The 56404-nt window shown below is 69.3% G+C and carries 53 protein-coding genes and 1 pseudogene (2 of these 54 running past the window's edge); 37 read left to right on the plus strand and 17 right to left on the minus strand.

The window, feature by feature from the left end:
• Together SYV04_RS19005 and SYV04_RS19010 are read left to right on the plus strand one after the other, a co-directional pair.
• Nucleotides 1-644, plus strand: partial view of a hypothetical protein gene (locus tag SYV04_RS19005; RefSeq protein WP_321547245.1) — the 3' portion only. Its footprint begins 1 nt before the window's first position; 644 of the gene's 645 nt are visible here — the last part of the coding sequence; only part of the start codon is in view: it crosses the left edge, with 2 bases visible at nucleotides 1-2; its stop codon occupies nucleotides 642-644.
• 215 nt (nucleotides 645-859) lie between these two features.
• A complete protein-coding gene (locus tag SYV04_RS19010; protein ID WP_321547246.1) occupies nucleotides 860-1027 on the plus strand; it encodes a hypothetical protein in 168 nt (55 codons plus the stop codon).
• 94 nt (nucleotides 1028-1121) lie between these two features.
• On the opposite strand, the gene SYV04_RS19015 is transcribed toward SYV04_RS19010, so the two are convergent.
• Nucleotides 1122-1412 carry a TIGR02300 family protein gene (locus tag SYV04_RS19015; protein ID WP_321547247.1) on the minus strand — a complete coding sequence of 97 codons (291 nt, stop codon included), beginning with the start codon at nucleotides 1410-1412 and terminating at the stop codon, nucleotides 1122-1124.
• 151 nt (nucleotides 1413-1563) lie between these two features.
• Here SYV04_RS19015 and SYV04_RS19020 point away from each other — a divergent pair, with 151 nt between their 5' ends.
• Genes SYV04_RS19020 through SYV04_RS19035 form a run of 4 tightly spaced genes read left to right on the plus strand, consistent with a single transcriptional unit; the run spans nucleotide 1564 to nucleotide 4570 of the window.
• Nucleotides 1564-3363: an AgmX/PglI C-terminal domain-containing protein gene (locus tag SYV04_RS19020; RefSeq protein ID WP_321547248.1), complete on the plus strand. Its 1800-nt coding sequence runs from the start codon at nucleotides 1564-1566 to the stop codon at nucleotides 3361-3363.
• A 12-nt stretch (nucleotides 3364-3375) separates the two neighbouring features.
• Nucleotides 3376-3639, plus strand: a complete 264-nt coding sequence (locus SYV04_RS19025; protein WP_321547249.1) for a EutN/CcmL family microcompartment protein — start codon at nucleotides 3376-3378, stop codon at nucleotides 3637-3639.
• Nucleotides 3636-3905, plus strand: coding sequence for a EutN/CcmL family microcompartment protein (locus tag SYV04_RS19030; protein WP_321547250.1), 270 nt, complete (start codon nucleotides 3636-3638; stop codon nucleotides 3903-3905). The genes SYV04_RS19025 and SYV04_RS19030 overlap by 4 nt, the downstream gene beginning before the upstream one ends.
• Nucleotides 3902-4570, plus strand: a complete 669-nt coding sequence (locus SYV04_RS19035; protein WP_321547251.1) for a class II aldolase/adducin family protein — start codon at nucleotides 3902-3904, stop codon at nucleotides 4568-4570. The genes SYV04_RS19030 and SYV04_RS19035 overlap by 4 nt, the downstream gene beginning before the upstream one ends.
• Before the next feature lie 6 nt (nucleotides 4571-4576).
• Here SYV04_RS19035 and SYV04_RS19040 read toward each other — a convergent pair whose 3' ends face one another.
• The gene (locus SYV04_RS19040) at nucleotides 4577-5083 is read right to left on the minus strand and encodes a hypothetical protein (RefSeq protein ID WP_321547252.1); all 507 of its coding nucleotides are present in this window, start codon (nucleotides 5081-5083) and stop codon (nucleotides 4577-4579) included.
• Nucleotides 5084-5149: 66 nt separating this feature from the next.
• On the opposite strand from SYV04_RS19040, the gene SYV04_RS19045 reads away from it, so the two are divergent.
• The gene (locus tag SYV04_RS19045) at nucleotides 5150-6349 is read left to right on the plus strand and encodes an MFS transporter (protein ID WP_321547253.1); all 1200 of its coding nucleotides are present in this window, start codon (nucleotides 5150-5152) and stop codon (nucleotides 6347-6349) included.
• Nucleotides 6350-6372: 23 nt separating this feature from the next.
• Here SYV04_RS19045 and SYV04_RS19050 read toward each other — a convergent pair whose 3' ends face one another.
• From SYV04_RS19050 to SYV04_RS19060, 3 genes are read right to left on the minus strand one after another with little or no spacing between them, the layout of a single operon-like run.
• Nucleotides 6373-6615 carry a DUF3006 domain-containing protein gene (locus SYV04_RS19050; RefSeq protein ID WP_321547254.1) on the minus strand — a complete coding sequence of 81 codons (243 nt, stop codon included), beginning with the start codon at nucleotides 6613-6615 and terminating at the stop codon, nucleotides 6373-6375.
• 10 nt (nucleotides 6616-6625) lie between these two features.
• On the minus strand, nucleotides 6626-7987 hold the full coding sequence (locus tag SYV04_RS19055; protein WP_321547255.1) for a ComEC/Rec2 family competence protein: 1362 nt from the start codon (nucleotides 7985-7987) through the stop codon (nucleotides 6626-6628).
• On the minus strand, nucleotides 7984-9183 hold the full coding sequence (locus tag SYV04_RS19060; protein WP_321547256.1) for a ComEC/Rec2 family competence protein: 1200 nt from the start codon (nucleotides 9181-9183) through the stop codon (nucleotides 7984-7986). Before SYV04_RS19060 ends, SYV04_RS19055 begins: the two co-directional genes overlap by 4 nt.
• Before the next feature lie 107 nt (nucleotides 9184-9290).
• Between SYV04_RS19060 and deoC the strand changes: the two genes are divergently transcribed.
• From deoC to SYV04_RS19080, 4 genes are all read left to right on the plus strand, one after another.
• Nucleotides 9291-10217 (plus strand): deoxyribose-phosphate aldolase, encoded by a 927-nt coding sequence (deoC, locus tag SYV04_RS19065; RefSeq protein WP_321547257.1) that lies wholly within the window; start codon nucleotides 9291-9293, stop codon nucleotides 10215-10217.
• Between the two features lie 19 nt (nucleotides 10218-10236).
• Nucleotides 10237-10629 (plus strand): TraR/DksA family transcriptional regulator, encoded by a 393-nt coding sequence (locus tag SYV04_RS19070; protein WP_321547258.1) that lies wholly within the window; start codon nucleotides 10237-10239, stop codon nucleotides 10627-10629.
• Between the two features lie 51 nt (nucleotides 10630-10680).
• On the plus strand, nucleotides 10681-12435 hold the full coding sequence (locus SYV04_RS19075) for a phospho-sugar mutase (RefSeq protein ID WP_321547259.1): 1755 nt from the start codon (nucleotides 10681-10683) through the stop codon (nucleotides 12433-12435).
• Nucleotides 12436-12502: 67 nt separating this feature from the next.
• Nucleotides 12503-13177 (plus strand): hypothetical protein, encoded by a 675-nt coding sequence (locus SYV04_RS19080; RefSeq protein WP_321547260.1) that lies wholly within the window; start codon nucleotides 12503-12505, stop codon nucleotides 13175-13177.
• A 12-nt stretch (nucleotides 13178-13189) separates the two neighbouring features.
• Here the strand turns inward: SYV04_RS19080 and SYV04_RS19085 are convergent, their stop codons facing one another.
• From SYV04_RS19085 to SYV04_RS19105, 5 genes are all read right to left on the minus strand, one after another.
• On the minus strand, nucleotides 13190-13753 hold the full coding sequence (locus SYV04_RS19085; RefSeq protein WP_321547261.1) for a sensor histidine kinase: 564 nt from the start codon (nucleotides 13751-13753) through the stop codon (nucleotides 13190-13192).
• A gap of 281 nt (nucleotides 13754-14034) precedes the next feature.
• The gene (locus SYV04_RS19090) at nucleotides 14035-14964 is read right to left on the minus strand and encodes an ABC transporter permease (protein ID WP_321547262.1); all 930 of its coding nucleotides are present in this window, start codon (nucleotides 14962-14964) and stop codon (nucleotides 14035-14037) included.
• Entirely contained in the window at nucleotides 14957-16069 is a 1113-nt protein-coding gene (locus tag SYV04_RS19095) for an ABC transporter permease (protein WP_321547263.1), read from the minus strand. Before SYV04_RS19095 ends, SYV04_RS19090 begins: the two co-directional genes overlap by 8 nt.
• Nucleotides 16062-17540, minus strand: coding sequence for an ABC transporter ATP-binding protein (locus SYV04_RS19100; RefSeq protein ID WP_321547264.1), 1479 nt, complete (start codon nucleotides 17538-17540; stop codon nucleotides 16062-16064). Before SYV04_RS19100 ends, SYV04_RS19095 begins: the two co-directional genes overlap by 8 nt.
• A 35-nt stretch (nucleotides 17541-17575) precedes the next feature.
• Nucleotides 17576-18799 carry a BMP family lipoprotein gene (locus tag SYV04_RS19105; RefSeq protein ID WP_321547265.1) on the minus strand — a complete coding sequence of 408 codons (1224 nt, stop codon included), beginning with the start codon at nucleotides 18797-18799 and terminating at the stop codon, nucleotides 17576-17578.
• Between the two features lie 54 nt (nucleotides 18800-18853).
• Here SYV04_RS19105 and SYV04_RS19110 point away from each other — a divergent pair, with 54 nt between their 5' ends.
• The 8 genes from SYV04_RS19110 (at nucleotide 18854) to SYV04_RS19145 (ending at nucleotide 28292) form a co-directional block, all read left to right on the plus strand.
• Entirely contained in the window at nucleotides 18854-20158 is a 1305-nt protein-coding gene (locus SYV04_RS19110) for a thymidine phosphorylase (protein WP_321547266.1), read from the plus strand.
• Between the two features lie 84 nt (nucleotides 20159-20242).
• A complete protein-coding gene (locus SYV04_RS19115) occupies nucleotides 20243-21121 on the plus strand; it encodes a hypothetical protein (RefSeq protein WP_321547267.1) in 879 nt (292 codons plus the stop codon).
• 54 nt (nucleotides 21122-21175) lie between these two features.
• Nucleotides 21176-23020 carry a S1C family serine protease gene (locus SYV04_RS19120; RefSeq protein WP_321547268.1) on the plus strand — a complete coding sequence of 615 codons (1845 nt, stop codon included), beginning with the start codon at nucleotides 21176-21178 and terminating at the stop codon, nucleotides 23018-23020.
• A gap of 91 nt (nucleotides 23021-23111) precedes the next feature.
• Nucleotides 23112-25253, plus strand: coding sequence for an ATP-binding protein (locus tag SYV04_RS19125; protein WP_321547269.1), 2142 nt, complete (start codon nucleotides 23112-23114; stop codon nucleotides 25251-25253).
• Nucleotides 25254-25292: 39 nt separating this feature from the next.
• Nucleotides 25293-26123 carry a purine-nucleoside phosphorylase gene (locus tag SYV04_RS19130; protein WP_321547270.1) on the plus strand — a complete coding sequence of 277 codons (831 nt, stop codon included), beginning with the start codon at nucleotides 25293-25295 and terminating at the stop codon, nucleotides 26121-26123.
• Nucleotides 26124-26140: 17 nt separating this feature from the next.
• On the plus strand, nucleotides 26141-26506 hold the full coding sequence (locus SYV04_RS19135; protein ID WP_321547271.1) for a PilZ domain-containing protein: 366 nt from the start codon (nucleotides 26141-26143) through the stop codon (nucleotides 26504-26506).
• Nucleotides 26507-26521: 15 nt separating this feature from the next.
• The gene (locus SYV04_RS19140; RefSeq protein ID WP_321547272.1) at nucleotides 26522-26926 is read left to right on the plus strand and encodes a cytidine deaminase; all 405 of its coding nucleotides are present in this window, start codon (nucleotides 26522-26524) and stop codon (nucleotides 26924-26926) included.
• 34 nt (nucleotides 26927-26960) lie between these two features.
• Complete coding sequence (locus tag SYV04_RS19145; protein WP_321547273.1) at nucleotides 26961-28292, plus strand: 5'-deoxyadenosine deaminase; 1332 nt, start codon at nucleotides 26961-26963, stop codon at nucleotides 28290-28292.
• Between the two features lie 8 nt (nucleotides 28293-28300).
• Here the strand turns inward: SYV04_RS19145 and SYV04_RS19150 are convergent, their stop codons facing one another.
• Entirely contained in the window at nucleotides 28301-29698 is a 1398-nt protein-coding gene (locus tag SYV04_RS19150) for a sensor histidine kinase (protein ID WP_321547274.1), read from the minus strand.
• A 162-nt stretch (nucleotides 29699-29860) separates the two neighbouring features.
• Between SYV04_RS19150 and SYV04_RS19155 the strand changes: the two genes are divergently transcribed.
• The 4 genes and pseudogenes from SYV04_RS19155 to SYV04_RS19170 all read left to right on the plus strand — a co-directional run.
• Entirely contained in the window at nucleotides 29861-30595 is a 735-nt protein-coding gene (locus SYV04_RS19155) for a PspA/IM30 family protein (RefSeq protein ID WP_321547275.1), read from the plus strand.
• A 30-nt stretch (nucleotides 30596-30625) separates the two neighbouring features.
• Nucleotides 30626-31813, plus strand: a complete 1188-nt coding sequence (locus tag SYV04_RS19160) for an ABC transporter substrate-binding protein (protein ID WP_321547276.1) — start codon at nucleotides 30626-30628, stop codon at nucleotides 31811-31813.
• A gap of 32 nt (nucleotides 31814-31845) precedes the next feature.
• A complete protein-coding gene (locus tag SYV04_RS19165; protein ID WP_321547277.1) occupies nucleotides 31846-32655 on the plus strand; it encodes a hypothetical protein in 810 nt (269 codons plus the stop codon).
• 130 nt (nucleotides 32656-32785) lie between these two features.
• Nucleotides 32786-33613, plus strand: a pseudogene (locus tag SYV04_RS19170) (serine/threonine-protein kinase); the annotation flags it as partial.
• 647 nt (nucleotides 33614-34260) lie between these two features.
• Here the strand turns inward: SYV04_RS19170 and SYV04_RS19175 are convergent.
• Nucleotides 34261-34977, minus strand: coding sequence for a hypothetical protein (locus SYV04_RS19175; protein ID WP_321547278.1), 717 nt, complete (start codon nucleotides 34975-34977; stop codon nucleotides 34261-34263).
• Nucleotides 34978-35373: 396 nt separating this feature from the next.
• On the opposite strand from SYV04_RS19175, the gene SYV04_RS19180 reads away from it, so the two are divergent.
• Nucleotides 35374-35913: a hypothetical protein gene (locus SYV04_RS19180; protein WP_321547279.1), complete on the plus strand. Its 540-nt coding sequence runs from the start codon at nucleotides 35374-35376 to the stop codon at nucleotides 35911-35913.
• 9 nt (nucleotides 35914-35922) lie between these two features.
• On the opposite strand, the gene SYV04_RS19185 is transcribed toward SYV04_RS19180, so the two are convergent.
• Entirely contained in the window at nucleotides 35923-36846 is a 924-nt protein-coding gene (locus tag SYV04_RS19185; protein ID WP_321547280.1) for a LysR family transcriptional regulator, read from the minus strand.
• Nucleotides 36847-36943: 97 nt separating this feature from the next.
• Here SYV04_RS19185 and SYV04_RS19190 point away from each other — a divergent pair, with 97 nt between their 5' ends.
• The 7 genes from SYV04_RS19190 (at nucleotide 36944) to SYV04_RS19220 (ending at nucleotide 42377) form a co-directional block, all read left to right on the plus strand.
• Complete coding sequence (locus tag SYV04_RS19190; protein ID WP_321547281.1) at nucleotides 36944-37819, plus strand: NAD-dependent epimerase/dehydratase family protein; 876 nt, start codon at nucleotides 36944-36946, stop codon at nucleotides 37817-37819.
• 149 nt (nucleotides 37820-37968) lie between these two features.
• The gene (locus SYV04_RS19195; RefSeq protein WP_321547282.1) at nucleotides 37969-39162 is read left to right on the plus strand and encodes a hypothetical protein; all 1194 of its coding nucleotides are present in this window, start codon (nucleotides 37969-37971) and stop codon (nucleotides 39160-39162) included.
• Nucleotides 39163-39209: 47 nt separating this feature from the next.
• Complete coding sequence (locus tag SYV04_RS19200; protein WP_321547283.1) at nucleotides 39210-40019, plus strand: formylglycine-generating enzyme family protein; 810 nt, start codon at nucleotides 39210-39212, stop codon at nucleotides 40017-40019.
• Nucleotides 40016-40417 (plus strand): hypothetical protein, encoded by a 402-nt coding sequence (locus tag SYV04_RS19205; RefSeq protein WP_321547284.1) that lies wholly within the window; start codon nucleotides 40016-40018, stop codon nucleotides 40415-40417. The genes SYV04_RS19200 and SYV04_RS19205 overlap by 4 nt, the downstream gene beginning before the upstream one ends.
• Before the next feature lie 10 nt (nucleotides 40418-40427).
• Nucleotides 40428-40796: an MmcQ/YjbR family DNA-binding protein gene (locus SYV04_RS19210; protein ID WP_321547285.1), complete on the plus strand. Its 369-nt coding sequence runs from the start codon at nucleotides 40428-40430 to the stop codon at nucleotides 40794-40796.
• A 47-nt stretch (nucleotides 40797-40843) separates the two neighbouring features.
• Nucleotides 40844-41497, plus strand: coding sequence for a hypothetical protein (locus SYV04_RS19215; RefSeq protein ID WP_321547286.1), 654 nt, complete (start codon nucleotides 40844-40846; stop codon nucleotides 41495-41497).
• A 112-nt stretch (nucleotides 41498-41609) separates the two neighbouring features.
• On the plus strand, nucleotides 41610-42377 hold the full coding sequence (locus SYV04_RS19220; RefSeq protein ID WP_321547287.1) for an MBL fold metallo-hydrolase: 768 nt from the start codon (nucleotides 41610-41612) through the stop codon (nucleotides 42375-42377).
• 2 nt (nucleotides 42378-42379) lie between these two features.
• On the opposite strand, the gene SYV04_RS19225 is transcribed toward SYV04_RS19220, so the two are convergent.
• The 4 genes from SYV04_RS19225 to SYV04_RS19240 all read right to left on the minus strand — a co-directional run bounded on the left by SYV04_RS19225 (nucleotide 42380) and on the right by SYV04_RS19240 (nucleotide 47960).
• On the minus strand, nucleotides 42380-45556 hold the full coding sequence (locus tag SYV04_RS19225; RefSeq protein ID WP_321547288.1) for an amino acid adenylation domain-containing protein: 3177 nt from the start codon (nucleotides 45554-45556) through the stop codon (nucleotides 42380-42382).
• Nucleotides 45557-45715: 159 nt separating this feature from the next.
• Nucleotides 45716-46276, minus strand: coding sequence for a GNAT family N-acetyltransferase (locus tag SYV04_RS19230; protein WP_321547289.1), 561 nt, complete (start codon nucleotides 46274-46276; stop codon nucleotides 45716-45718).
• Complete coding sequence (locus SYV04_RS19235; RefSeq protein ID WP_321547290.1) at nucleotides 46269-46709, minus strand: SMI1/KNR4 family protein; 441 nt, start codon at nucleotides 46707-46709, stop codon at nucleotides 46269-46271. The genes SYV04_RS19230 and SYV04_RS19235 overlap by 8 nt, the downstream gene beginning before the upstream one ends.
• 150 nt (nucleotides 46710-46859) lie before the next feature.
• Nucleotides 46860-47960, minus strand: a complete 1101-nt coding sequence (locus tag SYV04_RS19240) for an alpha/beta hydrolase (protein WP_321547291.1) — start codon at nucleotides 47958-47960, stop codon at nucleotides 46860-46862.
• A gap of 180 nt (nucleotides 47961-48140) precedes the next feature.
• Here SYV04_RS19240 and SYV04_RS19245 point away from each other — a divergent pair, with 180 nt between their 5' ends.
• The 6 genes from SYV04_RS19245 to SYV04_RS19270 all read left to right on the plus strand — a co-directional run.
• Nucleotides 48141-49790, plus strand: coding sequence for a hypothetical protein (locus SYV04_RS19245; protein ID WP_321547292.1), 1650 nt, complete (start codon nucleotides 48141-48143; stop codon nucleotides 49788-49790).
• Nucleotides 49787-50491, plus strand: coding sequence for an ABC transporter ATP-binding protein (locus SYV04_RS19250; protein ID WP_321547293.1), 705 nt, complete (start codon nucleotides 49787-49789; stop codon nucleotides 50489-50491). The genes SYV04_RS19245 and SYV04_RS19250 overlap by 4 nt, the downstream gene beginning before the upstream one ends.
• Nucleotides 50488-51768, plus strand: coding sequence for an ABC transporter permease (locus SYV04_RS19255; RefSeq protein WP_321547294.1), 1281 nt, complete (start codon nucleotides 50488-50490; stop codon nucleotides 51766-51768). The genes SYV04_RS19250 and SYV04_RS19255 overlap by 4 nt, the downstream gene beginning before the upstream one ends.
• Nucleotides 51765-52517: a hypothetical protein gene (locus SYV04_RS19260; protein WP_321547295.1), complete on the plus strand. Its 753-nt coding sequence runs from the start codon at nucleotides 51765-51767 to the stop codon at nucleotides 52515-52517. Before SYV04_RS19255 ends, SYV04_RS19260 begins: the two co-directional genes overlap by 4 nt.
• Before the next feature lie 108 nt (nucleotides 52518-52625).
• Nucleotides 52626-55091: a serine/threonine protein kinase gene (locus SYV04_RS19265; RefSeq protein ID WP_321547296.1), complete on the plus strand. Its 2466-nt coding sequence runs from the start codon at nucleotides 52626-52628 to the stop codon at nucleotides 55089-55091.
• Between the two features lie 64 nt (nucleotides 55092-55155).
• A protein-coding gene (locus SYV04_RS19270; RefSeq protein ID WP_321547297.1) for an ATP-binding protein crosses the window boundary here: on the plus strand, nucleotides 55156-56404 show its 5' portion. The gene runs 509 nt beyond the window's last position; 1249 of the gene's 1758 nt are visible here — the first part of the coding sequence; the start codon lies at nucleotides 55156-55158; its stop codon lies beyond the right edge, outside the window.

Consider the following 56404-nt stretch of genomic DNA (forward strand, 5'->3'; position numbering starts at 1 on the left):
TGGGGCGGGGTTTCATTGAAGGCCAGGTGCGGCTCACGGGCACCCCGCCTCCGCCCGCCCTGCTGGAGACCACCCCCTCGGTGGCCGCGACGTGTGGCGACACGGTGCCCGATCGCTCGCTCACCATGGGAGGGGAGGGGGCCCTGGCCCAGGTGGTGGTGGCGCTCGCCGATGGCGCCGCCCTGCCCGCGGAGGGTGTGAATTCACCCCCCGCCCTGCTGGATCAGAAGAAGTGCTCCTATGAGCCGGCGTCCCTGGCCGCTCGCGCGGGCACTTCCTTGGAGGTGCGCAACTCGGATCCCGTCATGCACAACGTGCGCGCCGTGGCCGGCACCCAGTCCATCTTCAACGTGGCCATGCCGCTGGAGGGCATGAGCCTCAAGAAGCCGCTGCCTGCGAGCCCGGGCATCCTCCAGGTGAAGTGCGACGTCCACCCGTGGATGCGCGCCACCGTCCGCACCTTTGATCATCCGTACTTCACCAGCACCGATGCCCAGGGCCGCTTCCGCCTGGAGGTGCCCGAGGGGACCCACACCGTGACGCTCTGGCACCCGCGGCTGCCCGAGGCCTCCCAGCCCGTCACCGTGAAGGCCGGAGAGACCATTCGCCTGGAGCAGGCCTGGGCCGTGGGCGAGCTGCGCTGATCCGCGACGCCCCACGGGTCAAAAAAGACACGGGGGTGTCCTGGAGCAGCACAGTATTCCCTGACTATGTCTGAATGCAGGTGGGCTGTAGGGGAGGGTCAATCCCCCCTGGCTGCTAACCGACTGAAAAGTCAGGCCTGCGAATGGGAATTCTAACTTGGCGGCAAAATTGCTATTGAGTGGATCACCAACTCCTAGGGGGGAGATCGCCCACGATGCACGCCAAGAAGAAAGCCACTGACAGGGCCGACATCCGCACCGAGGACGCGAAGCAGCTTCCGTCTCCGCGTCCGCTCGGGCTGCAGACCCTGGGGCCCACGCGCTACGAGCAGATCCGCCGCGCCCTGCTCGAGCTGGACCTGAAGCTCGCGTCCGAGAACTGAGCGGACACCCGCAAAGACAAAGGGGCCCCACGCTCTCGTGGAGCCCCTGAAGTCGGGCGGCAAGACACGGTGGGGTCGCGAGGACCCCCCAGCCTCAGATGTCCTCTTCCTCGTCGGCGCCCTCGATGGGCTCCTCGTCCTCGAAGGTCTCGATGTCGTCCTCCTCCTCGGAGGCCTCGGCGGGCTCCTCGGGCTCGGCGGGCTCGATGACCTTGGGCGCGGCGGCCAGGCGGCCCCGGCGTCCTTCGCTGGCGGGCTTGAGCGCTGGGCTCTCGCGCTGATCCGCACCACACTTCGGGCAGACCGGGTCCGGCTTCTTCAGGTCATAAAACTTCGTACTGCACTTGAAGCAGACGTACTTCGATCCGAGGTCCTTGGCCGGCATCTCGCCACCTTCTGGATACGAGGAAAGCAGAATCCCTGAGGCGCGGCTCAATAGTTGGCCCTTCGAAAGGAGTCAACGGGACGTTTTGCGCTTATAGAGACTGGGGTAGATTGCCCCCCTTGTTTTCCCCCAGCGCGCACCGGTCGCCCCTTTGAACTTTTCCTGTGACAATTGTCAGAGGCGGTACTCCATCGCGGACGAGAAGGTCCGCGGGAAGACCGTCAAGGTCCGTTGTAAGAACTGCCAGAACGTCATCTCCGTCCAGGGACCTCCCCTCGAGATGGAGGAGAGCACCCGAGTGGTGTCGCTGGCGGACGTGGAGCGCATTCGAGAGCAAGAGCGCGCCGTCGCGGCCGCCGCCAGCGCTCCAGCCGCCCGTGCCGCCCCCAGCCCCTGGGAGGAGGAGCCCACCCGCGCCGCCCCCGCCCGCCCGGCCAGCGCGCCGTGGTTCGTGATGGTGAAGAGCAAGCAGGAGGGCCCGTTGGACGAGGCCGGCCTGCGAGGGCTGATGGACAGTGGCGCCATCAACGCGCGCAGCTTCTTCTGGCAGCAGGGCATGGCCGACTGGAAGCGCGGCTCGGACATCGCCGAGCTGGCGGCCCTGTTCGCCCCGCCGCCCGAGCCGCAGGCGCCTCCGGAGCTTCCGCCCGAGCCCGCCACCGTGGCCGTGCGTGGGCAGCAGCAGCGCTCCGCCCGCGCCCAGCCCGAGCCGGAGCAGGACTCGTCGTGGGATGATCAGCCCACCTCGGTGGGGCACATGGCCGCCGCCCCGGCGGGCCGTGAGCCGTGGGACCTGGATCCGCCCGAGTCCGCGCAGCAGCCCCGGCAGCAGCAGGCGCAGCAGCCCTGGGACATGCAGCCCGAGGAGCCGCAGCAGGACGCGGCCTGGAACGAGCCCCAGCCCGAGGAGCCGCAGCAGGACGCGGCGTGGAACGAGCCCCAGCCCGAGGAGCCGCAGCAGGACGCGGCCTGGAACGAGCCCGAGCAGCCGGCGGCCTCTGGTAACGGCAAGGCGGGCGTTGGGGACGATCTGTTCTCGGATCTGGATCTGCCCGACCGCAGCGAGCCGGAGGAGCAGCCCGAGCCCCCGACGGCGGTCAACGCGGACGCGGATCCGCTGGCCGCCGTGGGTGGAAAGCCCGCCAAGGGCGACAAGAAGAAGCCGGTCGAGGACACGCGCCACTTCATGGTGCAGTCGGGCGTTACCCGCCGCAATCCGGTGTGGAAGATCGCCCTCTTCGTCCTGCTGCCCATCCTCCTCCTCGTGGGCGGGGCGTTCGCGCTGGACCGGGTGAACGTCATTCCGAAGATGAAGACGGTGACGCCCGAGGGCAAGACGGTGGAGAAGTCCTACTTCTCCGGCGAGGGTGTCAGCGAGCTGAGGGACCGGCTGATGGGACGCAACAAGCCCGCGCCCACGCCCGCGCCCGTGCCGCCGGGCACGGACAAGAAGCCGCAGCCGAGCGGCGGTGGCGCGCAGAAGCCCGCGCCGGGCGCTCCGGGGGAGACGGCTCCGGTGCCGGAGACGGGCAAGTCCGCCGAGGAGCTCAAGGCGCTCTACGGGGACACCGCGAAGACGGCGGTGGGCCCCGAGGTGCGTGAGGACGCCGAGGTGGCGGCCAAGGACGCTGCGGGCCAGGGCGGCCCTCCGCAGGAGGACATCGCGCGCGTGGTGGCGCAGTCGCAGGGCGCCATCCAGTCCTGCGTGGAGCAGGAGCTGCGCAAGAACCCCTCCTTCAAGGGCGGCAAGGTGACGCTGGTGGCCACCGTGGGCACCTCGGGCACCGTGAAGAGCGCGAAGCTGGACCGCAAGGACCTGGACAGCGCGCCGGTGGGCGAGTGCATCAAGAAGGGCGCCCGGAAGATGGTCTTCCCGTCCTTCAAGGCGGAGGACGGAACGGAGGAGGTCGAGCTGCAGATCCCCCTGGTCCTCTCCTCCGGGGCGATGTAACAGGCCGCGCGCATGTACCTGGGACGCGTCCTCGGCACCGTGGTGTGCGAGCAGAAGTACGAGGGGCTCGAAGGCAAGCGCTTCCTGGTGGTCCAGCCGTTGGACCACCAGCTCGAGCCCATGGGCAGCCCCGAGGTGGCCGTGGACACGGTGTCCGCGGGCCCTGGCGAGCTGGTGTACCTGGTGGGCAGCCGCGAGGCGGCGCTCGCCCTGCAGCCGTCGTTCGTCCCGGTGGATGCCGCCATCGTCGGCATCGTGGACTCGGTGGACGTATGAACCTGTGCAAGGTGCTCGGCACCGTCACCGCCACCGTCAAGCACCCGGCCTTCACGGGCCGGAAGCTCATGGTGGTGCAGCCGCTGGATGAGCGTCAGCAGCCGCTGGGCAAGAGCTTCATCGCGGTGGACCACACCTCCTCTGCCGGGCCAGGGGACGTGGTGCTGGTGATGCGCGAGGGCGGCGGGGTGCGGCAGATCCTCGGGGACAAGACGCTGCCCATCCGCTCGTTGATCGTCGGCGTGGTGGACGAGGTGGTGACGTGAGCGAGGGCTTCGTGCCGCTGCCGAAGCTGCGCGCCGACGTGGTGGCCACCTCCCACCGGCTGCACGAGTACGGCTGGGTGGCCAACCACGATGGCAACGTCTCGGTGCGCCTCAAGGGCGAGCGCTTCCTGATTACCTGCACGGCGGTGTCCAAGCGCGACATCGACGACGCCTCGCTGCTGGTGGTGGACGCGCAGGGCAAGGTGCTGGAAGGGCGGCGCAAGCCCTTCAGCGAGCTGGAATTGCACCTGGCCATCTACCGGGCGCGGCCCGAGGCCATGGTGGTGCTGCACGCGCACCCGCCCGTCGCCACCGCCTTCGGCCTGGTGGGGCAGGAGCTTTCGCCCATCGCGCTGCCGGAGATGGTGGTGTCCCTGGGAGACCGGGTGCCCACGCTGCCGCGCGCGATGCCCAAGGACCCCGAGGGCGTCAAACGCGTGGAGGCCGCCGCCGCCGAGTACGACGCCATGCTGCTGTCCGGCAATGGGGCCTTCACGCTGGGCGAGGACCTGACGCAGGCGCTGCTGCGCATGGAGCTCGTGGAGCACTACGCGAAGATCCTCATGGCCGCGCGCTCGCTGGGCACGGTGTCGCCGCTGGCGCCCGCGGACGTGCAGAAGCTGCTCGAGGCTCGCAAGAAGGCGGGCCTCGGACCCAAGCGGTAATCCTCGCTACGTCTCGGGCTGATAGTCCCGCTGGAGGCACTCCGCGATCCGGTCCTGGAAGGTCCCGGTGATGACCTGGCCCCAGGTGCGTGCCTCGCGGAATGTGCCCCGGTCGAGGTCCACCACGAAGAGGCTCTGGACGATGCAGCGCTGGTTGTCGATGACGTCCACGCTCGAGCTCAGGCTCGCCGCGCGATGCGTGAGCCCGCGACCGCTCCACACCACCTGGAGTCCCATTCCGTAGAAGAAGGGGAAGTAGCCCAGCTCCTTGCCGAGGGGCAGCTTGAGCTGCTGCGTGAGCAGCCCCAGGTCCTTGGTGCTCGGCGGGGCGTGCAGGTGGACCACGGCGCGGTTGGTGTTCCAGGTCTTGCGCACCCAGGCGCCCAGGAGGACTCCCTCCTCGAGCGGCGTGCCGAGTTCCTTGGTGGCGAAGCCCATGGGCGCGAGCGCCTCGGCAAGCTTCTGGGCCAGCGCCTTCTCCGCGGGAGCGATGGTCGAGGGGGAGGCCGTCACACCGGCGAACATAGAGCATGCCGCTGACGCGCGAGATCGGTGGGAAGCCCCTATTGTTGACTGACTGTGAGCAAGGACCGTCTCCCCCAACCTGGGTCTTCCGGGAAGCTGCCGCGCACGGTGGTGGTGCTCGGGGTGGTGTCGCTGCTCACGGATGTGAGCAGTGAGATGATCTTCCCGCTGCTGCCGGCGTTCCTCGCCGCGCGACTGCCGGCTGCACCGCTGCTCCTGGGGGCCATGGAGGGGTTGGCGGATCTCGTCGCCGCGCTCCTCAAGTACCAATCCGGCGTGTGGGCCGACCGGGCGCGGCGCCTCAAGCCGTTGGTGCTGCTGGGCTACAGCGTGTCCAGCCTCGCGCGTCCGATGATGGCCTTTGTCACCGCCGCCTGGCAGCCGCTCCTCATTCGCTCTCTGGATCGGGTGGGCAAGGGCGTTCGGACCAGCCCGCGGGATGCGCTCATCGCCCATGCGGTGCCCGCGAACGCCCTCGGTCGGGCCTTTGGCTTCCACCGGGGCATGGACCATGCGGGCGCGGCCCTCGGGGCGCTGGTCGCGATGCTGCTCGTGGCCGCCGGGCTGCGCGTGGAGCAGGTCTTCCTCGTGGCCGCCGTGCCGGGGCTGCTGGGCGTGCTGGCCCTCTTCCTGGCTCCCGAGCCTTCGCGCGAGCAGGTTCCGGCACCGGCGGCGGGCCCTCGGCAGCAGGAGCCCGTGCCCCGGCGACTGGCGTACTACCTCGTCCCGGTGGGCCTCTTTGGAGTCGCCAACTCCACCGATGCCTTCATCTTGCTCAAGCTGAGCGAGGAGGGCGCCCGTCCGGAATTGCTGCCGCTCGCGTGGCTGATGCTGCATGGGGTGAAGGCGGCGGTTTCCTACCCGGCGGGCTGGCTCGCGGATCGACTCGGCGCCGCGCGGCTGGTGATGGCGGGGTGGGGGCTCTATGCGATGAGCTACGTGGCCCTCTCGCGCGTGCATGGGGTGACGGGCACGCTCATCGTCATGGGGGTGTATGGGCTGTACCACGCGCTCTCCGAGGGGGCGGAGAAGTCGCTGCTCACCTCTCTGGTTCCGGCCTCCGCGCGGGGGCGGGCCTTCGGCCTGTACAACGGCCTCATCGGAGGCGCCTCGCTCGTGGCGGGGCTGCTCTTCGGCGCGGTGTGGACGCGGTGGGGAAGCTCCGTGGCCTTTCTCATGGCCGCAGCCCTCGCCGGGCTGAGCGTCGTCCTGCTCGGGTTCCTGTTGCCGCGGGCCCGTTCAAAACCTGTCTGACTGTCTGACAGGTTTGTCCGCGGTCAGAGGTCGAAGTCGCCGGGAGGCGCGGCCTTCTTCTGGGTGGCCCGCCGCCGGGCCTCGCGCACCTGCTCGCGCAGCGCCTCGGTCGCCTGGGCGTCAACCTTTCCCGTTTCCAGGTCGATGACGTCTCCCTCCCGCGCCTCGGCGGGCAGCTCCGCGCGCGGCCGCGTCACCTGGCGGCCGTCCACGATGAGCACGGCCAGCTCTTCCTCGAAGCGGTCCACCGTTGCCTTGCTGCTCATGGGCGGCTCCTCAGGGGTTGCAGTCCTTGGCGGGCCTGCGATCTTTTTCCGCCGATTCCCGGGTGCTGAAGGTGAGGAGGTTCTCCGGCGAGATTTTGCGGGCATTGCGGCACTCCGGGATGTGGAAGACATCGCTGCGGCGGCTCGCCACATACCGGCCCGGAGTCGCCTTGGACGGCGTCTTGGTCGTGCGGACACCCTTGGCCGGCTTCTCCGTGGCCGTGCCCATCTCGTCGATGTCCACCACCTTGTAGCCCGACAGGTCCACATCCGCCTTCGCCTTCGCGCTCGTGGCCTTCACCGGCACCGCCTTCACCGGCTCCGGCTTCGCGGCGACGGGGGGCACCACCGGCGGCGGGGCCGGCGGCTCCTCCGCCACGGGCTCGAAGGCGTGCTGAGCGTTGGCGGGCTCTCCCGGCGCGGCGCGCTGAGTCGTGAGCACGAAGCGCTTGCCGTCGCTCACCGCGTGCATCTCTCCATTCTGGTCCGTGCGGAAGATGCGCGCGTTGGCGGCCGCCAGTCGGTCGAGCGCGGGCTTCGCCGGCGGGCTTCCAGCCCCCACGCTCAGGATGGCCGCCCGTGGGCGCATCCACTGGAGGAACTCCGGGCTCGTGCCGGTATCCGCCCCGTGCGCGCTCACCTTGAGCAGCGTGGCGCTCAGCTTCCCCCCTCGCGCGAGCAGCGCGGCCTCCGTCTCGGCTCGCGCATCCCCCGCGAAGAGCACCGACGTCTCCCCGTGCGTCAGTCGCAGGACGATGGAGTTCGCCTGGTGCTCCGCGCTCTTCGTGTCCGCGGCGCCCTGCACCGTGAGCAGCGGCGTGGTGGGCACTCGCGGCCAGAGCACCGTCAGCTCCGCGCCTCCTCCCAGCGGCAGGCGCAGCGACTCCTCCGGCTGGGAGGGGTTGAGCGCCGGCGAGAAGATCTCCACGCCCCCCGAGCCCAGCGACGTGAGCAGCGCGTCGTAGTCCGAGGACGTGCCCGGAAGCTGCGGCTCGAGCAGCCGCTTCGGATCCGTCACCTTCTGGATCGCCTCCAGCGCGCCATAGTGGTCCGCGGCGGGGTGGGTGAGGACGACCAGGTCCAGCCGGCTCGCGAGCAACTCCGGTAGCCGGTTGGTCAGGTGCGAGGCCGCCGAGGCGGGACCCGTGTCGATGAGGACGGTGCGGCCCTCGGGCGAGACGATGAGCGCCGAGTCCCCCTGGCCCACGTCGAAGAAATAGACGTGCAGCTTGCCGTCTGGAGGGCCCGCCAGGAAGCGCGTCGCCGCAGCCGGGCTGGGGCGGGGGGGCGCGGAAGGAGACTTCGGAGGCGGCTCCTTGCACGCGGTGGCCAGCAGCAGCAGGCCGAGGAGGGGCAGCAGTCGCGCGTTCATGGGTGGCAGTCCTCGGCGGCACGGCGCTCACGGGCGGCGTCGGAGCGGCTCGTGTACACCTTGCGCTCCTTCGTCTTCGCGCGCTTCAGGGTGGAGCAGTCCTCCCGGTGGAAGACCTCGCTGCCCTTGAGGCTCACGAAGCGCAGGGCGCTCGGGGATGGGGAAGGTGTGGCGGGAGTCGGGGCCGGAGCCTTCCACGCCACTGGAACCGCCTCACGCCCAGTGGCAGCTGGGGCCGGGGGGGCGCTCGGCACGTTGACCACCGGCTTCACCTCGCCGGTAATCACCAGGGGCGGGGTGCCGCCCCGCGCGGCCTGCAGGGTGACGGTGCTCCCGTTGCTCACGGCCTGGATCTCGCCGTTCTGGTCCGTGCGGAAGACGCGCGCCTGCACCGCTCCGAGTCGCTCCAGCGCCTCCTGCGTGGGGTGGCCATAGTCGTTGCCAGCTCCGCAGGAGATGACCGCCGCCTTGGGCCGCACCGCCGCCAGGAAGGGCTCCGTCGAGGAGTGCTTGCCGCCGTGGTGCGCCACCTTCAGCACCGTGGCGCTGTAGTCGGCCTTCTGGCGCAGCAGCGCCGCCTCGGTGTCCGGCTCCGCGTCTCCCGTGAAGAGGAACGAGGTCTTCCCGTACGACAGCTTCGCCACGATGGAGTTCGAGTTCGGATCCGAGCGCGTGTTCTTCAGGAACGGCTCTTTCGGGTGGCGCGGCCAGTAGATGGTCAGCACCACGCCCTCGCCCAGGCCGATGGTGAGGAAGCTCTCCGGCGCCTGCGGGTTGGGCTGCGGCGTCATCACCTGGCCCACCTCGTCGCCCACGAAGTCCAGCAGGTCGCGGTAGGCGGCGCTCGGGTGGTCGAAGCCCGGGTCCATGAACCGCTTCGCCCCCACCGCCCGGATGGCGTCCTTCATGCTCCCCAGGTGGTCCAGGTGAGGGTGGGTGAGGATGACCAGGTCCAGCGGCGCGTGGACCAGCTGGCTCAGCCGGCTCGCCAGCCGCTCTCCGGCCTCTGGAGGGCCTCCGTCGATGAGGACCGTCTTGCCCGTGGGCGAGACGACGAGCGCCGCATCTCCCTGGCCCACATCGAAGAAATACACCGTGAGCGGCTTGGGAGCCGGGGCGGGGGAGGGCTGCGCCAGGCCCACCGAGGCCGTCAGGAGGACGAGGAGGAGGCTGAGCCACCGCGAAAAGGACGTCACGGCACGACTCTACCGCCTGCTCCCCCCGTGCGGCACCCGGCATGCGGGGGGGCCTTCCTCGTCCGAGTGCTTCCCGAGGGGCCCCTTCCTGGGTTACACCCGCCGCCATGGCCGAGGCTGATGACGTCAACCGGGTCGTCGATGAGATCGCCGACCGAGTCCGCCGCAGGATGCACGCCTTCCGAGCAGGCAAGGAAGAGCCCTGTACCACCTCTCCCGGGCCCTCCGCCCGGGAGGCGGCTCCGAGTGCTCCCAGTGCCCGTGAATGTGCGCCCTCGTGCGATGGGTGCGCCAATTTCGACAGCTGCGGCACCGTGGCCGCCGTGAAGTCCGGCGCCGCCCGTCTCGCCCCGGACGCCATCCGCACCAGCGCGGACATCGCCCCCTACATCGACCACACCCTGCTCAAGCCCGAGGCCAGCCGCGAGGAGGTCATCAAGCTCTCCGAGGAGGCCCGCAAGCACGGTTTCGCCACCGTGTGCGTGAACTCGTCCAACGTGGCCCTGGCCGCGCGCGTGCTGGCCGGCTCCAAGACGGTGGCCATCGCCGTGGTGGGCTTCCCCCTGGGCGCCGCGCTGCCCAGCGCCAAGGCCTTCGAGGCTCGCGAGGCCATCCGCTGCGGCGCGCGGGAGATCGACATGGTCATCAACATCGGCGCGCTCAAGGCCAAGGACTACGCGCTGGTGCTCAAGGACATCACCATGGTGGTGGAGGCCAGCCGCCCCCACCCCGTCAAGGTCATCCTCGAGACGAGCCAGCTCAACCACGAGGAGAAGATCGCCGGCTGCGTGCTCTCCAAGGCCGCTGGCGCCGCCTTCGTGAAGACCTCCACCGGGTTCAGCTCCGGTGGGGCCACCGCCGAGGACGTGGCGCTCATGCGCAAGGTGGTGGGCGATGACGTGGGCGTGAAGGCCTCGGGTGGCGTGCGCTCCTCCGAGGACGCGATGAAGATGATCCAGGCCGGCGCCAACCGCATCGGCGCCTCCGCCTCCGTGGCCATCATCACCGGGCAGAAGTCGACCGCGAAGTACTGAGGACTCGGGGGGAGCAGTCGTGACGGACGCCCAGCGAGAGGAACTGAGCAAGTTGCTGCTCGCCCTGCATGCCGAGCTCACCGGCAAGGCTCCGTTGAAGATCGAGCCGAACCGGACGGACGAGGCCCGCATCGGCGGCGACGAGGACGAGCAGCCGCTCAACGAGATGATGCAGGCCATCGCCTCCAGCCGGAACCGGAACATGGACGGGGTGCTCAAGCGCGTGGTGAAGGCGCTGGGCAAGCTGCGCAACGACCCCGATAGCTTCGGCGAGTGCGAGGACTGCGGCGACCCGCTGCCCTTCGGCCGGCTCAAGGCCATGCCGTACGTGGAGTTCTGCGTGGAGTGCCAGGGCAAGCAGGACAAGCCCAAGGGCGGGCCCACGCGCAAGAAGCTCACCGACTACACCTGAACCCAGCGTGCGCGGGCGCTCCGCGCATGGCTGGCGCAGAGGAGGCGGGATATGGACAGCACCGCACTGAGGGAGCAGGCGGAGGCGTGGCGCAAGGCGGATCCGGACCCCACCACCGGGGAGGAGTTGGCCCGGGTGCTGGCCTCCGGTGACACGGTGGACCTGGCCGACCGCTTCGCCGGCAACCTGGAGTTCGGCACCGCGGGCCTTCGTGGCGTGCTGGGCGCCGGCCCCAACCGGATGAACCGCGCGGTGGTTCGCCGCACCACGGCGGGGCTCGCGCGCTACCTCAAGGCCCAGATTCCGGACGTCGTCTCGCGCGGCGTGGTGGTGGGCCGCGACGGCCGGCGCATGAGCCCCGAGTTCGCCGAGGACACCGCCTGTGTCCTCGCCGCCGAGGGCATCCCCGCGCTCGTCTTCCCCTCGCTGGTTCCCACGCCGGTGACGGCGTTCGCCCTGCTGCACCTGAACGCCGCCGCGGCGGTGATGATCACCGCCAGCCACAACCCGCCCGAGTACAACGGCTACAAGCTCTACTGGAGCAACGGCGCGCAGATCATCCCGCCCCACGACAAGCGCATCGCCGCCGCCATCGACGCGGTGGAGCCTGCCAACCAGGTGCGGCTGCTCACGCCCGCCGAGGCTCGCGAGAAGAACCTGTGGCGCGAGATCCCCGCCTCCGTGGGCGACGACTACCTCAAGGCCATCCTCGGGCTCCGGGTACACGGGAGGGGCACGGACGCGCTCTCCATCGTCTACACGGCCATGCACGGCGTGGGCGGCACGTGGATGGAGCGGGCCATGAAGTCCGCGGGCTTCACCCGCTTCCACACCGTGGCCGAGCAGCAGCAGCCCGACGGCACCTTCCCCACCGTGCGCTTCCCCAACCCGGAGGAGCCCGGCGCCATGGACCTGTCGCTGGCCACGGCCGAGCGCGTGAAGGCGGACCTGGTGCTCGCCAATGATCCGGACGCGGACCGGCTCGCGGTGATGGCGCGCGACGCCGCTGGGGCGCTGCGCATGCTCACCGGCAACGAGGTGGGTGTGCTGCTGGGCCACTACCTGCTCACCCAGGGCACCAAGCGCGGCCGGCCCCACGTGGCCACCACCATCGTCTCCTCGGTGCAGCTCGGGCAGATCGCCAAGGACCTGGGCGCCGCCTTCGACGAGGTGCTCACCGGCTTCAAGTGGATCGCCAACCGCGCCTTGGAGCGCGAGCGCAGCGAGGGCACCCAGTTCGTCTTCGGCTACGAGGAGGCCCTGGGCTACACGCCCGGCACCGTGGTGCGCGACAAGGACGGCGTGAGCGCGGCGCTCGTGTTCGCGGACCTCGCGGCGTGGTGCCAGTCGCGCGGCGTCACGGTGCTCGGCTATCTGGAGGAGATCCAGCGCCGGCACGGCCTCTTCGTTGGCGCTCAGCGCAACTTCACCTTCTCCGGTCCCGGTGGCGCGCAGACCATCTCCGGCATCATGGAGGGCTTCCGCCGCGCGCCTCCCGCCAAGGTGGGCGCGCTCACCGTCGTGAGCCTCAAGGACTACAAGACCGGCGAGGCGCGCACCGGAGACCAGGTGGAGCGGCTCACCCTGCCGCCCTCCAACGTCATCGCCTACGAGCTGGAGGGCGGTGGCCGCGTCACCCTGCGCCCGTCTGGCACCGAGCCGAAGATCAAATACTACTTCGAGCTCAAGGAGACCCCCGGCGCCGGGGAGTCGCTCGCCCAGGCCCGGGCGAGGGCAGAAGGGCGCCTTCAGGCGTTCATCGACGCCTTTGTGACGCTTGCGCGTGACCGCGGCCAACCCGCCTGAGTCTTCTGGTAGGTGCATCCGCTCCTACCGGCCACGCCCCTCGCGTGGCCCCTTCCGAGAGGGCTTCGTGAAGCGTCTCCTCCCTGGGCTCATCCTCTGCTGTGTCCTCGCCGCTCCCTCCGCGTTCGCGCAGGAGGAGGGCGTCTCCTATGGGCGCGGGCAGGGCTGGTCCGTGCTCGCCGGCGACACCGTGGGCGCCAACAACACCGTCTTCAGCGGGCAGCTCGGCTGGCCGGGCATCTCCCTGGGCCTGCTCCACGGTGCCAATTCCAAGCTCGATATCGGCGGCAAGTTCACCTTCAACTATGGCCAGGAGGGCCTCGTCGAGGTGGTGGAGCCCGGCCTCAAGCTCCAGGCCTGGGTGCGGCTGATGCTCGCGCAGACCTCGAAGGTGTCCCTGGCCGTCACCTTCCAGCCCGGTCCGCTCTTCTACTTCCATGATGGGGACACGGATGTGGGCCTGGCCCTGCCCGTGGCGCTCGTGGCCGGCATCCCCGTGGGCAGCGCGCTCATGCTCAACGTGGGCCTGGACATCCCCTTCCACGTCTACTTCGGCACCGGCGGCGGCCCCGTGTTCCCCCTCCTGGTGGGAGGCGGCATGGAGTACTTCCTCGACCGGAGCCTGGCGGTGAACTTCAACGTGCGGATGGGCCCGTCCATCTTCCCGGACTCGGGACGCCGGGGGCGCAGCGAGGCCTACTTCACCCTCGAGGCCCTCTTCGGCGTCGCCTACCGCTTCTAACGACTCCCGCGACTACCAGGAGGCGTTGACCACCTTCGCCGTCGGCACGTCCACCGTGAACATGTTGCCGCCGGTGGGGCGGGGCTTCACCGTGAGCGCAGCGCCCATCTGCTCCGCCGCGTCGATGGCCGCCTGCATCGCGTCCTCGATGACCACGGCGGCGCCCGTGTCCTGCACCTTCAGCCGCGGGCCGTAGTCGCCGAACTCATCCGCCGGCTCCACAATCACGCGCAGCAGGTGCTTGCGGTCGGCCACCGCCTTCATCGCCTCCACGGCGCTGGCCACCAGCTGCTCCACCACCGCCGACAGCTGGCTGCGGGGCAGGTTCACCTGCACCGGCTCCTCCGGCAGGTGGTACATCACCTCCACCTGCTCCAGCCGACCCTCGGTCAGCATCTGGGCCACCACGTCCTGCGCCAGGTCCACCAGGTCCACCGGCGACTCGCGAAGCAGGGACTCCAGCGAGACCACATTGCTCACCGTGTCGGCGTCCACCGGACGCGACCGCGGGGCCGGAGACTTGTTCTCCAGCGACAGGGTCTTGCGAGCAGCTGCCGTCATCGCCATCGTGGCCATCGTCTGGCTACTCCCCCGGGGTGAAGGTGTGTCTCCCGGGCAGCAGAAGTTCCGTGACGCATTATCCCTCCTGCTAGATGTATGCCTAGATTTCGGCCTGAACGGTTTTTTGAAGGCGCGAGGCGAGTGTTCGCTTTCCCAAGCAATGACGCGCACTTACATCGTGGCATTGCTACTGATTCTCAAGAACCGGAAGCGCCGACAGAACAGAGGGTGGGTCAAATCGGAATCCTGGTCATTCCTGACCCGGGTGTCTTCCACCCCTCACTGGGGAATGAGGTTTAGCGGGATTCCTGCTCGTAGGGGGTGCCCAGGGCGGCCGGCGCGCTGCTGCGCTGGCCCTGGATGGCCAGCAGCACCAGCGTGAGCAGGTAGGGCAGGGCCAGCAGGAAACCCTGGGGGACGACTTCCAGGATTTCCGGGGCGCTGGAGGCCAGGCCAATCCGCAGGGCGTTGCCGAAGGCGAAGAAGCAGGCGGCGCCGAAGGCTCCCAGGGGGGTCCACCGGCCGAAGACCATGGCGGCCAGGGCCATGAAGCCCAGGCCCGCCGGGGTGTGCTGCTCGAAGCGGTCCAGCACGGCGGTGGAGAGCACCGCGCCGCCGAGCCCCGTCAGCATGCCTCCGCCCAGCACCGCGCCCCAGCGCAGCCCCGCCACGCTCAGGCCCAGGGTGGCCACCGCGTGCGGCTTTTCGCCCACCGCGCGCAGCCGCAGGCCCAGCGCCGTCTGGTGCAGCACCGCGTGGAAGGCGAAGGGCAGCACCAGCGACAGGTACGCCAGCCCCGGGTGGTCCGAGAGCGCCCGCAGCAGGGGCACGTGGTGGATCAGCGGCAGCTCCCAGCGCGGCAGCTGGTCGATGGGCGGCGTTCCGTTGGGGCTGAAGAGGGCTTCCAGCAGGAAGGTGCCGCCGGCCAGGGCCACCAGGTTGATGGCCATGCCGGACACCACCTGGTCCGAGCGCCAGCGGATGCTGAGGTAGCCATGCACCGAGGCCAGCGCCGCGCCCGCGAGCATGCCCATCACCACCGCCAGGGGCGTGGGCATGGCCAGCGCCGCCACCGCCGCGCAGAAGGCGCCCGCGCGCATCTGCCCCTCCACGCCCACGTTCACCACGCCGGCGCGCTCGGAGAGCACCCCGCCCAGCGCCGCGAAGATGAGCGCCGGCGCCGCGTCCAGGGTGGAGAACAGCAGCGCCTCGAGAAGCTCAAGCACGCGGCACCTCGGGGGAAGCCACCGCCGCCTTGCGTCGCTTCAGCAGCGCCAGCCAGATGAGCCGGCCAGCCACGAAGAGCAGGGCCAGGCCTTGGATGAGCTCGGGGAAGGTCTTGTGGACGCCGAGCAGCTGCATGCGCGTGCCGCCCGCGCGAAGGATTCCGAAGAAGAGCGCCGAGAGCGTCACCCCCACCGGGTGGTTGTTGCCGATGAGCGCGATGGCGATGCCGTCGAAGCCGTAGGGCGCTCCGAGCGCCCCGGGGTAGCGGAACTCGGTGCCCAGCACCAGCACCGCGCCCGCCAGCCCCGCCAGCGCGCCGGACAGGCCCATGGCCTCGGCCGCCCGCTGCTTCACGGGGATGCCCGCCGCCCGCGCCGCCTCCGCGCCCATGCCCGCCGCGCGCGTCTCGAAGCCCCGCCGCGTGCGGATGAGCCACACCCAGACGGCCAGCGCCACGACCAGCGCCAGCGGGAAGCCCAGGTGCAGTCGGGAGATGTCCCCCAGCAAGCGGGGCAGGTGCGAGGTGGGCAGCAGCTCCGCCGTGCCCGACACCGAGTGGCCTCCGGTGGACACCGCTCGCAGCGGGCCCACCACCAGCCAGTTGTCCACCAGGCTCACCGCCACCCAGTTGAGCATGATGGTGGAGATGACCTCGTGGACGCCGCGCAGCAGCTTGAGCGCCGCGGCAATCAATGCCCACAGCGCCCCGGCCACCGCCGCCGCCAGCAGCGCCAGGGGCAGGTGCAGCGGGGCTGGCAGGGAGACCTGCGCGCCCACCACCGCCGCGGCGAGCGCGCCCAGCACCATCTGCCCCTGCGCGCCGATGTTGAACAGGCCCGCCTTGAAGGCCACCGCCACCGACAGCCCGGTGAGGATGAGCAGCGCGGCCTTGCCCGCGGACTCACCCAGCGGACGGGCCAGCACGCCCACGTCTCCGCCGTCCAGGTAGCGGGGCCACTGGCCGATGCCGCCAAAGAGCATCTGCAGGTAGGCCTCTCCGGCCACCTTGACGTCCCGCGTGAGCGCGATGGCGATCCAGCACACCACCAACGCCAGCAACACCGAGAGGATGGAGGGGACCGCCGAGCGCCAGCGCTCACTCATGGCTGGGCTCCACCGCGCACATCATCCGCCGGCCGATCTCCTGCTCGTCGAACTCCGGCCGCGTGAAGGTGCCCGTCACGCGACCCTCGAAGAGCACATAGATGCGGTCCGACATCTCCAGCACCTCTTCCAAGTCCAGGGAGATGAGCAGCACCCCGGCGCCCCGGGCCCGCTCCTCGCGCAGCCGCGCGCGCACCTGCGCCACCGCGCTGATGTCCAGCCCGCGCGTGGGCTGCACCACCACCACCAGCTTCGGCTGCGCGTCCAGCTCGCGCGCCACCACCACCTTCTGCTGGTTGCCGCCCGACAGCCCCTGGATGGGCGCCGTCGGATCCGGCGGCCGCACGTCATACGCCGTCAGCAGCGCCTGGGTGCGCTTGCGCCGGTTGGCGAAGTCCAGCCACGGGCCGCGCGCGAAGGGCTCCTGCCCCTGCCGGCCCAGCGCCATGTTCTCCTCCACGCTCATGCCCTTCACCACCGCGCGCCACAGCCGGTCCTCGGGCACGTGGCTCACCCCGCGCCGCCGGGCCTCGGCCGGCGACAGGCGCTTGAGCGGCGCGCCCAGCAACATTCCGTGCCCGTCGTCCAGCGGGCGCAGCCCGGTGAGCACCTCGGCCAGCTCGCGCTGCCCGTTGCCGTCCACCCCCGCGATGCCGACGATTTCCCCGGCGTGTACCGCCAGCGCCACCCCGCGCAGCGCCGGGCGCCCGTCCGCCCCGCGCGCCTGCAGGTTCTTCGCCGCCAGCACCACGTCGCCCGTGGGTGGGTGGTAGGGCTCCGCCACCCCGGTGCTCGCTCGCATCTCGCCCACCATGAGGTTGGCCAGCGTGTTCGCGTCCGTCTCCGCCGCCTTCACCTCGGCCACCAACTTGCCGCGCCGCATGACGGCGATGCGCTCGGCCACGCTGAGCACCTCGCGCAGCTTGTGGCTGATGAAGACCACCGTGCGCCCCTGCTCCTTGAGCCCGCGCGCCACCCGGAAAAGGTCTTCGGACTCCTGCGGCGTGAGCACCGCCGTGGGCTCGTCGAGGATGAGCACCTGCGCGCCCCGGTGCAGCGCCTTGACGATCTCCACCTTCTGCTGCGAGCCCACGCTCAGCGTGTCCACCGGCGCCCGCGGGTCCAGCTGGAAGCCGAAGCGCTGGCACGTGGCGGCCACCTCCGTACACGCCCGGTCCAGGTCGAAGCGGCCCAGGCGCGTCGGCTCGCGGCCGAGCACCACGTTCTCGGCCACCGTCAGCGTGGGCACCAGCATGAAGTGCTGATGCACCATGCCAATCCCCCGGGCGATGGCGTCCCGGGGGCTCTTGAAATGCACCGGCTGGCCGTCGATGACGATGTCGCCCGCGTCCGGGTGATAGAGCCCGTACAGGACGTTCATCAGGCTGGACTTGCCCGCGCCGTTCTCACCCACCAGCGCGAGCAGCTCGCCCGCGCCGATGTCGAGAGACACGTCGTCCAGCGCGGCCACGCCGCCGAACCGCTTGTGGATGTGTCGAAGGGAGATCAGGGCGCGGGCTTGTAGGAGGAGACCTCGTCCTTGGTCGCCGGGACCTTCAGCTCCCCGGACGCGATGCGCTGACGCAGGGCCTCCACCTTCTGCAGCGCCTCGGCCTTGCCCGGGAAGTCCAGGCGGACCTCGGCGTAACCCACGCCGCCCTCCTTGATTCCCAGCTCCTGCTCGCCGGCGCTGAACTTGCCCTCGGTCAGGTCCTTGGACGCGGTGTAGATGGCCAGGTCCACGTGCTTGAGCATCGAGGTCAGCACCACCTCGGGCGCCACGTGCGACTGGTCCGAGTCCACGCCGATGACGTACACCTGCTTGCCCGTCGCCCGCGCCTCCTTCACCGCCTGGATGACGCCCAGGCCGTCCGCACCCGCCGCGTGGAAGATGACGTCCGCGCCCTTCTTCAGCAGGTCCTGCGCCACCTGCTTGCCCGCCGCCACGTTGTTGAAGCTGCCCGTGTAGACGGACATCAGCCCCGGCTCCGCCTTGGCGTTCGTCGTCTTCACGCCCGCGCGGTAGCCCGCCTCGAACTTCTTGATGAGGGGCACCTCCATGCCGCCCACGAAGCCCACCTTGCCCGTCTTCGTTACCAGGCCCGCCAGCGCGCCCACCAGGAAGCTGCCCTCGTGCTCCTTGAAGACGACGGCGCGCACGTTGGGCAGCTGGTACGGCTTGTTCTGCGCGTCGAGGATCAGGCTGTCCACCAGCAGGAACTGGGCCTTCGGGTTCTGCTTGGCCACCGTCTCCACGGCGCTCTCCAGCAGGAAGCCGTTGCCCACCGTCAGGTCCGAGCCCTGGTCCACCAAGAGCTGCAGGTTGGGCTCGTAGTCCTCCGGGGACTTGCTCTGGATGACCAGCGGCTCGATGGGCTGCGCGGTGATGGGCGGCTGGAGGCTGGCCAGGTCCGGGGTGATGGACTGCTTGACCTCCTCGGCCGGCGCGGTGACGTAGCTGCCACCCTCGTACTTCTTGCCGGCGGCCCAGGTCTCCAGGCCACGGAGCGCTGCGTCATTGAAGGAGTGGTCTCCGCGACCGCCCACGTCGATGACGAGTCCCACCTTGTAGCTCTTGGCGGCGGGCGGCTCGGGCGGCTTGGCGGCTTCGGCCTTGGGCTGCTCCTGCTGCGCGGCGGGCGCGGGGGGGGCAGGAGGGGGCTCTTCCTTCTTACAGGCGCCCAGCAGCGCCACTACGGCCAGGACGGACAGGCGGAGGGATCGGGTCATGGAGCGCGTATCTAGCAGATGACGGACCCGATGGAAGGGGTAGGCTCTGGCCTTGTGAGACCCTACGAGCTCATCAAGGCCAAGCGCGACGGCGGAAAGCTGGACCCGGACGCCATCCGCGAGTTCATCGCCGCCTATACCCGCGGTGACGTTCCCGACTACCAGATGTCCGCCATGTGCATGGCGGTCTTCTTCAAGGGGCTGGACCCCGTGGAGCTCGGCGCGTGGACGCGCGCCATGCTCGAGTCCGGCGAGGTGCTGGACCTCTCGGAGACCCCCGGGCTCAAGGTGGACAAGCACTCCACGGGCGGAGTGGGGGACAAGGTGTCCCTGAGCCTGGCGCCGCTGGCGGCCGCGTGCGGGGTGCCCGTGCCGATGATTTCCGGCCGCGGCCTGGGCCACACCGGCGGCACCTTGGACAAGCTGGAGTCCATTCCCGGCTTCAAGGTGAACCTGTCGGTGGCCGACTACCGGCGGTTGGTGAAGCAGGTGGGCTGCTGCCTCATCGGCCAGACCGCCACCCTGGCGCCCGCGGACAAGAAGCTCTACGCCCTGCGCGACGTGACGGCCACGGTGGACTGCCTGCCGCTCATCGCCAGCTCCATCATGAGCAAGAAGCTGGCGGAGGGCATCGACGCGCTGGTGCTGGACGTGAAGGTGGGCAGCGGCGCCTTCATGAAGAAGCTGGAGGACGCGCGCGCCCTGGCCCGGACGATGATCGGCATCGGCACGGAGATGAAGCGCAAGGTGACGGCGCTGCTCACGGACATGGATCAGCCGCTGGGCCGGGCGGTGGGCAACGCGCTGGAGGTGGTGGAGGCCGTGGAGATGCTGCGCGGCAAGGCCCCGGACGACTACACCGAGGTGACGCTGGCGCTCACCGCGGAGATGCTCGTGCTGGGCGGCAAGGCGCCCACCGTGAAGGAGGCGCGCGAGCAGCTCCAGCGCGCGGTGGAGGACGGCAGCGCGCTGCGCAAGCTCCAGGAGATCGTCCAGGCGCAGGGCGGAGACCCGCGCGCCATCGAGGACTACTCGTTGCTGCCCCAGGCGCGGGCCAAGGCGGACGTGGTGGCCCCGAGTGACGGTTTCGTCACGGGCATCGACACCGAGGCGGTGGGGCTGGCCGCGGTGGCGCTCGGCGCGGGACGGGAGCGGGTGGACAGCGTCATTGACCCCGCGGTGGGCTTCACGCTGCTGCGCAAGGTGGGCGAGCCGGTGAAGAAGGGCGAGCCGATCGTCCGCGTACACTACAATGACGAGAAGCCCCTGAAGGACGTGAAGGAGCGCCTGCTCAAGGCCTACCGCTTCGGAGCCACCGCCCCCGCGCCGCGCCCGCTCGTCGTCGAGCGGCTGGAGTAGGCGCCGCGCATGAGACCTGTCACGAGCCCTTGAAGACGTGACGGGTCTTGTGCGAGATCGCCGCGCCCACCGGGAGGGGTCCCCATGACACGCAAGCTGCTGTTCCTCGCCACGCTCGTGGCTGTCTCCATCACTCCGTCCATCGCTCACGCAGGCGTCTGGTTCGAGCTGCTGCACGCGCCCTGTTGGACGGGCGATGAGAACAACATCAAGCAGGACAACGGCGTCATCGGTCGCTACTCGGGCGCCATCGACTGCTTCAACAAGGACTTCAATGGGGGCGGGGCCCGCACCGTCCTGTCGATCAAGGCGTTCCAGGCGTGGGAGTACGGGACGATGTTCCTGTATTACGACATCACCGGACCCTTCAACAGCGCCAACTCCCGGACCGACGGGGTGACGGACACCGCCAACGAGCGCGGCGGCTTCTTCGGCGGCATCACCCTGACGGCCTCGCCCAAGAAGATCACCGAGAAGATCCTCGGCCGCGAATTCGACTGGGGCCCGCTGCGCGACGTGCAGGTCAAGTACGAGGCCGAGCACGTCTCCAAGTTCGGCATGCTCAGCTACTACGGCCTGCAGTGGGACCTGAACATCCCCGTGCTGGACTTCATGTCGGTGACCACCGTCATCCGTGACGACCACGTCTTCCACGGTGTGGACTTCCAGGTGGGCGCGGCGCTGCAGAAGTCGTTCTCGCTGGGCAGCCAGGACTTCATCGCCGCGGGCTTCTTCCAGACGGGCCTCTTCGGCGAGGGAAAGGGCAAGGGCTCGTTCGCCCAGAGCGAGGGCAACCAGTTCTTCCTCGCCCAGCCGCAGCTGCTGTGGGACTTCGGCAAGCCCCTGGGCGCCACCCCTGGCAAGCTGTATGCCGGCTTCGAGTGGCAAATCGCCTGGAACCGCTACCTCATCGAGGACAAGACGGAGAACGTGCTCCAGGGCATGATTCGCTGGAACATCTGATTCCAGGCCACGGGGGCCGCGCCAGGCGGCCCGTGCGGCACGGGGGGAGTCGACATGCAGGGCTCGAACGACGCGCGGTGCCTGCGGTGCGGGGCGCCAGACCCTGGTGACAGGACGCGGTGCCTCTGTGGCGCCAGCCTCCTCGTCGATGTGTTGCTGAAGGAGCCCGTGGCGGAGGAGCGTCGGCGCTTCGCCCTGGCCCGCGCCCTCTCCGCGCTGGGCCCCCCGGCTCCCTCCTTCTCCCACGCTCGGACGGCGCTCGCCATTCCCGGAGACCGGATCGCCCGTGGGGTCTCCCGGGCCTTTGCCCAGCGGCTCATCGAGGTCATCGCCGAGCACGGGGCGAGCGCCATCCTCCGGTCCGCGCAGACGTTGGAGCTCTCCTCCCAGCGCACCTCGCGTGTGCCCCTGGTGGCGGGAGGGCTCGCCCTGGTGCTCATCGTCGCCGCGGCAGGTGTCGTCTGGCAGCGCCGGGCATTTGCGCCTCAGGCCCCTGCGCCCCGGGGGAGCACGGCGAGCGCTTCGGGCGATCCGGCCGGGACTGCCGCCGCCGCTCCGGAGGCCGCTGCTCCCGCCGCGCTGTCCACGCAGGAGATCTCCCAGCTCGCCTCTCCCAGCACGGTGAACCTGCGGTGTGAGGGCAAGACGGGCTCGGGCTTCTTCGTCGAGGCGGATCTGGCGGTGACCAACGAGCACGTCGTCTGCCCTCCCGGCAAGTCCATGGAGGTGACGCTGCCCGACGGGCGTCGGCTCATCGGAGAGACGGTGGAGCGCGATGAGGACCTGGATCTCGCCACCGTCCGGGTGGTGGGCGCCAACGCCACGCCGCTGAAGCTCGGGGACGCGACGCGCCTGCAGCCGGGCGACCCCCTCGTCTTCATCGGCAGCCCCAAGGGCCTGGCCTTCACCGTCCACGAGGGCAAGGTGGGCTTCGTCGGCCGGCAGTACCTGGGCGTCGGCTATGTGCAGTTCAACGCCTCGGTCAACCCGGGCAACAGCGGCGGCCCGCTGCTGGATGCGCGCGGCGAGGTGGTGGGCGTCGTCTCCATGAAGATCGAAAACGCGGACGGGCTGGGCCTGGCGCTGCCCATCCAGTACGCCGACAAGTTCCTCTCCCTGCCCACCACGCCCGAGGCCACCGCGCGCTGGGAGGCGCTGCGCCAGCGCGTGGCGCAAGAGGAGGAGCGCGAGCTGGAGCGCTTCCGGCTGGAGTCCTCCCGCCCCGCTCTCATCTCCGTGGAGCGGGATGGTGCCGTGGGCCTGGTGGCCCTGCTCGTCGAGCGCTTCGAGACGCCTCCTCGTCGAATCACTCGCCGCCTGGCCCTGGAAGTCGGGGGCGAGACGTGCTCCCTCGACGTGGACTTCTCCTTCTGGCGGCCCATGCGGGACACGATGACCGAGGCGCGCGACTCGCGCCGGCTGCGGTGGTTCGTCTCGCGCGGCCTCACCGAGAACATCCACATCGGCGCGGCGCGGCTGCCCCTCGAGAGCTGCTCGCTGAGCGCCCCGGGCCCCGCCTGGGTGCGGGTGGAGCAGGGCGCCGAGGAGATGGACCGGCTCCCGGTGGCGGCCGAGGACCTCGCCGCCGCCCAGCAGGCCTGGAAGCAGAAGAAGGGCTACATCCAGGCCTGGGACAAGTACCTCCAGAAGCGGGGCGTCGAGGAGGAGCGCGCGCGGCAGGACAGCGAGGAGTGGCGGGCCAACTTCCGGCGTGCTCGCGAGCGTGTCACCCGCCTCGAAGAGGACAAGCGCCGCTGGCAGCAGGAGCTCGACGAAGGCAAGGACTCGCGGCGCCAGCTCGTGGAGACGGAGCTCGCCCTGAAGCAGGCCCAGGAGCAGCTCGCCGAGCTCGAGCGCTACGCCTCCCAGAAGGGCGTGCCGCGCCAGTGGCGCCAGTAGCAGCGCTTCCGGCCTTCATTCTCCCACATGCGTGTGGTTCCAGGGCCGACAGGTTTCGGCCCTCCCCTGGGTAGGCCGGGTCTGAACCGGTGTGTTCAAATTCCACGTCATGGGCAGCATCGAGCGGGTGTCGCGGTCGTTGATGGAAGGGGCTCTGGCGGAGAAGGTCCACGCCGCCGAGCAGGGAATCGCCCTGCTGCGCCTGCTGACCATTGCCGCCGGGTGGATCAGCTACCCCCTGCTGGACAAGTCCCACGGAGTCCCCTGGCTGGGGTACCTGCTGCTCGGGCTCTCCGGGGTCTACTCGCTCGTCATCTATCTGCCGGAGTCGTATCGCCACCGGCTCTTGCTGCAGTCGGCCACCGTCACCACCGTCAGTGACGCGTTCTTCGTGATGCTGTGGCTGTACGCCACGGGGGGCATCCACTCTCCCTACTTCATCGTCACCGTGCTGTCGGTGGCGGGGGTGGGCTTGCGCTTCACGCCCCGGGAGACGCTCGCCGCCGCCCTCGTGTATGCGAGTGCCTATCTCGGCCTGATCGCGCTCCAGGGGGAACTGCTGGGCCACGGCGTCCTGGTGCTGATCAACGTCCTCTACATCTTCCTCTCGGGGCTGCTGGGGCAGGCCGTCTCCAGGATGGTGCTCGAGCAACTGGTGGCCCGGCTCGAATTGCAGAAGCGCTTGCAGACCGAGGAGCGCCTGGCGCGCAGTGAGACGGAGCTCGCCGAGGCCCAGTCCATCGCCCACCTGGGCAGCTGGGTCTGGGATGCGACCACCAACGAGCACAACTGGTCCGCCGAGCTGTCCCGGATCCTCGGCCGCACGCCCGATCAAGTCGTCGTCGGAGAGTCCTTCCAGCAGAACATCCACCCCGAGGACCGGCTCGCGTTCCAGCGCCTCATGGAGGCAGCGGTACGGGATCGCCAGCCCTTCCATGGGGAGTACCGCCTGCTGAAGCCCTCGGGAGAGGTGCGGTGGATCCACCTCAAGGGACAGGTGACGTGTGACGCTCGCGGTGAGATTGCGCGGATGAGCGGCACCGCCCAGGACATCACCGACTTCAAGGAGATGGAGCGGCGGTTGATGATCGCCGACCGCATGGCCGCCCTGGGCACGCTCTCGGGCGGCGTCGCCCATGAAATCAACAACCCGCTGATGTTCATCTCCACCAACCTGGCCTGGCTGGAGGAGGGCCTGAGCACCCCGGCCGCGCGGCAGTTGCCGCAGCTCGAGGAGTTCAAGAAGGCGGTGTCCGACGCGCGCCAGGGCGCCGAGCGCGTGCGCAACATCGTCCGGGACCTGCGGACTTTCTCCCGCGTGGAGGAGGCCCGGCTCGTCCCCGTGGACGTCCACCAGGGGCTGGAGTTCTCCATCAATGTCGCCACCCCGGAGATTCGCACCCGGGCGCGCCTGGTGCGGGAGCTGGGCGCGGTGCCCCTGGTGCTGGGCGACGAGACGCGCCTGGGGCAGGTGTTCCTCAACCTCCTGGTGAACGCGGCGCAGGCCATCCCCGAGGGCAACCCCGAGGCCCACGCCATCACCGTCCGCACGCGCGTGGGCGCGCCCGGGGAAGTCGTGGTGCAGGTTCAGGACACCGGCAGCGGCATGCCCCCGGAGGTCCTCGAGCGCATCTTCGACCCATTCTTCACCACCAAGCCCGTGGGCGTGGGCACGGGCCTGGGCCTGTCCATCTGCCACGGCATCATCACCTCGCTCGGGGGGAGGATCTCCGTCGAGAGCACGCCGGGCCGGGGCACCACCTTCACGGTGACGCTGCCCGCCACCGAGGTCCGGCCAGCCCCGCGCCCGCCCACCCCCGCGCCCATCCGCTCCGGGCGTGTGCGCGTGCTGCTCATCGACGACGAGCCGATGCTCATGGCCTCGCTGCGGCGGGCGCTCCGCGCGGACTTCGAGGTGAGCACCAGCTCCGGGTCGGAGGCCCTGAGCCGGCTGCTGGCGGGGGAGGAGTTCGATGCGCTCGTCTGCGACTTGAGCATGCCGGACATCTCCGGCATGGACCTGTACGCCCGGCTCCAGGAGCAGCGCCCCGACCAGGCCGCGCGGATGATCTTCCTCACCGGCGGCGCCTTCACCCCGCGCGCCCAGGAGTTCATCGCCGGGGCCCGCTACTGGCTCGACAAGCCGGTGGACCTGCCCCGGCTGCGCACCCTGCTGGGGGAAGTGGTGGGGGCCAACGCCGCGCCGCGGCAGGAAGAAACCCGAGCGCACTAGGGCGACTTTGGCGGCGCCGCGAATATGATGCCTGCCCACATGGGGCTCTACGAACAGGTACAAGAGACGGTGCAGGCCATCCGCCAGCGGGCAGGAGGGCTCTCCCCGCGCGTGGGCATCATCCTCGGCAGCGGCCTGGGCGCCTTCGCGGACGGCTTCGAGGGCAAGGTGGTGCTGCCCTATGGCGAGATGCCCCACTTCCCCCACTCCTCCGTGCCGGGGCATGCCGGTAGGCTCGTGCTCGGGCGCGTGGGCGGCGAGCCGGTGGTGGCGATGCAGGGCCGCGTCCACTCCTATGAGGGCTATTCCCCCACGCAGGTGGCCTTCCCCGCCCGCGTGCTGTGCGCGCTGGGCATCCGCGCCCTGGTGGTCACCAACGCCGCCGGTGGCATCAACACCCAGTTCGCCCCGGGCGACCTGATGGCCATCACCGACCACATCAACCTCTCCGGGTGGAACGCGCTCACCGGCCCCAATGACGACCGGCTGGGGCCCCGCTTCCCGGACATGAGCCGGGCCTACTCCCCCGCGCTCCGGGCGCTGCTGCTCGAGTCGGCCCAGCGCACCCAGGTGCTCCTGCGTCAGGGCGTGTATGCCATGGTGGCAGGTCCATCTTATGAGACTCCGGCAGAAATTCGCATGCTGCGCACGCTGGGCTCGGACGCGGTGGGGATGAGCACGGTGCCGGAGGTGGTGGCCGCGGGGCACATGGGCGTGCCGGTGGCGGGAATCAGCTGCATCACCAACCTGGCGGCGGGGGTAGGGGACAAACCGCTCACGCATGAAGAGGTAGCCGAGACGGCCAACCGCGTGGCGGGTATCTTCTCCCGGCTGCTGACGGAATTCCTTCCGGCGGCGGCTCGCGCGTGAGCAAGGATTCGACAGCGATGGCGGAGCGGAATGAATCCCCGGGACTCCGGGGCGAAGAGCGGCGGGAGTCGCCGCGGGTGCCGATGCGCTTCTTGGTGCGGCGTGTCGGGAGTGAGGCGAGCTTCGAGGCCCGGGAGGGGGACTTGTCCCTCGGCGGCTGTGCCTGGCAGGGCGGGACGCTGGAGGCGGGGGCGCAGGTGGAATTGCGTTTCCTGCTGCCCTCGGTGCCGGACGAGCTGAACGTGCGCGGCGAGGTGCTGCAGGTGCGCGAGGGCCAGAAGGGATTGGCCACGCACGTGCGCTTCCTGGAGCTGCCCGTGGACGTGGAGCTGTCCATCGCCCGCTACCTGGATGATGTGGAGCTGGGAGCACCGAAGAGCTGAGCCCTGGAGGGCCTGATGGCCGACGAGATTCCCTGGGAAGCGCTGTTCCAGCAGGCGGCGAAGGTGCGCGAGCGCGCGCACGTGCCCTATTCGCGCTTCCCCGTGGGCGCCGCCATCCTCTTCGCCGACGGCACGGTGGTGGTGGGGTGCAACGTGGAGAACGCCACGTACGGACTCACCGTGTGTGCCGAGCGGGGGGCCTTCGTCTCGGCGGTGGCCCAGGGGCACACCCGGCCGGTGGCGGTGGCCATCGTCGTGGACACCCCCACGCCCTGTCCGCCCTGTGGCATGTGCCGGCAGGTGATGGCGGAGTTCGGCGGGCCGGAGATGCCCGTGCGCAGCCGCAACATGAAGGGAGAAGAGGCCCAGTACTCCCTGCGCGAGCTGCTGCCGCACGCCTTTACGCGCGACTTCCTCTGACAGCGGCCGGCTCTGTGTTAAGAGCAGCCCGCGCGTGGACCTGCTCCTGACCCATGGCACCGTCGTGACGATGAACCGCGAGCGCGAGGTGCTCGCGGATGCGGACGTGCTCATCCAAGATGGCCGCATCGCCAAGGTGGGGCATGGGCTGAAGGTGCGTGGGGCCGCGCGGCGCGTGCTCGACGTGTCCGGCCAGGTGGTGCTGCCCGGCCTCATCCACGGCCACCTGCACGCTTGCCAGACGCTGTTCCGCAACCACGCCGACGGGCTGGAGCTCCTGGACTGGCTCCGCGAGCGCATCTGGCCCTACGAGGCGGCGCATGACCCGGACTCGCTGAGGGCCTCGGCGGACCTCACCTTCGCCGAGCTCATCCAGTCGGGCTCCACCGCGGCGCTCGATATGGGCACGGTGCGCCACTACGACTCGGTGTTCGAGTCGGCGCGCGACTGCGGCTTCCGGCTCACCGGCGGCAAGGCGATGATGGACACCGGCCGCGCGCTGCCGGCGGCCCTTCGCGAGACGACGGAGGCCTCGCTCTCCGAGAGCCTGGCCCTGCTGGAGCGCTGGCACGGCACCCACGACAACCGGCTGCGCTACGCCTTCGCCCCGCGCTTCGTGCTCTCGTGTACCGAGAAGCTGCTGAAGGAGGTGTCTCGGCTGTCGCGGGAGAAGGGCGTGCGCATCCACACGCACGCCAGCGAGAACGCCACCGAGTGCGACCTGGTGCGCCAGCGCATCGGCCTGGACAACATCGCCTACTTCCACTCGCTGGGCATCTCCGGCCCCCACGTGACGCTGGCCCACTGCGTGTGGCCCACCGCCGAGGAGCAGCGCCTGCTGCGCGAGACGGGCACCGTGGTGTGCCACTGCCCCAGCTCCAACCTGAAGCTCGCCTCCGGCATCGCCAAGGTGCCCGAGCTGATGGATGCCGGGGTCCACGTGTGCCTGGGCGCGGACGGCGCGCCCTGCAACAACAACCTGGACCTCTTCATGGAGATGCGGCTGGCGGCGCTGCTGCACAAGCCGCGCGTGGGTCCGCTGGGCATGCCGCCCCTGCGCGTGCTGGAGATGGCCACGCTGGAGGGCGCCCGGGCGCTGGGGCTGGAGCAGGAGGTGGGCTCGCTCGAGGTGGGCAAGCGCGCCGACGTCACCGTGGTGGACCTGCGCGGCCTGCATGCCACGCCCTCGCCGGAGAATGTGCTGGGCACGTTGGTGCATGCCGCCCGGGCCACGGATGTGACGCACGTGCTCATCGACGGCCGGCCCGTGCTCAAGGACCGCCAGTTGCTCACCCTGGATGCCCACGAGGTGGCCGAGAGCGCCCGCAAGCACTCGGCCCGCATCGTCGAGCGCGTGAACGCCTGAGCGCGGGCTCAGCCCGGGCTGGCGCTTCGGGACTGGGCCGGCAGGGGCGGGAGCCTCGCGACGAACGAGGTGGGCCACCCAGGCGTGTCCTCCACCGAGAGGCGCCCACCGTGGGCCTCCACCGCCAGCCGGCAGAAGTAGAGCCCCAGCCCGTAGCCCGTCCGGTGGCTGCGCTCCTTGTCTCCCTGGCTGTATTTCCCGAAGAGCCGCTCGCGCAGCTCGGGGGGAATGGGTGTGCCGTCGTTGCGCACCGCCAGCCACGTACCCCCCGCGTCCGTGCCCACCTCCAGCCGCACCCGCCCTCCCGGCGGCGTGTGGCGAAGGGCGTTGGTGGTGAGGTTCTCCACCACGCGCAGCAGCAGCGAGCGGTCCCCGTGGAACTCCAAGTCCGCGGGCGCCTCCGCCTCCAGCTTGAGCCGGCGGAACTGCGCGCCCGAGGCGGCCGCCAGGCGTACCTCCTCCAACAGTGGGATGGCGGTGATGCGCTGGGCGCGCAGCTCCAACTGGCCCTCCTCCAGGCGAGGGATGTCCAGCAGCTCGGCGATCATCCGCTCCATGCGCCCGGTGACGGCCACCCCCGTGCGCACCGCCTGCCGCAGCCCCGCGTCGCCCATGGCCAGCTCGTTCTCCAGCAGGGAGAACGTCATCGTCAGCGCCGAGAGCGGCGAGCGCAGGTCATGCACGACGAACTGGGTGAGCTGGTCCTTCTCCTGCTGGAGCGCCAGCAGCTGCGCGTTGTGCGCGCGCGCCTCGCTCAGCATGTTCTCGATGGTGCCGCGGGCCTGTTCGACTTCCTGGAAGCGCCGCGCTTCGACCTGACGCTCCACCTCGGTGCGGGACAGGGCCAGCACCAGTTGGCGCACGCGGTGGCTGCCGTACTGGCTCATGACGGCCACCATTCCCAGCACCACCACCGCCACCGCCACCGCACCGAAGCCCACCCCCGCCTCGCGCATCAGCGTGGCCTGGGCGATAGCTGCCAGCGTTGTTGTCAGGTAGACGACGCTGGGAAAGAGCGTGAGGCTGCTGAGCACCACCACCAGCGCGAAGAGCCCGAGGCTGAATCCGGCCACTCCGGCGGGGAACGGGGAGATGGGCAGCGCGGTGTGCTGCAGCCAGAACACCAGCCCCACATCCACCACGGACTGGGCCACGCTGAGCCAGCGGATGAGGGGCTTGCGGTGCAGGGCGAAGAGCAGCCCCGCCACCCCCAGGTAGAGCCCGAGCGGGAGCGGGTAGGGGGCCCAGTCGGGACGGCCTCCGAGCCACAGCGCCAAGACGATGAGCAGGAAGGCGAGCGTGCCCACCAGCCGCACCGCCGCGCCAGCCTTCAGTACGCCTCGGCGCTGCCCATCCACCGCCTGCGCGAGGATGGCGTCGAATGCTCGGGTGTCCTGCTGGGTCATGTGCGAGGGAACCAGACACTAGCACCCGAGCAGGGGGGCCGCCGAAAGGATGGAGCAATATCCGGCGGTTGGTATGCGTAGGGCAGGCAGAAGGGTGCTTGATTCCCGTAGGATCGTATAAGGTCGAACCATCCGTGTTCTTCGGAGGAGGTAGCAGCCGTCATGTGGGCAAGGTTCAGAAGGGCGATGCGCAGCTTCGCGGGCTTCTTTGTCTCCTCCATCGAGGACCCGGAACTCATCCTCGAGCAGAACGTGCGCGACCTGAACGATCAGGTCCCGAAGATGAACGAGTCCATCGCCATGGTGCGGGCGAACGTGACGCTGCTGGAGAAGGAGAACGCCAAGTACCAGCAGGACGTGCGTGAGCTGACGGCCAAGGTGAAGGCCGCCATCCAGGCGGGCCGGGACGATCTGGCTGCCCAGTACGCCAGCCGCCTGCAGATGGAGAAGCAGGCGCTCGAGCGCAACCAGCAGCAGCTCGATACGGCGAAGATGGCGTACGAGAAGGCGCTGAACGTCAAGAAGCTGTTCATGCGCGAGAAGGACAAGAAGACCCAGGAGGCGATGAACGCCATCCGGGACGCGCGGCGCGCCAAGTGGCAGGCCAAGGTGGCCGACGCGATGGAGTCCTTCCAGGTGGCTGGCATCGACGCCACCCACGACGAGATGGTCCGCAAGGTGAACGAGAAGACCGCCGTCAACGAGGCGCGCATGCAGATGGCGCTCGAGTCGGTGGATCACCAGGCGCTCTCCATCGAGGAAGAGGCGGAGAAGATCCAGGCGAACGAGCTGGTCAAGCAGTTCAAGATGGAGATGGGCCTGGACAGCCCCGCCCCCGTGTCGGACGTGAGCGCGGGCGGAGAGAAGACGATCGGCAAGAAGGTGGAGGTGAAGTAGCCCTCCCCGAGGGGAAGGGGCCGCCAGCCTATGAAGCTTCACCGCGGGCCAGGCCTCTTCCTCTTCCTGTTCCTGTGCCTGGGAGGCGCGGGCTACGCGCTCGCGTCCCGGCTCGGGTACCTGGACCGGCTCCAGGCGCGCTTCTTCCCGGCCGCCCAGGAGGCGGTCCGCCTGTCCCCCGGAGACTTCCCCGCGGGGGTGGCGGCACCGGTAGCGGACGTGGCCTCGGTGCCCCTGCGGCCGGTGCTGATTGGGTTTACCCCGCGCGGCTCGGCCTCGGCATTGCTGCTGGCCACGGGCGGGGCCACCACCCTGGACTCGCCGGGAGCGCCTCCGGGCGCGGCGCAGGGGGTGCTCAAGACGGCATATGCGCTGGATGCGCGGGCGGTGCTCTTCGCCCGGGAGGAGGAACTGCGCCAGGCGCTGTCCGTTGGGGCGGAGAATGGCGGGGTGGACATGGCCATGCTCTCCGTGGACCGGATGGCGGCGTGGGTGCCGGGGCTGAGGGACGCGGCGCCGCGCACGGTGATGCTGGTGGGGCGCAGCCGGGGGCAGGAGGCACTGGCGGCAGTGGGGGTGACGGACCTGGCCTCGCTGCGCGGCAAGCGCGTGGGCGTGTACCCGGGGAGCTCCTCGCACTACTTCGCGCTGTGGGTGCTCTCGCGCGTGGGGCTGCGCACGACGGATGTGAAGTGGGTGGACTTGCCCTCGACGCTCGACGCGGGACGGGCGCTGCGCGAGGGGCGGGCGGACGCGGTGGTGGGGCTGTGGGGCGACGTGGAGCTGGCGGCGAGGGACCGGGGCGGGGCGGTGCTGGCCACCACGGCGGACGCGCCGCACCTGATTGCCACGGTGCTGGTGGCCCGAGGGGACTTCGCCGCGCGCTACCCGGACGCGGTGCGCCGGGTGCTGCGAGGACTGTTGGATGCCGGGCAGAGCGTGCAGAAGGACCCGACGCAGGGGGCGCGGATGCTGGGGGACGTGGCGCCGTACCTGGGCGACCCGATTGAGGCGATCCGCTCGGCGCCTCCAGCGACACTGGCGGACAATCGCTCCTTCTTCGGCCTTTCCGGCGAGGCGCCCGTCACCTATGACGAGCTGTTCCAGAGCGCCTCGGCGCTCTTCAAGAAGCTCAAGCGGGGGGCCGTGGCGCCACCCGCGGAGGACACCCGGGACCTCGGAGCGTTGAAATACGTGTCGGAGGCCCGCGGACCCTGAGGCCCCCCGAAGTGGGGGCGAGGAGAGATTCCGTGGCGGATTCGCCCAGTTTCATCAAGGCCGCCTTCATGTTGCCCGCGAACCTCGTGGGCTTGCTGACGGCGGGAGCCTCGTCGCTGATGACGGGCGAGCCGCTGCCGGCGCTGGTGGCGCTGGGGGTGGAGGGGCTGTACCTGGGAATCGTCCCCTCGATGAAGCGCTTCCAGCGGGCGGTGCGCGCGAAGGGCGGCGGGGAGGAGACGCCGGACGCGGCGCGCAAGCAGGTGGACGCGCTGCTCTCGGAGCTGGCGCCCTCGCAGCGTGAGCACTACCAGGCGTTGGTGGGGCTCAAGGAGAAGATCCTGGAGAACTACCGCCGGCTGCCGGGAGGCAAGGTGCTGGCGGCGGGGAGCGAGCCTCGGCTGAACGAGCTGCTGACTTCGTTCCTGCGATTGGTGTCGGCGCTGAACCACCACCGCACGTACCTCAACAGCACGGACCGGGAGCAGATCGAGAAGGAGCTGCGCGAGCTGGAGGCGGAGGTGGCGCAGGAGGCGAACCCGCGGCTCAAGGACGTGAAGGAGAAGCGGCTGGAGATCCTCCGCAAGCGGGTGGGGCGCTTCGAGCAGGCGGGAGAGAGCCGCGAGGTGGTGAGCCACCAGCTGGCGGGGATTGAAGACCTGCTGCGGCTGACGCACGAGCAGTCGATCACCATCCGAGACCCAGAGACGGTGAACCGGCAACTGGACGCGGTGAGCGCCGAGGTTCAGGCCACGGACGAGACGGTGCGGGAGATGGAGCGCTTCATGGAGTTCCAGGAGGAAGTGGGCAAGCCACTGCCGCACGGAACGCGGGTGCGGTGAGCGCCTGATGCACTCTCAGAACTGAACCTCAGCGACTCCTACTCCACGATTACTCAGCCTGGTCATGACCTGTAGAGTAGGATTGGTTTAGGGGACACATGAGTCTTTAGTTCCTTGAGGGAGCAGCTTGATGGCTAGAACCGCAGCGGATTCGCTGGTCCCTGGAACGAAGATAGGCCCCTGGCGCGTGGAGCATCTGCACGGCCGAGGCACTTACGGCACGGTGTACAGGGTGCGGAGCCAGAAACCGGGGGAGGTGGGAGCCTTCGCGCTGAAACTGGCCCACTTCCCCTGGGATCCGCGCTTCGAGCGGGAGGGGCTGTTGCTGTCCCGGATCTGCCACGACAGCGTACCGAAGCTGAGGGACCGAGGCGGATGGAGAGCTCCGAGCGGAGAACTCTATCCCTGCATCGTCATGGAGTGGGTGGCGGGAGTGGCGCTGTACGAGTGGGCATCGGGGGTCAAATGCACCTCGCGGCAGATGCTCCGGGTGTTGGCACAACTGGCCCGTGCGTTGGAGGCCACGCACCGAGCCAATGGAGTGCATCGGGACGTGAAGGGGGACAATGTCTTGGTGAGTCCCGAGGGAATGGCTTGGCTGGTGGATTTCGGGGCGGGGAAGTTCAAGGGAGCGGGCTCGTTGACGCAGGAGACGCTGCCGCCAGGAACTCAGGCGTATCGCAGCCCGCAGGCGCTTCGCTTCCTCAAGGAGAACTACCGTGACCGGGGGGCGCACTACGAGGCGACCGAGGCAGATGATGTGTATGCGTTGGGAGTCACTGCCTACCGCGCGGCGACGGGGCGCTACCCGCCGCCGGGGACGGACCTGGAGCGGGACTTCGAGCCGAACCGAGCCCCACTACCGCCGCTCCAGCCGCCGAGCGAACTCGTCAGCGTGTGTCCGGAGTTGGAAGGGCTCATCTTGCGCATGCTGTCGGACGTGCCCTCGGAACGAGGAAGCGCAGGGAATGTTGCGTGGGCCCTTGAGCAGGCGGCGGCTTGTGTAGGCCGAAGGGCGGACGCGCCCATTGTTCCATGTCGCCGCGAGGCAGCTTCTCCGAGCAGAGGGCACATGGCACGTCGCGTCCGCCAGGGCCTTGTGCAGGCGGCACCCTGGCTCAGTGGAGCTGTGGGAGGTGCCATCTTCTTGGCCCTGACATGGTGGATGGTGCATTGGGGTGGGGACCTGCCCATGGCGGCTCATGAGGCGCATGTCGTAGATGGAGAGAACGGAAGTACGGCAGCGCTGGGGGACACAAGTCCTCTGCTGCCAGTGTCCGGCGCCGCGCGCCCGGCGCCGTCGAGGGTTGTCGGGCTGGACATGCCCGAGCGGCCATTTACTGGGCAGAACCTTCCGCCGTGCAGGAAAGGCTTGGAGGTGGAAATCGAGCTGACCTCAGGCAAGAAGGAAACGCGAAGTTGCTGGATGAAGATCGATGTGGCCGATGAGCCGTGCAATGGCTACGAGTACCGGGGTGGCTGCTATCTGCCGAGTTACCCGCCACCGAAATTGCCCCAGTCCGTGAAGCAGTAGGCGTGTATGAAAAAGCGGCACCGCGCTCCCGGGATTCCAGAAGCGCAGTGCCGCCGTTCATTTCTCAGAGCTCACACTACGTTTGGCGCCTGCTCCACCTCCTTGGCCTGGGGCATGGAGATGGGTTGGGCCAGCAACGCCTCGGCCAACTTGGTCACCTGCGCCAGTGGGATGCCCTTGAAGTCGAGCACCGGCTTGCCCTTGTGGTTGCGCACCTGCATCCGGACAGGAGCCCCCTTGGGGAGCTTGCTGGTCACGGCCTTCATGTACTGGTCCGCGATCGCCAAGTCCTCCGACGGCAGAGGCTTGCTGGAAGCAGGCTTGCGCCTGCGCTGGAGCGCTCGGCGCATGTCATCCACGCTGCACTCGGAGAAGGGCTTGGGCGTCACTTCGCCCGTCTCCCCCATGACCTCGATGATCGTGCCGCCAGGCTCGGCGTGGTTCACCTCCGTCTCGGCGGCCTCCTCGTAGGTCAGCAGCAGGGAGAGGCGGGTGACACCGAACTGGTTGCAGACCGGAGCGGTGAAGCCGTTCGCCACCGCCCCGTACGCCACCAGAGTCGCCCGCGACACCTCGCGCAGGTGCTCGCTGAAGTAGTCCTGCGCGGTCTTGTAGCCCACCGCCTCGGCCAGCTTCTCCTTCACCACGTAGTTGTAGAGCTCGCCCATGCGGTAATGGTTGGTGTTCTCCTCCATCAGCAGCTGGCGCATGGCGACGCGCACCTGATCGAGCGTCATGTCCGTCTGGATGGAGATCTTCTCTTCTTTTGTCTTCCACAGATTCAACATCTGGGAGTCCCCCTTGGGTATGGCCACACGTCATATGGGCCAGGCCGATGAGTCATGTGATGAGCCATCGGTCGGGAAGGCGTAAAGCAGGAGACGCGCCAACTCAGGAGGGACCCAAAAACAGGCACTTGGGTGGGAATCGCATGAGTGCCCCAGTCCGAGAACGTGGACTCCCAGTCCACGGTACGAGACGGGGGCAAGGTGGCGGAGTTGGGGATGAGCCGCTCGTCATGCCTGACCAGTCAGGCATGAGCGCGATGCCTGACCAGTCAGGCATGGCCCCCCCCTGTACTTCGAGCAGTTCGAGGGTCTGATCGTCCTCTCCAAGTCGTAGTGCGCAGCGCGTAGAATGGGCGCGGGCGCCAGGGGTGCCCCGGTGCGTGCGCGAGGCCAACCATGATGCAGTCCACCAAGACCGCTCGGATCGAAGTGCTCGGCAACTCCATTCTCTCGGCGCTGGGGGCGATGAAGATCGCTCCGGACCGGGCGTTGCGCATCTTCGCCGAGCAGGGCATCACCACCATCGAGAGCACCGACTGGTACCCCGTTGAGCATGTTCTGGGCGCCTATCGCTCCATCCAGGCGCAGGTCGGCCCCCACACCATCCGCGCCGTAGGCCGCAACATCCTCAAGAACGCGGAGTTCCCCCCAGGGCTCACGACGATCGAACAGGCGCTGGGCTCCCTCGACGTGGCCTACCACATGAACCACCGGGGCTCCGGGCCCATGGGCGGCTACCACCATGAGTCCACCAGCCCGCGCACTTCCTTGATGACGTGCGACAACCTCTACCCGTGCCCGATGGACCTCGGTCTCCTGGAAGCCATCGCCGAGCGCTTCCGGCCCCGGGACGCGTTCCTCATTCGCGTGCAGCACGCCTCCTCGACGTGTCGCGAGCGAGGGGACTCGGCCTGCGTGTACTCCCTGAGCTGGTAGCGCGGGAGTTCAGCCCCTCGTCGAGGAGGGGCGCTCGCTCCAGCTTGTCTCCCGCGCGAAGCGGCGCACCAGGAAGTCCACCCACGCGCGGACCTTCGGCGTGACGGTGCGTCCCGAGGCATGCACGGCCCAGATGGTCATGGTGGGCAGTTCATAGTCATCGAGCACTGTCACCAGCCGGCCGCCGCGCAATTCCTCGGAGATCGCGAACAAGGGGAACTGCCCCAGCCCCGTGTGGGCCAGCACCGCCGCCTTGAGCGCCAGGCTGCTGTTGGCCTGCATGGGGCCACCCACCTGGACGAGGAACTCTCCCTCGGCTCCGCGCAGCTGCCAGGCCGTGCCCGAGGCTTGATAGGTGTACTGCAGGCAGCGGTGCTGGCTCAGCTCCTCGGGTCTTCGCGGCGTGCCGTGCCGCTTCAGGTACTCGGGCGTCGCGCACACCACCCGCCGGCTGATCGCGAGTTTCCGAGCGATGAGCGACGAGTCCGGCAACTGCGCAATCCGGACCGAGACATCGAAGCCTTGCTCCACCAGGTCCACCATCCGGTCATCGAGCTGGAGGTCCAGCTGGATCTCCGGGTTGCGCTCGAGGAACTCGGGCACGGCCGGCACGACATGCAGCAGCCCGAACGTCATCGGCGCGCTCACGCGCAGCCGGCCGCGGGGCTTGCTCCTCAGCCGCATGACCTCGGCCTTCCCCGACTCCAGCTCGTCCGTCATGCGCCGACACCGCGCGTACAGCGCCTCCCCCTCGGCCGTGGGAGACAGCTTGCGCGTCGTGCGGTGGAGCAGTCGCACGCCCAGCGTGCTCTCCAGGTGCATCACCTGCTTGCTCACCGTCCCCTTCGACACGCCGAGCGAGCGGGCGGCGGCGGTGAAGCTGCCGGTCCGCACCACCTCCGCGAAGGTGAAGTAGGCCCCCACGTCCTCCATTGGTCCTCTCCAGGAAACAATCCGTTTCGTCTCCCCACATTGTGTTCATCCAGGGAAACGCACATCAATGGTTCAACCCAATCTGAGGAGCAAGACCATGAAGATCCTTGTCACGGGAGCAACGGGGTATATCGGCACGGCCGTCACCGAGGCCCTCATTCGAGCCGGCCACCAGGTTCAGGGACTGGCACGCTCGGACGCGGCGCGCGGCAAGCTCGAGGCGCGCGGCATCCAGCCCGTGCGCGGCGAGCTTTCGGACACCGCCGGATTGGCCGCCCTCGTCCCTGGCGTCGATGCGGTCATCTGGGCCGCGACGTCCAACACCGAAGCCCTGGATGCGCCCGCCGTCACGGCGATGCTCGAGCGAATGGCGGGAACGGGAAAGGCCTTCCTCTACACGAGCGGCGTCTGGGTCCATGGCGACACGCGAGGCGCCGTGGTGGATGAGGACAGCCCCCTGCGCTCGGCGGAGCTCGTTGCCTGGCGTCCGGCCGTGGAGCGCCGGGTGCTCGCCACGCCGGGCATTCGCGGAATCATCCTCCGCCCCGGCATCGTCTACGGCCGCGCCGGAGGTATCCCCGGCATGCTCACGTCCTCCGCGAGGGAGGCTGGCGCCGCGCGCTTCGTGGGCGCCGGAGAGAACCACTGGCCGGTGGTGTTCCTCGAGGACCTGGCGGACCTGTACCTGCGTGCCGTCGAACGCGCCCCGGCGGGGACGGTTCTCCTCGCCTCGCAAGGCCCCGGGGTGAAGCTGAAGGCGCTGGCCACCGCGGCGAGCGAGGGCGCGGGGGCCGGGGGCCGGACCACTTCCTGGAACCTGGAGGAGGCTCGCAAGCAGCTCGGAGCGTTCGCGGACGCGCTCGCGCTCGACCAGCAGGTCTCCGCCCGCCGCGCCGAGCAGCTCCTGGGCTGGGCCCCCCACGGGCCGAGCATCCTGGAGGAGCTCCGCAGCGGTTCCTATGCAGGTAGGTGAAGAGGGGAGGGTGTGATCCAGCCACCCCCTGGTACCGCCCGGGCGCCGCGTGGTGTCATGGCTCCGCTCGTCCGGTCTGTCCCCCTCTGGCAACTTCTGTGATCCGCCGGCGACAATGGCCCCAAGGATGTTTCGCGCTGGAGGCGCACATGATTCGCCGAGTCGATGGCGGTAGTTCCCCCGCGGTGGAGCGGTTCTCGAAGCCCGAGCCCAAGCCGGTCGAGACGAAGCAGGCACGCTCCACGGTGGATCTCTCCCGTGACACCTTCGCCAAGGCGGAGGGGACGGGTGGCGCTGCCGGTGCCGGGGCTGCTGCCTCTCCCGGCGCTGTGGGTGCCGCCGCCGGGGCTGCCGCGGCCGCGGGCGCCACAAGCGCCACCAGCGCCAAGCTGCGCGAGGAGTTCCAGGCCTCCGACGGATTCAAGGACCTCAGCGCCGACCAGCAGAAGCAGGCGCTCGAGGTGTTCGACGCGATGGACCTTCAGGGCCAGCGCGCCCTCAAGGACCTGACCGATCGACAGATGAGCGTGTCCACCGAGACGGACTGCCGCATCGGCACGGCGCTCCTGGATCGCGACAGCACGGGCAAGACGCTGCTGGACAACTTGCACCAGATGGCCACGCAGAAGATGCCCGACTCCTTCAAGGACTCGGGCGTCACGCGCGAGAGCCTGATGGCCTCCATCTGCCAGGAGGCCGCCCACCCCGGAGAGATCAACCAGCACAACCGGGGCACCTGCACCGTGACGTCCATGCAGTACATGCTCAACGACACCAACCCGGCCGAGTACGCGCGCATCATGACCGGGCTGATGTCCGAGAAGGGCGAGGTGACGCTGGCCAGCGGTGCCACGCTGAGCCGCGACGCCGACAGCATCGCCCCCGACTCCGCCACGCAGCGCTCCTCCAGCGAGCGGCTCTTCCAGGCGGCGATGATGCAGTACGCCCGGGGCGGCGCCGAGGGTGACTACAGCAACCTCACCAACAAGGATGACGGCCTCAACGCCTCCGAGCAGGAGCGCACGCTCGAGGCGCTCTTCAACCGGGACTTCGACAACTACACGGGCGGCGGCGCCGATGACATCCTGGCGAAGCTGAAGGATCGCTCGCCCACCGACTCGTATATCCGCATGCACTGGGGCGAGGACAAGTCCGGCGGACACGCGGTGGTGGTGGACCGGGTGGAGAATGGCCGCGTCTACATCCGCAACCCCCACGGGCCGGGCGGGACGCAGGGCGACACGCTCGAGAACCCGCCGCGCGTCGTGGAGGATCCGGCCACGGGTCTGCAGTCCATGAGCGAGGCGGACTTCAAGGAGTGGATCAAGAGCACCATCATCTAGCGGTGAGCGGTACGCTCCCGTGAGCGGGCTTGCCAGCGGAGGAGTGCGTGATTGACATCAGCGGGGGTCGCTTCGAGATGGGGCTGTCGCGCCCGGTGCGCGAGCAGCTCCAGAAGAAGTCGCCGCAGGAGCCCTTCCCCTTCCACCGCGAGGAGCCGGCGCACCCGGTGTCCGTGGGGCCGTTCCGCATGGCGGAGGCCCCCGTCACCTGCGAGGAGTACGCCGAGTTCATGGCCGACGGCGGCTACCAGCGCGAGGACGTGTGGGCCGCGCTGCGGCAGGAGCCGGACGTGGACGTGGCGCAGCTGCAGGCGCGCTTCGTGGACCAGACGAACCTCCCCGGGCCGCTCACCTGGCGCGAGGGGCGCTTCGCTCAGGGCTTGGGGCGCCACCCGGTGCATGGGGTGAGCTGGTTCGAGGCCATGGCCTACGCCACGTGGAAGGGCGTGCGGCTGCCGACGGAGGCGGAGTGGGAGTTCGCCGCGCGCGGCACGGATGGGCGCCTCTACCCTTGGGGCATGGAGTTCGACCCCGAGCGCTGCACCCACCGCGGGCGCCAGCCGAACGCCACCCTCCCGGTGGACAGCCTGCCCGAGGGACGCAGCCCCCTGGGCATGCTGCACATGGTGGGCAACGTGGCCGAGTGGACGGGGGATCTCTACCGCCCCTATCCCGGAGGGCTGGAGGAGCGTCGCGCCGGGCCGAGGGACCGGAGCGTGCGCAACGACTTCTTCAAGGGCACGCCGCTGTCGCTGCGGGCGACGGTGCGCACGCCGCACCCGCCGGACTCGCGTTTCCCCGGCCTGGGGTTCCGCGTGGCCGCGCAGTTGCTGCTCAAGCGGGTAGGGACGGTGTGAAAACGCTGACGCTGTTGAGCCTGGGGGTGTTGATGGCGCTGCCGCCGGTTCCCGTGAAGGACATGGTGGAGCGCGCCGAGGTGGTGGCGCGCGTGGACATGAAGGCCTTCGAGCGCGTGGGAGGCACCGAGGCGGAGCAGCACTGGCGCACCACGCTGGTCCCGCTCACCGTCTACAAGGGCAAGCTCACCGGGCCGATGGAGATCTCCATCCGGGTGTTCCCCGATGTGGATGGCGGCGAGTTCACCCGGACGCCGGACGCGGGGGAGCGGGTGGCCTTCCTGCGCAAGAGTGGCGAGGGCTGGACCCTGGTGGAGCCTCGCACCCAGGCGCTGCGCAAGGCGACCCCCGAGCTGCTCGGAGCGCTCGGGACGTCCGACGCCGGCCCCAAGCCCTGAGCGAGCAGCCATGAAGTGGGAGCAGCTGGTCAAGCTCGGCCGCGAGCTGCCCGAAGTCGAGGAGGGCATCTGGTTCCGCACGCCCGCGCTCAAGGTTCGCGGCAAGGCGTTCGTGCGCCTGAAGGAGGACGGCGAGTCGGTGGTCTTCATGTTGGAGAGCGTCGACGAGCAGGAGTTCCTCATCCAGGCCCTGCCGGAGCTCTACTTCATCACCGACCACTACCGAGGCTGGCCTGCGGTGCTGGCGCGGCTGGCGAAGCTGCGCGTGCCCGAGTGCCGACGACGGCTCGAGCAGGGCTGGCGGCTCAAGGCGCCGCGAGCGCTGGTGAAACAGCGAGACGCGGAGCGTGAAGAGGCCGCGCCGCGCCGCGCGCGCTGAGCCCTCCCGAGGCTGCCGGTGCCAGACAGGGTGCTAACCTGGGCTCCATGAGCCTGGAGCCCGTTGCCCCGTCCGCCGCACCCGTCCGCAAGAAGACCGCCATCTGGCCCTATGTGCTGGGCGGGGTCGGAGTGGCGATTCTGAGCGTGGCGGCGCTGGTGGGACTGGTCTTCGCCTATCTCGCGGCGGCAAAGCCCATGACGGTGACCGAGGCGGACCGGGCGCTGCTGGTGACGACCGATGATCTGGTGCCGCGACTCGAGGGTTTCTCACCGCAGCCCAGCATCGAGAAGCTGACGAAGAAGAAGGGGCTCGATGGCACCATCGAGCTCGAGTACTTGTACGACTTGTCCAACCGAGGCTTGTACCTGGCCTCCATGGTGACCACGGACACGACCGCGTCCTCGGCGAAGGCCACCTACACCAGCCTGCGCGTGGGGCAGGGCCTGGGCTTGTCGATCGCCGGGGACTCGGGCACCAAGATGGAGGAGCGCGACGATCTCTTCACCTGGGGCGACGAGTCGCGCACCGCCCTCATCACCAACAAGGGCAAGCCCGTGGGCAACGTCTTCACCGCGCGCAAGGGCCGCCACAGCTACACCTTCGTCCTGGTGGGCGTGTACTTCGATTCGAACGAGACGCTGAGCGATCTGCTGCTGCCGAAGCTGGAGCGGCTCGCCACGAACATGACGGTCCCCTGACGGCGCTCATTCGGAGCCCTGAGGACACGGGAGTGTTGACCACTCGGGAGGTCGAGGCGGGGCGCATCCTGGAGGCTGGACAGCCCGGGAGGGCGCCGTTACAGCGTGCGCCATGCTCAATGCTCGCTTGCTCGCGGTCTCCGCGCTCTGGCTCGCGCTGTCTGCGTGTTCGTCTTCTCCCGAGGTGACTCCTCCTGTCGAGCCGCCGATCTCGGGAGATGCCTTCCCGACGTCGCGGGGAGACTTGATCGTCCACCCCATCAATCACGCCTCCTTCGTGATGAGCTGGGCGGGGAAGATGATCTACGTCGATCCGGTGGGCGGCGCCGCGCCCTTCGAGGGGATTCCCGCGCCGGACGTGGTCTTCGTGACGGACATCCACGGCGATCACCTGAACGCGGACACCCTGACGGCCCTGGTTCGGGCCGAGACGGTGATTGTCGCGCCCCAGGCCGTGCGCGACGCCCTGCCCGCGGCGCTGCAGGGCGCCACGCAGGTGCTGGCCAATGGCGCGACCCTGACGGTGGCGGACATCGCCGTCGAGGCGATCCCCATGTACAACCTCACGCCCGAGCGCCTTCAGTACCACGCGAAGGGCCGGGGCAACGGCTACGTGCTGACGCTGGGAGGCAAGCGCGTCTACATCGCCGGCGACACGGAGGACATCCCCGAGATGCGGCAGCTGCGCGACATCGACGTGGCCTTCGTGCCGATGAACCTGCCCTTCACCATGACGGTGGCGCAGGCGGCGGACGCGGTGCGCGAGTTCAAGCCGAAGGTCGTCTATCCCTACCACTCGCGTGGCAGTGACCTGGAGGAGTTCACCCGGCTCGTGGGTACGGACGTGGGCGTCGAAGTGCGTGTGCGCAACTGGTACTGAGGTCAAGTCCTCCGGGCCACGGCCCTGAGGTAGGGGAAGGCCGGGGTGGTGAGGTGCAGTCGGGCGCGCTGGACGGTGCCGAAGCGTGGCTCCAGCCCGAGTTCGGCGAACACCTCACCCATCACCCGGGGTGTCTCGAAGCGCTCATAGAGGGCCTTCACGGAGTCCTCCGGCGCGGAGGAGGGGTGGGCGATCGACTTCGGTGAGAGCCGGAAGCGCCCGTCTTGTCCCCGGATGTAGCTCCGCTGCTGGGTGGTCGCCCGCTCGAAGGTCGTCTGGAGGAACTCGTCATTGAGCTGGCGCTCCGTCTTGCGCGGCGTCTGGGCGTCCTGGCGGCGCAGGTAGAACCAGAGCATGGGTGACTTCTCGTGCATCAGCAGGTTCGACACGCGCCAGCGGTCGAGGTCCTCCAGGGAGTCGTAGACGCGTTGGATCTCCGGGTCGGCGAAGGACATCTCCCAGAAGATGCTCTCGGCGCGGTACCTCGCATAGAGGCTGATGCAGGGGCGCACGAGCTCCAGGTTGCACCCGCCCGCCATCTCGGCCAGGGAGTCCACCGTGTAGCTGTGCTCGACGGGGTTGATGAGCAGGTCCGCGAAGTCGGACTCCTCCCAGTCGCGGTGGCGGCTGATGAAGCGCGCCATGGTGTTGTCGACGGCGAACCCGGCGGCCAGCCGCTTGGCCAGCGCGTAGTCGGTGTCCTGGAGCCCCTTCGTCATCAGCCGGATCGCCTTCTGGAAGGCGCTGGTGATGGTCCGGTGGAAGCGGTTGTAGACGAGCACCTCCATCAGCCCGTCACGCTTGAGGGCCCGTGACAGCCTGCCCAGGGCATGGGCCGGCTCGTACGTGTGGTGGATGACGCCCGTGCAGACGACGAAGTCGAACTGGCTCTCGTAGGGCGCGTCGTTGATGCTCTCCAAGCGCAGCTCGAGGTTGGTGACGCCCAGCGCGGCGGCGTTGGCGGCGCAGATCTCGATCGACTTCGTGGAGAGGTCCGTCCCGAGCACCCGCGCGTTGGGAAAGAGCAGGGCGGTGAGGAGCGCCTGGTTGGTGCCGCAACCCGCGACCCAGATGGAGGCTTCCCGGGGCAGGGCCGTGTGGTGGAAGTCGCCCACCTCCTGGCTCACCATGAGCCGCTCGAACTCGGGGTCCACCAGCGTGTCGAACTTGGAGGAGTTCCACGGCCAGGGGAAGCGGCTGTAGAACTCACCGACGCGCCCGTCCACGGCGGTGATGGACTCGGCCAGCACGAGGTTCTCTTCGTCGCTCTTCTTCGAGGCCACTCCGGGCGCGGATTTCGCCTGGAGGAGGGTGTCCAGGCCCTGGACGAACTTGGGCAGGGGCTCGCTCTCCGCGCTCGTGGCCACGCGGACCTCGGCGCTGGCGCGGGTGCGTTCGATGCTCCGGGCCAGCGTGGCGATGGTGCGGTTCTCGAAGATGCTGCGCATGTTCAGGTCCACGCCGAGCGACTCGCGGATCCGCAGGATGAGCTGGTTGGCCAGCAGCGAGTGTCCGCCGAGTTCGAAGAAGTCATCATCGACGCCGAGCTCCGTCAGCCCCAGGGCTCGGCTCCAGATCGCCGCGAGCTGCGTCTCGGTCGGAGTGCTTGGGGGCGCGGACATGCTCCGCATCCGTCCCCGCACCTCCTCGAGCTTGGGCAGCGCGTGGGAGTCGAGCTTGCCGTTGGCGGTGAGCGGCAGTTGGGGAAGGTGGACGAAGTACTGGGGGATGAGCTCCTGGCTCAGCTGCGTACCCATGAAGCTCCGCAGCACGGGCGCATCGATCGGCTGTTCCGAGGCGTAGTAGGCCACCAGCGCGCTGGGGTCCTTGTGGAGCAGGACCACGCTGTCACGCACGTCGGGGTGGCGGTTCAGGAGGCTCTTCAGTCCCTCGAGCTCGACCCGGTGTCCGTTGAACTTGACCTGGGTGTCGTTGCGGCCCTCGAAGGCCAGGACACCGCCGGGCAGCCAGCGCGCGAGATCGCCCGTCCGGTACATCCTCTGCCCCTGCTCGAAAGGGGAGGGGAGGAAGCGCTCTTGGGTCGCCTCGGGATTGTCGAGGTAGCCGAGGGCCAGGCAGTCGCCGGCGAGGTACAGCTCCCCCGTGACACCCTCTGGGACGGGGGACAGGGCGCCATCCAGCACATACGCCAGGGAGTTCGCCGCCGGGCGGCCAATGGGGACGAAGTCTTGGAGGTCCGAGCGGGGATCGAACCGATGGACGGTGCAGCCCACGGTCGCCTCGGTGGGGCCGTACTCGTTGAAGAGCTCCAGGTGGGGCCCGAAGCTCTCCAGGGCCTGCCGGGCGAGCTTGGTCTCCAGGTTCTCGCCACCGACGATGAGGCGCCGGACCTTGCTGCCGGGGTACTTGCGCGCGGTGACGAGCGAGAGGTGGCTCGGGGTGAGCTTCACGGTGTCGGTGCGGTTGTCCTCGAGGGCGTCCATCAAGGCCGCCGCCGCCGAGGCGCCTGGGTAGATGACGATCTTCCCGCCGCTGATCAGCGGGACGAAGATCGACGTCACGGTCAGGTCGAAGGCGAGAGAGGAGTACAGCGGGAAGGCGGGGCTCTCGGAGCCTCCGTAGAGCCGCCGCGCCCACCCGACGTAGTTCGCGAGCGCATGGTGGTGTACCTGGACTCCCTTGGGGTTGCCGGTGGTGCCCGAGGTGTAGATGACGTAGGCGGGGTCCTCCGGGGAGAGGCCGGCGTCCACCGGCGTGACTTCCTGGGGCTCCTGGGCGAGCTCCGAGAGGAAGCCTCGGCGCACCGTCAGTGCGCGCAGGCGATCGGCCAGCGCGGGCTCGGTGAGGACGACGGAGGCGCCAGAGTTCTCGACGACGAACCGCGTGTAGTCCGGAGGCCGCAGGGGCTCCAGGGGAACGTAGGCCGCGCCGGCCTCGAGGCACCCGAGGATCGCCACCAGCATGTCGATCGACGGAGTGAGGAGAAGGCCGACCCGGCTGCCCCGGGTGACGCCCCATCGCCGCAGCAGGGAGGCCAACGCGTGTACCTGCCTCGACAGCTCCGCGTAGGTGACGGAGCGGCCCGCGCACTCCACGGCGATGGCCGAGGGAGTTCGCTCCGCCTGCTGTTGGAAGAGCCGATGAACGGGCCCCGTTCGTGGGGAGTCGGTCGCCGGGTTCATGTCCATGGGGAAGCCGTGCTGTGCTCTCTCGGTCATCGTGGTCTCGGGCCTCGGGTGCTTGCGCGGAGCTGGGGGGCACCGCGCTTGAGAGAGGATAGTCCGGCACGCTCGGTCCGATTCAGGCCCCCTGTGTGGGACCTTGTCGCGCAGGGAGGCGCAGACGGGTTACCCGCTTTGGTTGCGCGAGCAGGGGAATTAGAGCTTCAGGCGCATCACGTGGCGGCGGGTTCCGGCGAGACCGACTTCGCGAAACCCCGCCTCACGGAAGGTGGAGACGAAGCCCATGAAGCGGTAGCTGGGAGAGTCCGGGTCCACGGGGTACGCCTCGAGGATGGAGGCGCCCCGGGCCTTGGCGTGAGCGATGGCGGCGTCGAGGAGCTGCTGCATCACGCCTTGTCCTCGGAGCTCACGGTGGATGAAGAAGCAGGCGATGGACCACACGGCCTCGGGGTCGGAGGGCTCCTCCGGTCCTCCCAGGGGCCGATAGGTGTCGCGCGGGGCGATGGAGCACCACGCCATGGGCTCGTCTTCGACGTAGCCGAGCAGCCCGACGGGTACGCCGCCGCGCACGCGGCGAGCCATGGCGGCCTTGCGGCTGACCTTGTCGGTCTTGCGAGACTCAGCGCCCTTGGCCCGCCACACCATGCACCAACAATTCTTGGGTCCGCCCCTGCGCTCGAAGAGACGCACGAAGTCCGGCCAGCGCTTCGCGGTAACTTCATGGAAGACGAGCCGGGGCGGAGCTGGTTCAGTCATGCAAGTTGTCCAGGAAGTCCGCGAAACTGCCCGCGATGCGGTGCAGGTCTCCCTCGACCGTTACAAGGACGATGGAGGGCTGACTGGAAGAAGGGCTCTCCCGATAGTCAAAGCAGAGGGCTTCGCCTCCAGAAGTCATTCCGAAAGGATAGATGCCAGGGGGCATGTAGCGCTGGAGGCTCTCGTACCCACTCCAGACGGAATAGGAGTCCCGCTGCTCAGTGTGCGTCACGGTCAGCAAGACACAGAACACGTTCTTTCCTCTCCCGATATTGAAGAGGGAGGGTGTCGGAGTCATGCCTTGGTGCTTGGAGACTACTTGCTTGTACTCGGCCGGGAGAGTGATCCCCCACCGCTGCTCCAGTGCCTGGATGTGATGAGGCGCTACCTCGGGAGGCACTTCTCGGAGATAGGGTTCCCAGGAAACACTCATGGTGGGTAGCCTCCTCCCCAGGCAGCAAGCAGCACGACGCGCGCGCCGGTGTCCGTCGTCTCCGAGCCGCGAAACTGTCCACTGTCCGTGGCACAGGCCGCGGACAGCAGACACAGCCCCAGGAGAAGCCCGCTCCTCACCCAGTCCCTCTCAGTAGACAGTGCTCTGCCAGGGGAACAGGTACTTCAGCGGGATGCTCAGCCGCGCCGCCCACGCCGCCTCGTTGTGCCCGGCTCCCTGCGCCACGTAGTAGTACAGGTCCTTGCCCTGCACGTAGCCGTCCACCACCAGCGCATCCCGCATCCGCGTCGTCTCCGTCAGCCCGTCGCTGCTCGTGCCCGCGTCGATGTAGTGGTTCACCGCCACCTTCGCCGTTGCCGCTTCAACCTCCTTGGGCAGCATCTGGTTGTTCCACCAGAACGAGCTCGACAGCCCGCCCAGCTTCGAGAACACCCCCGGGTTGCGCCGGCCGATATACGTCGACACCAGCCCGCCCAGCGAAGAGCCCATCAGCGCCGTGTTCTTGTTCCCCGTGAGCGTCCGGTAGTTCTGGTCGATGTACGGCTTCACCGTGTCCAGCATGAAGCGCTCGTACACGTTCGCCCCGCCGCCCGAGTACTGCGGATCACAGCACGGCGTGTACTCGTAGATGCGGTTGGCCCCGCCGTTGTCGATGCCCACGACAATCACCTCATCCATCTGCCCGTTGTTGATGAGGGCGTTGGCCGTCTCGTCCACCTGCCACTCCACCCCGCCGAACGCCGTGGAGGCCTCGAACAGGTTCTGCCCGTCATGCATGTAGAGCACCGGGTAGCGCTTGAGCGGGTTGAGCGAGTAGCTCGGCGGCAGGTAGATGCGCAGCGTGCGCGTGTTGCCCAGCTGCGGAGAGCTGAAGTTGGCCACCTTCACCAGCGTGCCCGCCCGCGACTGGAAGAACGGGTAGATGCTCACCGTGGTGCCCGCCTTCACCACGTAGTTGGCGCCGACCGACCACGTCGCGTCATTGATGAGCGGCTTGAGCTCCACATCCCCCACGGAGTCGGCCCACGTGTACGTCCACACGTTGCCCGTGCTCCACGTGGCGTTGACGCCCGTGTTCCAGTTGAGCGGCGCCTTGCTGCCGCGCAGGGCAATCCGGTTGCCCCAGCCCACGTCGTAGAAGACCTTGACGGTGGTGGCCTCCGCGACGGCGGACGCAAGTAGCAGCAGGCAGGCCAGGGCCTTGGCCAGAGCCGAGAAGAACTGACGCATGGTGTGACTCCCTCCCAGAGGTGGCGGCGCGCGGCGAGGGATACAGGGCCGCCAGGGCGCGGGCCATCCGGCCATGTTGGCAGCGTGTCCAGACATGAACAAGCCGCCCACCGTGAATATCGAGCGGTTTCGTCAGGAAGAATTTGACTCTGGCCCCGGGTCCGTCTGCACTCCGCCCCCATGCTCCGCCGCGCCTGGTCCTGGTCCCTGCTGCTCTTCGTCGTGCTCGCCGGCTGCTCGCGTTGTGGCAAGGAGGGCGGCCCCGCGGGACTGCCCGGCAAGCCCGTCACCGTCGAGCGTTACCTGCCGCGAGATGCGCAGGCCGCCATCGTCGTGCCGGACTTGGGCACGCTGGGCGAGAAGTTGGCGCGCTTCCAGAACCTGAAGATCGCCTCCTTCGTGGCGCAGCTGCAGAACTTCACCACCGCCGAGGCCTACGTGACCGCGGTGATGCGGCAGGTGGGCGTGGACCTGCGCAGCCGGCAAGCCATGGAGGGTGCCGGCATCGACCCGGGCAAGGGCGCGGGGGCGGCGTTCCTCGCGGACAACCAGGCCTTCTCCGTGCTGGGTGTGAAGGACGCGAAGAAGCTGGAGGAGACCTTCGCCAACCTCGCGCGCAACCGCCTCGGTGCTCCCGAGCGCAAGGAGGACAAGGCTGGAGGCGGCACGCTGGTGACGTTCAGCCGCAAGGGCGCGACGGAGCCCTCCCTGGGCCTGCTCTTCGTGGGAGATTTCGTGCTGGTGGCGCCGGGCACGGCGGTGGCGCGGCTGCCGGTGCTGGCCGCGCAGCCGGTGGAGCAGTCGCTCTCCGAGGAGCCGGTGCTGGCCGCCTCGCTGGGGCGCCTGCCCAAGGACCGCGACTTCCACGTCTACCTCCCGGGCGGCAGGGGAATGCTGCCCCAGGGCACGGTGGAGGGGCTCACCCTGGCCGGGCAGATTGAAGAGCGCGCGGTGACGCTGCGCATGGATGCGCCCTGGCCGGACACGAAGGCCTCGCTGGCGCCGCTCGCCCCGAAGGACGGGCCGGAGCTGCTGGGCTACCTGCCCCAGGACAGCTTCCTGGTGGCGCGCTACCGGGGCGACCCCGCCACGCTGGGCGAGGTGTGGCCGTACCTCGTGGGCCCGTACATCACCCGCGCCGTGCAGCAGAGCGGCTTTGACCTGCGGGGCGAGGTGCTCGACAACCTCCAGAGCGGGCTCTCGGCGGGCGTGGCGCTGGCGCCCACGGTGCAGCTCGGCAGCGGCCTGCCCGCGCTGGACATCCGGCGCACCAGCCCGTTCCGCTACGTCCACCTGATGGTGGTGGGCGAGGCGAAGGACGCGGCGAAGGCCCAGGCCACGCTGGAGAAGGTGCCGGGCATCGCGGGCAACTTCGGGGCGCAGGTGAAGCCCGAGGACGTGGCTGGCAAGCGCGTGTACCTCACCGAGTACCGGGCGGGGGAGGGCGCGCACTTCGCGGAGGTGGGCGGAAAGCTGGTGCTCGCCGCGCCGCGCTCGCGGCTCGAGGCGGCGCTCACGAGCCTGGCGGCCAAGCCCGGCGAGAGCCCGGTGGCGGCGGACCTCCGGGACGCGGTGAAGGAGCCCGTGTTCGCCGTGGTGCTGGACCTGCAGCGGTTGGCGGAGTCGGTGCGCAAGCTGCCGTCCGAGGCCTGGGGCGTGGGAGGCTTCGCCATCAAGGCCACCACGGAGCGCTGGCTGGAGGCCACCAGTGATCTGCGCGCGGTGACGCTGAACCTGTCACAGAAGGACAAGGCCCTGCAGGCCGAGCTGTCCCTGAAGCTGACGCCCGCGCCCGCGCCCGCGCAGAACCCGACCCCGAGTGCCCAGTGATTCGCGCGCGCGACATCGTCAAGGAGTACGTGGATGGGGACGGCACGCAGGTGCGCGTGCTGGACGGCCTGTCGCTGGACGTGGAGCAGGGAGACTTCGTGGCGGTGGTGGGGCCCTCGGGCAGCGGCAAGTCCACGCTGCTGCACCTGCTGGGCGGGCTGGACGTGCATTACGCCGGCGAGGTGGAGGTGGGCGGGGTGAAGCTGCGCGGCCTGAATGACCGGGAGTTGGCGCGCTTTCGCAACACGCACGTGGGCTTCGTCTTCCAGTCCTTCCACCTCATCCCCAACCTCTCGGCGGTGGAGAACGTGCTGATGCCCTCGCACTTCGGCGCGGCGGGCGTGGACGAGCGCAAGCGGGCCGAGGCGATGCTGGACCGGGTGGGGCTCCTGGCCAAGAAGGACCGCGCGCCGGTGCGCCTGTCGGGCGGAGAGCGGCAGCGCGTGGCCATCGCCCGGGCGCTCTTCAGCGGCCCGAAGCTGCTCCTGTGCGACGAGCCCACCGGCAACCTCGACGCGGCCACGGGCGCGGGTGTCATCCAGCTCTTCCACGAGCTGCACAAAGAGGGGCTCACCGTGCTGGCCGTCACCCATGAGGATCGCATGAGTTCGGCGGCCCGGCGGGTGTTGCGGCTGAAGGAGGCCCGGCTCGTCGAGGAGACGCCCGCCGCGCGCGCCGCCACCTCGGGAGGTACCCCATGAGGCTCTCGGCGCTGGCCCGGCTGGTGCGCTTGAGCCTCGCGCGCGAGCGGCGCGGGGCCTTCTTCTCCGCCTTCGGCGTGGCCATGGGCGTGGGGGCGCTCGTCTTCTTCGTGGGCCTGGGCCTGGGGGTGGGGCGCGTCATCCGCGAGAAGATCTTCCCCACGGACGCGAGCCTGGTGGACGTGGTGCCGCCGGCGGTGTCGCTCGGCTCGCTGTTCGGCGGCGGCAAGCTGGACACCGCCATGGTGGAGCGGCTCTCGGGCCTGCCCGGCGTGGAGAAGGTGTACCGGAAGATGAACGTGCGCGTGCCCGCCGTCAGCCGCTACGAGGGGGCCTTCTTCGGCTCCCGGCTGCGCATGGGCATGGAGGTGCTGGCCGTGGGCGTGGACCCAGGGCTCGTCTCCGGCGACGTGCAGCTCGGAGAGTTCAAGGACCTGGGGCCGGATCAGCCCATCCCCGCGCTCATCTCCACGCGGCTCCTGGAGATCTACAACAAGACCTTCGCCCCGGCGCGCAAGCTGCCGCAGCTCTCCTCGCAGATGCTGGTGGGCTTCGGCTTCCCGGTGGAGTTCAACCGCTCGTACGTGGCGCAGCCCGCGGCGGGGCCGACGATTCCCTCGCAGGCGCAGGTGGTGGGGGCCTCGGACCGGGCGCTGCTGGCCGGCATCACCATCCCGCTCGACACGGCCATTCGTCTCAACCGCTCCGCCAACGTGGACGCCGAGACGTTCACCGGAGTCACCCTGGTGGCGGCGGACCCCTCCGAGGTGCCCCGGCTCGTCTCGGCGGTGAAGGAGATGGGCCTGGAGATCGACGACCAGGAGCGGCGGCTGGCGGAGAACGCGGGCGCGGCGGTGACGCTCACCACCTCGGCGCTGGCGCTCCTGTCCATCCTCATCTGCGTGCTGGCGGCGGTGAACATCGCCCACGCGCTGTCAGCCTCGGTGCGCGCGCGCGCCAAGGAGATCGGCGTGATGCAGGCGGTGGGGGCCTCGCGCTCGGATGTGCGCAACATCGTCCTGGCGGAGGCGGGCGTGGTGGGCCTGCTCGGAGGCGCCATCGGCACCGGGGTGGCGCTCGGGATGGCGTTGGTCATCAACCGCGTGGCGACGCGCTACCTGCCCGACTTTCCCTTCAAGCCCGACAGCTTCTTCTCCTTCCCGTGGCCGGTGGTGCTCGGCGGCGTGGCGCTCGGGCTCTTCGCCGCGCTCGCCGGGGCCTACTTCCCCAGCCGCCGCGCCGCCGCCATGGACCCTGCCCGGACGCTCGCCGGATGACGCTCCCCTCTCGAAAGACCCTCCTCGCCAACGGCATCTCCCTGCTGCTGCTGGCCTGGCTCTATGGAGGAGACCTGTCCGACGGCCTGCGCGCCCGCACGGCCGAGGTCTCCGCCTTCACCGAGCCGCCCTCGGTCGGCCGCCCTGCCGTGGTGCTCACCCTCACGGTGCTCGCCCTGTGTGTGGGACTGTGGGGCCTGCTGCGACGGCGGACAGACACCTTCAAGGGCTACCGGCTGCTGCCCATCGTCCTGGTGGGCGCGCTCTTCGTGGACCTGGTCTTCGCGGAGCGGAAGATGCCGCTGGGCTCCACGGACCTGGCGAGCATGTCGCTGCAGTACTTCTCCGAGCAGGCCCAGCAGCGGGCGACCCGGGACTCCGTGCCCGCGGACCCCGCGCTGCTGAGCTCCCTGATGGGTGAGCTCGGTCGCCCGCCCTACCTCATCCGGGGGCAGCCCGCGCAGGGCTTCACCCTCCAGGTTCGCCAGGACTGCGAGGGCCCCGTGAGCTCGGCTCCCGGGCTGCAGCCGGGCACCCTCATCTACTGTGTGGCACCCGAGCGCAAGGGGGCGTGGATCACCCTGGTGGGGCTGCCCGCGGAGCGCCGCTTCGGCACCCCGGATGTGCTCTCGGTGGGGGGAGAGGTGCGCTTCATGCTCGTCCAACCCCTGGAGCCGGAGGGGCTGACCCCCGAGGGGGAACCCTTCCGCGAGGCCGGTGTAGGCCTGGACGGCGGCGCCGAGCCCTGAGCCCCCTGGGCCTGCCTCCCCGCTCTCCAAGCTGTCGCTCCCCGTGGTTGACCCTATGGAGCCGCGATCGCTAGGCTCCAGGGCCAAACCCCGAGACACTCGAATCTCGTGACGACCACTCAACCGAAGCGGCAGCCCATCCCATTTGGGAAGTACCTTCTTCTGGACCGCATCAACATCGGCGGCATGGCCGAGGTGTGGCGAGGGAAGGCCTTTGGCGCGGGAGGATTCGAGCGACTCGTCGCCATCAAGCGGATTCTCCCGAACATCGCCGAGGATGAAGAGTTCATCACGATGTTCATCGATGAGGCGAAGATCAGCGTCCAGCTGACCCACGCCAACATCGCGCAGATCTACGAGCTGGGGCAGATCGCCAGCAGCTACTTCATCGCGATGGAGTACATCCCCGGCAAGGACATGCGGGCGATCTTCGACCGCTGCCGGAAGAAGGGTGAGCCCGCGCCCATTCCGCTGGTGGCCTACTGCGTCTCGAAGATGTGCGAAGGCCTGGACTACGCCCACCGCAAGAAGAACGGCATGGGCCAGGACATGAACATCGTCCACCGTGACATCTCGCCGCAGAACATCCTCGTGTCCTACGAGGGCGAGGTGAAGGTCATCGACTTCGGTATCGCCAAGGCGGCCGGAAAGGCGACGAAGACGCAGGCGGGCATCCTCAAGGGCAAGTTCGGCTACATGAGCCCGGAGCAGATCCGCGGCCTGCCGCTGGACCGGCGCTCGGACGTGTTCGCCATCGGCGTGTGTCTCTACGAGATGCTCACGGGCGAGCGGCTCTTCGTGGGCGACAGCGACTTCTCGGTGCTGGAGAAGGTGCGCAAGGCGGAGGTGGCGCCGCCGTCCACGTACAACCGCAAGATTCCGGAGAACCTGGAGAAGATCGTCCTCAAGGCGCTCGCGCGCGACGTGGACGAGCGCTACCAGTACGCCAGCGAGCTGGGCGATGACTTGCAGCGCTTCCTCATCACCAGCGAGACGATCTTCGGCCGCAAGGACCTCATGCAGTACATGAAGTCCACGTTCGCCGAGGACGTGGAGCGTGAGAAGCAGCGGCTGGCGGAGTACGCCGGCATCAAGCCTCCGGACGGCATGCTGTCGGCCATCGAGGCGGGCTTCAGCGGCTCCTCGCCGACGCTGCCTCCTGTGAGCGCGCCGCCGGTCATGCCGGTGGAGCCTCCTCGGCCCGCCGTCCAGCCGGTGACGGTGGGCGGAGACCTGCGTCGCACTCCTTCGCTCACCGCGCTGCCCAAGCTGACGGCCGCCGCGGCCGCGCCTCCGCCCAAGGATGACGAGGGCGTGGCGACGATGCTGGTGGACTCCAGCGAGTACTTCAACGACTCGGACGAGCCCACCACCCAGCCGGGCGTAGGCCGCAAGGTGACGCCGCTGGAGTCGCAGTCCGTGGGCCTGGACGAGGGCGAGCCCCCGGTGACGGGGAAGACGGCCGTCATCGGCCCGCCGCAGTCGGTACCCCCGCGCGCGTCGCTGTCGAACATCCCCGTGGTGACGCCCTCGCCCAACGTGCAGGTGCGCCCCTCGGTGTTCGCCATGCCCGCGGTGCAGCCGGCGGGTGAGCTGCCGCCCGTCGTCCGCCCGGGCCCGGGTGCCCGGCCGCCGGGAGATGGGTTGCCCCGCATCGCCCGTCCGGAAGGTCCTCACGGAGGCCCGCCGGTGCTGGGCCAGGCCGGACCGGGAGGAACGCCCCGGCCCGCGCCCCCGCCTGCTCGGCCGCAGCATGTCGAGGCGCAGCCGCCCGGGGTGCCGCCGCCGGCCGCGGGGCCCAACAAGACGGTGCTCTTCGCGGGCATCGGCGGGGTGGTGTTCCTGGTGCTGGTCGTGCTGGGCATCTTCCTGCTGCGCTCGCCCTCCGTGGGCTTCGTCATGGTGGAGCTGCCCCAGGAGGTGCGCTCCAGCGCACAGGTGACGCTCAACGCCGAGGCCTTCCCGGTCTCCAACGGCATGGTGCTGCAGCAGATGCCCTCGGGGCCGGTGATCGTGATGGTCAACGCGGAGGGCTTCAAGCCCTTCACGCAAACCATCATCGTCCAGGATGGCAACCAGGTGGCCACGGTGCGGCCGGCGATGGAGCCGCTGCTGCGGACGATGTCGCTGGTGCTCTCCACGGATCCGCAGGACGCCGAGGTGAAGGTAAACGGCAAGGTGGTCCGGGCGCAGGGTGGACGGGACGTGTTCGTCAAGGACATCCCCGCCACGGCGGAGTCGGAGGTGGTGGTGAGCGCTCCGGGCTTCCGGCCCTTCCAGCAGAAGTTCCCCACGCCCACGGGCGGCGAGCCGCTGCAGGTGTCGGCGAAGCTGGAGGCGGCGGAGGTGGCGGTGCGGGTGGAGTCCGAGCCCGCGGGTGCCACCATCCTCGCCCGGGGGCAGGAGCTGGGGGCGGTCACCCCGGCGGTGGTGAAGCTGCCGCCCGGCGTCAAGCAGGTGACGCTGAAGATGAAGTGCTTCGAGGATGCCGAGCTGCCCGTGAACCCCTCCACGTCCGGAGAGTCCCCGGCGTTGGTGAAGGGTTCCTTGAAGAAGCAGCCCGGCTGCAAGTAGCCGAGACTGCCCGAGCTGCTCGGGCAAGGGGGCCCCTGCGAGAGGGGCGGAGGGACGTGCGTCCGTGACGACCAAAACGCGCAAGGGCAACAAGTCGGATCCGCTCTCGGATCTGCCTCGCTGGGCGCAGAAGCTGGCCCAGAAGTACTACACGAAGACGGTCAGCACCTTCCTGCTGTACGGGGCGGTGCGGGACTTGCAGCCCATCACCGTGGAGGATGGCACCCGGGGCTACGGGACGCTGAAGACGTTCCTGGCCGAGGAGCTGTTCGGCGGGCGGGACCACGTCATCTTCTACGACCGGTCCTCGGGCATCCGCGCCTCGGCGCCGGAGACGCAGAAGGACCTGCAGCGGGCGATGACGGGCTACGACGCGCTCTACGGCACGGACTACGCCAAGAGCCTGCCGAGGGACCCAGGTCGGGCGCTCCAGATTCTGGAGAACTTCCTGCGGCTGCGGCTGAGCGAGGGCAAGTCGATGGCGCTGGTCATCGACTTCGCGGAGACGCTGGTGCCGGGCGGAGAGATGAGCCACCTGTCGGCGGAGGACCGCTTCGTGGTGGCCACGCTGGACAAGTGGGCGCACGACCCGCAGTTCCTGTCGAACGACATCTCCGTGGTGCTGCTGGCGGAGAACCTGGCGGACATCTCGCCGCGCATCGCGCGTAACCCGTACGTGGCGCCCATCGAGCTGCCGCTGCCGACCGAGGAAGAGCGGTTGGACTACGTGCGCTTCAAGCTGGAGGGCAAGCGGCTGCAGTCGGTGTCGGACGTGTCGCTGGCGGCGCTGGCGAAGATGACGGCGGGCCTGTCGCGCATCAACCTGGACCGGGTGCTGACCGAGGCGCTCGAGCGCGACGTGCGGATTACGACGGAGCTGCTCAAGGAGAAGAAGAAGGAGCTCATCCAGGCGGAGTGCCACGGCTTGTTGGAGTTCATCGAGCCGGTCCACAACCTGGACGCGGTGGCGGGGCACGCGAAGGCGAAGGAGATGCTGCGGCACGCGGCCAACGCGCTGAAGAAAGGCCACAACGAGGTGATGCCGATGGGCTACCTCATCAGTGGGCCGGTGGGCACGGGCAAGACGTTCATGGTGACGAGCTTCGCCGGAGAGATTGGGATTCCGGCGGTGAAGTTCCTGAACTTCCGCAGCCAGTGGCAGGGCGTGACGGAGTCGAACCTGGAGCGCATCTTCACGCTGCTCAAGGCGCTGTGGCCGGTGGCGGTGATGGTGGACGAGGCGGACACGTTCCTGGGGAACCGGGACTCGGGAGGCGACTCGGGGACGAGCAGCCGCGTGTTCGGCACGATTG

The sequence above is a fragment of the Hyalangium ruber genome (genome assembly GCF_034259325.1).
Classification (GTDB): domain Bacteria; phylum Myxococcota; class Myxococcia; order Myxococcales; family Myxococcaceae; genus Hyalangium_A; species Hyalangium_A rubrum.

Coding starts and splice junctions, on each gene's coding strand:
- SYV04_RS19010 (WP_321547246.1), top strand. CDS start 860: ATGCACGCCAAGAAGAAAGCCACTGACAGGGCCGACATCCGCACCGAG.
- SYV04_RS19015 (WP_321547247.1), bottom strand. CDS start 1,412: ATGCCGGCCAAGGACCTCGGATCGAAGTACGTCTGCTTCAAGTGCAGT.
- SYV04_RS19025 (WP_321547249.1), top strand. CDS start 3,376: ATGTACCTGGGACGCGTCCTCGGCACCGTGGTGTGCGAGCAGAAGTAC.
- SYV04_RS19030 (WP_321547250.1), top strand. CDS start 3,636: ATGAACCTGTGCAAGGTGCTCGGCACCGTCACCGCCACCGTCAAGCAC.
- SYV04_RS19050 (WP_321547254.1), bottom strand. CDS start 6,615: ATGAGCAGCAAGGCAACGGTGGACCGCTTCGAGGAAGAGCTGGCCGTG.
- SYV04_RS19055 (WP_321547255.1), bottom strand. CDS start 7,987: ATGAACGCGCGACTGCTGCCCCTCCTCGGCCTGCTGCTGCTGGCCACC.
- deoC (WP_321547257.1), top strand. CDS start 9,291: ATGGCCGAGGCTGATGACGTCAACCGGGTCGTCGATGAGATCGCCGAC.
- SYV04_RS19075 (WP_321547259.1), top strand. CDS start 10,681: ATGGACAGCACCGCACTGAGGGAGCAGGCGGAGGCGTGGCGCAAGGCG.
- SYV04_RS19085 (WP_321547261.1), bottom strand. CDS start 13,753: ATGGCCACGATGGCGATGACGGCAGCTGCTCGCAAGACCCTGTCGCTG.
- SYV04_RS19095 (WP_321547263.1), bottom strand. CDS start 16,069: ATGAGTGAGCGCTGGCGCTCGGCGGTCCCCTCCATCCTCTCGGTGTTG.
- SYV04_RS19105 (WP_321547265.1), bottom strand. CDS start 18,799: ATGACCCGATCCCTCCGCCTGTCCGTCCTGGCCGTAGTGGCGCTGCTG.
- SYV04_RS19115 (WP_321547267.1), top strand. CDS start 20,243: ATGACACGCAAGCTGCTGTTCCTCGCCACGCTCGTGGCTGTCTCCATC.
- SYV04_RS19120 (WP_321547268.1), top strand. CDS start 21,176: ATGCAGGGCTCGAACGACGCGCGGTGCCTGCGGTGCGGGGCGCCAGAC.
- SYV04_RS19130 (WP_321547270.1), top strand. CDS start 25,293: ATGGGGCTCTACGAACAGGTACAAGAGACGGTGCAGGCCATCCGCCAG.
- SYV04_RS19135 (WP_321547271.1), top strand. CDS start 26,141: ATGGCGGAGCGGAATGAATCCCCGGGACTCCGGGGCGAAGAGCGGCGG.
- SYV04_RS19140 (WP_321547272.1), top strand. CDS start 26,522: ATGGCCGACGAGATTCCCTGGGAAGCGCTGTTCCAGCAGGCGGCGAAG.
- SYV04_RS19150 (WP_321547274.1), bottom strand. CDS start 29,698: ATGACCCAGCAGGACACCCGAGCATTCGACGCCATCCTCGCGCAGGCG.
- SYV04_RS19155 (WP_321547275.1), top strand. CDS start 29,861: ATGTGGGCAAGGTTCAGAAGGGCGATGCGCAGCTTCGCGGGCTTCTTT.
- SYV04_RS19160 (WP_321547276.1), top strand. CDS start 30,626: ATGAAGCTTCACCGCGGGCCAGGCCTCTTCCTCTTCCTGTTCCTGTGC.
- SYV04_RS19175 (WP_321547278.1), bottom strand. CDS start 34,977: ATGTTGAATCTGTGGAAGACAAAAGAAGAGAAGATCTCCATCCAGACG.
- SYV04_RS19180 (WP_321547279.1), top strand. CDS start 35,374: ATGATGCAGTCCACCAAGACCGCTCGGATCGAAGTGCTCGGCAACTCC.
- SYV04_RS19185 (WP_321547280.1), bottom strand. CDS start 36,846: ATGGAGGACGTGGGGGCCTACTTCACCTTCGCGGAGGTGGTGCGGACC.
- SYV04_RS19190 (WP_321547281.1), top strand. CDS start 36,944: ATGAAGATCCTTGTCACGGGAGCAACGGGGTATATCGGCACGGCCGTC.
- SYV04_RS19195 (WP_321547282.1), top strand. CDS start 37,969: ATGATTCGCCGAGTCGATGGCGGTAGTTCCCCCGCGGTGGAGCGGTTC.
- SYV04_RS19210 (WP_321547285.1), top strand. CDS start 40,428: ATGAAGTGGGAGCAGCTGGTCAAGCTCGGCCGCGAGCTGCCCGAAGTC.
- SYV04_RS19215 (WP_321547286.1), top strand. CDS start 40,844: ATGAGCCTGGAGCCCGTTGCCCCGTCCGCCGCACCCGTCCGCAAGAAG.
- SYV04_RS19220 (WP_321547287.1), top strand. CDS start 41,610: ATGCTCAATGCTCGCTTGCTCGCGGTCTCCGCGCTCTGGCTCGCGCTG.
- SYV04_RS19225 (WP_321547288.1), bottom strand. CDS start 45,556: ATGACCGAGAGAGCACAGCACGGCTTCCCCATGGACATGAACCCGGCG.
- SYV04_RS19230 (WP_321547289.1), bottom strand. CDS start 46,276: ATGACTGAACCAGCTCCGCCCCGGCTCGTCTTCCATGAAGTTACCGCG.
- SYV04_RS19235 (WP_321547290.1), bottom strand. CDS start 46,709: ATGAGTGTTTCCTGGGAACCCTATCTCCGAGAAGTGCCTCCCGAGGTA.
- SYV04_RS19240 (WP_321547291.1), bottom strand. CDS start 47,960: ATGCGTCAGTTCTTCTCGGCTCTGGCCAAGGCCCTGGCCTGCCTGCTG.
- SYV04_RS19245 (WP_321547292.1), top strand. CDS start 48,141: ATGCTCCGCCGCGCCTGGTCCTGGTCCCTGCTGCTCTTCGTCGTGCTC.
- SYV04_RS19255 (WP_321547294.1), top strand. CDS start 50,488: ATGAGGCTCTCGGCGCTGGCCCGGCTGGTGCGCTTGAGCCTCGCGCGC.
- SYV04_RS19260 (WP_321547295.1), top strand. CDS start 51,765: ATGACGCTCCCCTCTCGAAAGACCCTCCTCGCCAACGGCATCTCCCTG.